General features: G+C 68.3%; 50 protein-coding genes and 1 pseudogene (1 of these 51 only partly in view). 22 read left to right on the top strand and 29 right to left on the bottom strand.

From position 1 onward, the window contains the following. Nucleotides 1–100 precede the first annotated feature (100 nt). Nucleotides 101–1,756 (top strand): outer membrane protein assembly factor BamB family protein, encoded by a 1,656-nt coding sequence (locus ACFPFG_RS22770; RefSeq protein WP_380108359.1) that lies wholly within the window; start codon nt 101–103, stop codon nt 1,754–1,756. A gap of 162 nt (nt 1,757–1,918) precedes the next feature. Here the strand turns inward: ACFPFG_RS22770 and ACFPFG_RS22765 are convergent, their stop codons facing one another. From ACFPFG_RS22765 to ACFPFG_RS22750, 4 genes are all read right to left on the bottom strand, one after another. Beyond that, nucleotides 1,919–2,272 (bottom strand): energy transducer TonB, encoded by a 354-nt coding sequence (locus ACFPFG_RS22765; protein ID WP_197954929.1) that lies wholly within the window; start codon nt 2,270–2,272, stop codon nt 1,919–1,921. 56 nt (nt 2,273–2,328) lie between these two features. Beyond that, nucleotides 2,329–4,656, bottom strand: coding sequence for a helicase C-terminal domain-containing protein (locus ACFPFG_RS22760; protein WP_380108357.1), 2,328 nt, complete (start codon nt 4,654–4,656; stop codon nt 2,329–2,331). Then, nucleotides 4,653–6,329 (bottom strand): VRR-NUC domain-containing protein, encoded by a 1,677-nt coding sequence (locus ACFPFG_RS22755; protein WP_183019684.1) that lies wholly within the window; start codon nt 6,327–6,329, stop codon nt 4,653–4,655. The genes ACFPFG_RS22760 and ACFPFG_RS22755 overlap by 4 nt, the downstream gene beginning before the upstream one ends. 109 nt (nt 6,330–6,438) lie before the next feature. Next, nucleotides 6,439–7,251, bottom strand: a complete 813-nt coding sequence (locus ACFPFG_RS22750; RefSeq protein ID WP_380108354.1) for an SDR family NAD(P)-dependent oxidoreductase — start codon at nt 7,249–7,251, stop codon at nt 6,439–6,441. A 150-nt stretch (nt 7,252–7,401) separates the two neighbouring features. Here ACFPFG_RS22750 and ACFPFG_RS22745 point away from each other — a divergent pair, with 150 nt between their 5' ends. Together ACFPFG_RS22745 and ACFPFG_RS22740 are read left to right on the top strand one after the other, a co-directional pair. Further along, a complete protein-coding gene (locus ACFPFG_RS22745) occupies nt 7,402–7,605 on the top strand; it encodes a type II toxin-antitoxin system VapB family antitoxin (protein WP_016448366.1) in 204 nt (67 codons plus the stop codon). Next, on the top strand, nt 7,602–7,982 hold the full coding sequence (locus ACFPFG_RS22740) for a type II toxin-antitoxin system VapC family toxin (RefSeq protein WP_183019686.1): 381 nt from the start codon (nt 7,602–7,604) through the stop codon (nt 7,980–7,982). The genes ACFPFG_RS22745 and ACFPFG_RS22740 overlap by 4 nt, the downstream gene beginning before the upstream one ends. A gap of 77 nt (nt 7,983–8,059) precedes the next feature. On the opposite strand, the gene ACFPFG_RS22735 is transcribed toward ACFPFG_RS22740, so the two are convergent. Then, entirely contained in the window at nt 8,060–8,812 is a 753-nt protein-coding gene (locus ACFPFG_RS22735) for a helix-turn-helix transcriptional regulator (protein WP_380108351.1), read from the bottom strand. 229 nt (nt 8,813–9,041) lie between these two features. Here ACFPFG_RS22735 and ACFPFG_RS22730 point away from each other — a divergent pair, with 229 nt between their 5' ends. After that, the gene (locus ACFPFG_RS22730; RefSeq protein ID WP_380108349.1) at nt 9,042–10,622 is read left to right on the top strand and encodes an Ig-like domain repeat protein; all 1,581 of its coding nucleotides are present in this window, start codon (nt 9,042–9,044) and stop codon (nt 10,620–10,622) included. A gap of 34 nt (nt 10,623–10,656) precedes the next feature. Here ACFPFG_RS22730 and ACFPFG_RS22725 read toward each other — a convergent pair whose 3' ends face one another. From ACFPFG_RS22725 to ACFPFG_RS22695, 7 genes are all read right to left on the bottom strand, one after another. Continuing rightward, a complete protein-coding gene (locus ACFPFG_RS22725; RefSeq protein WP_016452684.1) occupies nt 10,657–11,415 on the bottom strand; it encodes an ABC transporter permease in 759 nt (252 codons plus the stop codon). After that, nucleotides 11,412–12,653, bottom strand: coding sequence for an ABC transporter substrate-binding protein (locus ACFPFG_RS22720; RefSeq protein WP_016448371.1), 1,242 nt, complete (start codon nt 12,651–12,653; stop codon nt 11,412–11,414). The genes ACFPFG_RS22725 and ACFPFG_RS22720 overlap by 4 nt, the downstream gene beginning before the upstream one ends. Before the next feature lie 77 nt (nt 12,654–12,730). After that, nucleotides 12,731–13,546 carry an ABC transporter ATP-binding protein gene (locus tag ACFPFG_RS22715; protein ID WP_013800535.1) on the bottom strand — a complete coding sequence of 272 codons (816 nt, stop codon included), beginning with the start codon at nt 13,544–13,546 and terminating at the stop codon, nt 12,731–12,733. Then, nucleotides 13,543–14,658: an acyl-CoA dehydrogenase family protein gene (locus tag ACFPFG_RS22710; protein WP_380108346.1), complete on the bottom strand. Its 1,116-nt coding sequence runs from the start codon at nt 14,656–14,658 to the stop codon at nt 13,543–13,545. The genes ACFPFG_RS22715 and ACFPFG_RS22710 overlap by 4 nt, the downstream gene beginning before the upstream one ends. Next, nucleotides 14,648–15,232, bottom strand: coding sequence for a carboxymuconolactone decarboxylase family protein (locus ACFPFG_RS22705; RefSeq protein WP_183021065.1), 585 nt, complete (start codon nt 15,230–15,232; stop codon nt 14,648–14,650). Before ACFPFG_RS22705 ends, ACFPFG_RS22710 begins: the two co-directional genes overlap by 11 nt. A gap of 130 nt (nt 15,233–15,362) precedes the next feature. Then, a complete protein-coding gene (locus ACFPFG_RS22700; RefSeq protein ID WP_380108344.1) occupies nt 15,363–16,304 on the bottom strand; it encodes an AraC family transcriptional regulator in 942 nt (313 codons plus the stop codon). 154 nt (nt 16,305–16,458) lie between these two features. Continuing rightward, nucleotides 16,459–17,232, bottom strand: coding sequence for an AraC family transcriptional regulator (locus ACFPFG_RS22695; RefSeq protein ID WP_183021066.1), 774 nt, complete (start codon nt 17,230–17,232; stop codon nt 16,459–16,461). Nucleotides 17,233–17,423: 191 nt separating this feature from the next. Between ACFPFG_RS22695 and ACFPFG_RS22690 the strand changes: the two genes are divergently transcribed. Further along, nucleotides 17,424–18,692 (top strand): MFS transporter, encoded by a 1,269-nt coding sequence (locus ACFPFG_RS22690; protein ID WP_034397211.1) that lies wholly within the window; start codon nt 17,424–17,426, stop codon nt 18,690–18,692. Nucleotides 18,693–18,701: 9 nt separating this feature from the next. Here ACFPFG_RS22690 and ACFPFG_RS22685 read toward each other — a convergent pair whose 3' ends face one another. Continuing rightward, nucleotides 18,702–19,721: a Bug family tripartite tricarboxylate transporter substrate binding protein gene (locus tag ACFPFG_RS22685; protein WP_380108342.1), complete on the bottom strand. Its 1,020-nt coding sequence runs from the start codon at nt 19,719–19,721 to the stop codon at nt 18,702–18,704. 194 nt (nt 19,722–19,915) lie between these two features. Here ACFPFG_RS22685 and ACFPFG_RS22680 point away from each other — a divergent pair, with 194 nt between their 5' ends. Together ACFPFG_RS22680 and ACFPFG_RS22675 are read left to right on the top strand one after the other, a co-directional pair. Further along, complete coding sequence (locus ACFPFG_RS22680; RefSeq protein ID WP_012207628.1) at nt 19,916–21,688, top strand: IlvD/Edd family dehydratase; 1,773 nt, start codon at nt 19,916–19,918, stop codon at nt 21,686–21,688. A 90-nt stretch (nt 21,689–21,778) separates the two neighbouring features. Continuing rightward, nucleotides 21,779–22,471, top strand: coding sequence for a GntR family transcriptional regulator (locus ACFPFG_RS22675; protein WP_043821684.1), 693 nt, complete (start codon nt 21,779–21,781; stop codon nt 22,469–22,471). A gap of 34 nt (nt 22,472–22,505) precedes the next feature. On the opposite strand, the gene ACFPFG_RS22670 is transcribed toward ACFPFG_RS22675, so the two are convergent. Then, nucleotides 22,506–23,339, bottom strand: a complete 834-nt coding sequence (locus ACFPFG_RS22670) for an AraC family transcriptional regulator (protein WP_183021070.1) — start codon at nt 23,337–23,339, stop codon at nt 22,506–22,508. A 70-nt stretch (nt 23,340–23,409) separates the two neighbouring features. Here ACFPFG_RS22670 and ACFPFG_RS22665 point away from each other — a divergent pair, with 70 nt between their 5' ends. Together ACFPFG_RS22665 and ACFPFG_RS22660 are read left to right on the top strand one after the other, a co-directional pair. Beyond that, entirely contained in the window at nt 23,410–24,072 is a 663-nt protein-coding gene (locus ACFPFG_RS22665; RefSeq protein ID WP_034397215.1) for a pyridoxamine 5'-phosphate oxidase family protein, read from the top strand. A 28-nt stretch (nt 24,073–24,100) separates the two neighbouring features. After that, nucleotides 24,101–24,505, top strand: coding sequence for a hypothetical protein (locus ACFPFG_RS22660; RefSeq protein WP_380108339.1), 405 nt, complete (start codon nt 24,101–24,103; stop codon nt 24,503–24,505). 57 nt (nt 24,506–24,562) lie between these two features. On the opposite strand, the gene ACFPFG_RS22655 is transcribed toward ACFPFG_RS22660, so the two are convergent. Continuing rightward, nucleotides 24,563–24,916, bottom strand: coding sequence for a hypothetical protein (locus tag ACFPFG_RS22655; RefSeq protein WP_380108337.1), 354 nt, complete (start codon nt 24,914–24,916; stop codon nt 24,563–24,565). A gap of 421 nt (nt 24,917–25,337) precedes the next feature. Here ACFPFG_RS22655 and ACFPFG_RS22650 point away from each other — a divergent pair, with 421 nt between their 5' ends. Next, a complete protein-coding gene (locus ACFPFG_RS22650; RefSeq protein ID WP_380108335.1) occupies nt 25,338–27,578 on the top strand; it encodes a TonB-dependent receptor in 2,241 nt (746 codons plus the stop codon). Between the two features lie 177 nt (nt 27,579–27,755). Here the strand turns inward: ACFPFG_RS22650 and ACFPFG_RS22645 are convergent, their stop codons facing one another. The 3 genes from ACFPFG_RS22645 to ACFPFG_RS22635 all read right to left on the bottom strand — a co-directional run bounded on the left by ACFPFG_RS22645 (nt 27,756) and on the right by ACFPFG_RS22635 (nt 30,856). Continuing rightward, entirely contained in the window at nt 27,756–28,268 is a 513-nt protein-coding gene (locus ACFPFG_RS22645) for an MgtC/SapB family protein (RefSeq protein WP_012207634.1), read from the bottom strand. Nucleotides 28,269–28,383: 115 nt separating this feature from the next. Next, nucleotides 28,384–29,805, bottom strand: a complete 1,422-nt coding sequence (locus tag ACFPFG_RS22640; protein ID WP_380108333.1) for a chloride channel protein — start codon at nt 29,803–29,805, stop codon at nt 28,384–28,386. A gap of 157 nt (nt 29,806–29,962) precedes the next feature. After that, nucleotides 29,963–30,856, bottom strand: a complete 894-nt coding sequence (locus tag ACFPFG_RS22635) for a LysR family transcriptional regulator (protein WP_013800520.1) — start codon at nt 30,854–30,856, stop codon at nt 29,963–29,965. Between the two features lie 141 nt (nt 30,857–30,997). On the opposite strand from ACFPFG_RS22635, the gene ACFPFG_RS22630 reads away from it, so the two are divergent. Further along, nucleotides 30,998–32,047: an NAD(P)-dependent alcohol dehydrogenase gene (locus tag ACFPFG_RS22630; protein WP_380108330.1), complete on the top strand. Its 1,050-nt coding sequence runs from the start codon at nt 30,998–31,000 to the stop codon at nt 32,045–32,047. A gap of 38 nt (nt 32,048–32,085) precedes the next feature. On the opposite strand, the gene ACFPFG_RS22625 is transcribed toward ACFPFG_RS22630, so the two are convergent. From ACFPFG_RS22625 to ACFPFG_RS22615, 3 genes and pseudogenes are all read right to left on the bottom strand, one after another. Next, nucleotides 32,086–32,511 carry a type II toxin-antitoxin system VapC family toxin gene (locus tag ACFPFG_RS22625; RefSeq protein WP_183021078.1) on the bottom strand — a complete coding sequence of 142 codons (426 nt, stop codon included), beginning with the start codon at nt 32,509–32,511 and terminating at the stop codon, nt 32,086–32,088. Further along, nucleotides 32,508–32,765, bottom strand: a complete 258-nt coding sequence (locus ACFPFG_RS22620) for a FitA-like ribbon-helix-helix domain-containing protein (RefSeq protein ID WP_183021079.1) — start codon at nt 32,763–32,765, stop codon at nt 32,508–32,510. Before ACFPFG_RS22620 ends, ACFPFG_RS22625 begins: the two co-directional genes overlap by 4 nt. Before the next feature lie 103 nt (nt 32,766–32,868). Continuing rightward, nucleotides 32,869–33,118: pseudogene (locus ACFPFG_RS22615) on the bottom strand (precorrin-6A synthase (deacetylating)); the annotation flags it as partial. Nucleotides 33,119–33,256: 138 nt separating this feature from the next. Here ACFPFG_RS22615 and ACFPFG_RS22610 point away from each other — a divergent pair. From ACFPFG_RS22610 to ACFPFG_RS22595, 4 genes are read left to right on the top strand one after another with little or no spacing between them, the layout of a single operon-like run. After that, complete coding sequence (locus ACFPFG_RS22610; protein ID WP_380108328.1) at nt 33,257–36,904, top strand: ATP-binding protein; 3,648 nt, start codon at nt 33,257–33,259, stop codon at nt 36,902–36,904. After that, nucleotides 36,901–37,608: a condensin complex protein MksE gene (locus ACFPFG_RS22605; RefSeq protein ID WP_183021081.1), complete on the top strand. Its 708-nt coding sequence runs from the start codon at nt 36,901–36,903 to the stop codon at nt 37,606–37,608. Before ACFPFG_RS22610 ends, ACFPFG_RS22605 begins: the two co-directional genes overlap by 4 nt. Further along, nucleotides 37,605–38,837: a hypothetical protein gene (locus ACFPFG_RS22600; protein WP_183021082.1), complete on the top strand. Its 1,233-nt coding sequence runs from the start codon at nt 37,605–37,607 to the stop codon at nt 38,835–38,837. Before ACFPFG_RS22605 ends, ACFPFG_RS22600 begins: the two co-directional genes overlap by 4 nt. Further along, nucleotides 38,834–39,664: a DUF7281 domain-containing protein gene (locus ACFPFG_RS22595; protein ID WP_183021083.1), complete on the top strand. Its 831-nt coding sequence runs from the start codon at nt 38,834–38,836 to the stop codon at nt 39,662–39,664. The genes ACFPFG_RS22600 and ACFPFG_RS22595 overlap by 4 nt, the downstream gene beginning before the upstream one ends. A 24-nt stretch (nt 39,665–39,688) precedes the next feature. Here ACFPFG_RS22595 and cobF read toward each other — a convergent pair whose 3' ends face one another. From cobF to cbiE, 4 genes are read right to left on the bottom strand one after another with little or no spacing between them, the layout of a single operon-like run. Then, nucleotides 39,689–40,498: a precorrin-6A synthase (deacetylating) gene (cobF, locus tag ACFPFG_RS22590; RefSeq protein WP_380108325.1), complete on the bottom strand. Its 810-nt coding sequence runs from the start codon at nt 40,496–40,498 to the stop codon at nt 39,689–39,691. Continuing rightward, entirely contained in the window at nt 40,495–41,361 is an 867-nt protein-coding gene (gene cobM, locus ACFPFG_RS22585; protein WP_380108323.1) for a precorrin-4 C(11)-methyltransferase, read from the bottom strand. Before cobM ends, cobF begins: the two co-directional genes overlap by 4 nt. Continuing rightward, nucleotides 41,358–41,855 (bottom strand): cobalamin biosynthesis protein, encoded by a 498-nt coding sequence (locus ACFPFG_RS22580; protein ID WP_180318712.1) that lies wholly within the window; start codon nt 41,853–41,855, stop codon nt 41,358–41,360. Before ACFPFG_RS22580 ends, cobM begins: the two co-directional genes overlap by 4 nt. Further along, nucleotides 41,852–43,054 carry a precorrin-6y C5,15-methyltransferase (decarboxylating) subunit CbiE gene (gene cbiE, locus ACFPFG_RS22575; RefSeq protein ID WP_380108320.1) on the bottom strand — a complete coding sequence of 401 codons (1,203 nt, stop codon included), beginning with the start codon at nt 43,052–43,054 and terminating at the stop codon, nt 41,852–41,854. Before cbiE ends, ACFPFG_RS22580 begins: the two co-directional genes overlap by 4 nt. Here cbiE and ACFPFG_RS22570 point away from each other — a divergent pair. Then, nucleotides 43,053–43,838, top strand: coding sequence for a cobalt-precorrin-6A reductase (locus tag ACFPFG_RS22570; protein WP_380108318.1), 786 nt, complete (start codon nt 43,053–43,055; stop codon nt 43,836–43,838). The two genes, cbiE and ACFPFG_RS22570, sit on opposite strands and share 2 nt — an antisense overlap. Here ACFPFG_RS22570 and cobJ read toward each other — a convergent pair. Genes cobJ through ACFPFG_RS22550 form a run of 4 tightly spaced genes read right to left on the bottom strand, consistent with a single transcriptional unit; the run spans nt 43,781 to nt 47,250 of the window. Next, nucleotides 43,781–44,605: a precorrin-3B C(17)-methyltransferase gene (cobJ, locus tag ACFPFG_RS22565; RefSeq protein ID WP_380108316.1), complete on the bottom strand. Its 825-nt coding sequence runs from the start codon at nt 44,603–44,605 to the stop codon at nt 43,781–43,783. The two genes, ACFPFG_RS22570 and cobJ, sit on opposite strands and share 58 nt — an antisense overlap. After that, nucleotides 44,599–45,369: a precorrin-2 C(20)-methyltransferase gene (cobI, locus tag ACFPFG_RS22560; RefSeq protein ID WP_183021089.1), complete on the bottom strand. Its 771-nt coding sequence runs from the start codon at nt 45,367–45,369 to the stop codon at nt 44,599–44,601. The genes cobJ and cobI overlap by 7 nt, the downstream gene beginning before the upstream one ends. Continuing rightward, nucleotides 45,359–45,988, bottom strand: coding sequence for a precorrin-8X methylmutase (locus tag ACFPFG_RS22555; RefSeq protein ID WP_034397236.1), 630 nt, complete (start codon nt 45,986–45,988; stop codon nt 45,359–45,361). Before ACFPFG_RS22555 ends, cobI begins: the two co-directional genes overlap by 11 nt. Continuing rightward, nucleotides 45,988–47,250: a precorrin-3B synthase gene (locus ACFPFG_RS22550; protein ID WP_380108314.1), complete on the bottom strand. Its 1,263-nt coding sequence runs from the start codon at nt 47,248–47,250 to the stop codon at nt 45,988–45,990. Before ACFPFG_RS22550 ends, ACFPFG_RS22555 begins: the two co-directional genes overlap by 1 nt. A 245-nt stretch (nt 47,251–47,495) precedes the next feature. On the opposite strand from ACFPFG_RS22550, the gene ACFPFG_RS22545 reads away from it, so the two are divergent. The 6 genes from ACFPFG_RS22545 to dsbG all read left to right on the top strand — a co-directional run. Further along, nucleotides 47,496–49,259 carry a methyl-accepting chemotaxis protein gene (locus ACFPFG_RS22545; protein ID WP_380108312.1) on the top strand — a complete coding sequence of 588 codons (1,764 nt, stop codon included), beginning with the start codon at nt 47,496–47,498 and terminating at the stop codon, nt 49,257–49,259. A gap of 18 nt (nt 49,260–49,277) precedes the next feature. Next, entirely contained in the window at nt 49,278–50,294 is a 1,017-nt protein-coding gene (locus ACFPFG_RS22540) for a FecR family protein (RefSeq protein ID WP_380108310.1), read from the top strand. Nucleotides 50,295–50,525: 231 nt separating this feature from the next. Then, a complete protein-coding gene (locus ACFPFG_RS22535; protein ID WP_310889410.1) occupies nt 50,526–51,161 on the top strand; it encodes an RNA polymerase sigma factor in 636 nt (211 codons plus the stop codon). Next, nucleotides 51,158–52,204 (top strand): FecR family protein, encoded by a 1,047-nt coding sequence (locus tag ACFPFG_RS22530; RefSeq protein WP_380108308.1) that lies wholly within the window; start codon nt 51,158–51,160, stop codon nt 52,202–52,204. The genes ACFPFG_RS22535 and ACFPFG_RS22530 overlap by 4 nt, the downstream gene beginning before the upstream one ends. A 343-nt stretch (nt 52,205–52,547) precedes the next feature. Then, on the top strand, nt 52,548–55,106 hold the full coding sequence (locus ACFPFG_RS22525; protein WP_380108306.1) for a TonB-dependent siderophore receptor: 2,559 nt from the start codon (nt 52,548–52,550) through the stop codon (nt 55,104–55,106). A gap of 112 nt (nt 55,107–55,218) precedes the next feature. Then, nucleotides 55,219–55,464, top strand: partial view of a thiol:disulfide interchange protein DsbG gene (dsbG, locus tag ACFPFG_RS22520; RefSeq protein WP_183021093.1) — the 5' portion only. 357 nt of this gene lie beyond the right edge of the window; the window shows 246 of its 603 coding nt (coding positions 1–246); it begins with the start codon at nt 55,219–55,221; its stop codon lies beyond the right edge, outside the window.

The raw sequence follows: 55,464 nt of genomic DNA, 5'->3' as shown, positions 1-55,464 counted from the left end.
AGTATCGAGGCACAATCGCGGCTTTGCGCCATGACCATGTTTTCATCCCTAAAAGCAGCGACCCAGGGACGACTTGGCGTGGACACCGAAGGCAAATGAAATGAAAAATGCAACAGGTATCTTGATTGCCCTGATTCTGACGGCTTGTGGTGGCGGAGGCGGAGGCGGCACCGAGAATCCACCTCCCGTGGTCAATCCAAACCCCGAGCCCGGCAATGGCGGCAATGGCACGCTGACATTCGACCCTCCCCGGCTGGAGGCTACCGTCATGCAGGCAGAGTCGCTGACGCTGCAAGTCGTCGGCACCGCCTCCTCCAGCATCCAGGAACAATTGAATCTGCGGCTGGAAGTCACGGCTGACTTCTCTCCCGAAGTGGCGTTGGAGCAGTTGGGCGCCCGCCAGTATCGGGCCCGACTCAAGATCTCCGAGAGCGCCGCCAGCGGCACGCGCTCCGGCTTCATCAACGTATCCCTGTGCCGCGATGCCCCCGCCGTCTGCGCCTCACCCTATCCAGGATCGCCCTGGAAACTGCCCTACCAACTCAACATCATCTCGACTGCAGATAATCTGAAGCCGCTGAGCAAGCTCGATGGCGCCTCGACCTGGTCCAATTTCCAGGGCAATGCGGGGCACACAGGCTATGTCGCGACGAGCAAGTGGCTTGATCCCGCGAACTTCAGCCTGCGCTGGATGCGGTCCAAGTCCACGGGAGCTGATGGCTCCAGCAGTGAAATGCTGACCACCGGTTCGCACGTGGTCTTCAACAGCAGCTCAGGCGCTGACCAGGCCATCGTGGCGCTGAACGAGGCCGACGGCAACGTCGCCTGGACACGGCCTCTGCCCTTTTTCGGTAATCCGGTGCTTGTCGCCGGCCATGTCGTGGCCCAGGTGCGGTCGTTCCAATCGTCACTGAAGACTCTGGATGCCGCTACCGGAGCCATCGTGGCAGAGGAAAAGCCGGTGACAACCGGCCGTGAATCCAGCCTCTGGCTTACCGGAGATGCCGATTCCGTCTATGTTGGCGAGCAGCAGCGCCGTGTGGATGCCGCGACCGCCACGGTGCGCTGGATGGAGCCTGAGCTTCCCATCTTCTATCAAGGCGAGCGCGTGGACGCCGTCGATGCCCAGCATGTCTATTCGATGCAGAAAAATGTCTCGGCTCAAGCGGAAGCCAGCTTGGTGATCAAGCGGCGCGAGGACGGCGGTCGGGCCATCGTGCTGGACGATCCCCAGAACATCCCGTACGCCTTCACGGAGAAAGCCCCCAGCACCACGGTGCTGGATGGCGCTGACCGGGTACTCGCCGCGCGCTACGGCTACAGCGAAATCACGATCAGCAGCTTTTCAATCTCACAGAAAAAGCGCCTGTGGACCATGAAGAAGAACTTCCTCAGCGTCCCGATCGTGGCCAACGGAGTGGTTTATCTGGTCTTCGATCCGTTCAGATCAGGCGAGCCAAGGCAATTGCACGCCTATGCGGGCGATAGCGGAGCTCTGCTGTGGTCCATGCCGCTGACGGGCGACAACAATCCCATCAACATCAACGGCCTCACCTACCAAGTCGTTGCCGTCAACAACCTGATTTTCATATCCAATCTGTCAGCCGAAAAGGGCAACTACACCCACGCAGTGGACCCAGCGACCCGCAAGATAGTCTGGCAGTTGCCGGCCAGCGGACGCCTGGCCGTATCCGACAACGGCCTGCTCTACATCGCCAGACCCAACAAGAGCCTGCTGGCCATCAATCTGCAGTGAGGTAAAGGTGAACCTACAGCGCCGAACAGGCGGACGCTGCAGGGAGCAAAGCGGTGGGCCATGCAGTGAATGCCCGGGAAACGACAACCCCTGTTGAGGCTTGCACCCTCTACAACATCGGCCACCGCATGGCTCAGACCCGGCACACACTTGGCAGGCCCGCTATTTCAGCAGGAAGGTGACGGGCACGCGCGTCCACATGCTGTCCGGCACGCCGTCGCGCGTGCCGGGGACAAAGCGCCACGTCCGCACGGCGTCCAGCGCCTCCTGGTCGAGCAGAGGATAGCCGCTGCTGTCTGCCACATCCACGGCCAGTGCCTTTCCGCTGGCGCCCACCAGAACCCGCAGCACCACCTTGCCTTCCTGCTCCAGCCGCCTGGCTTCCTTGGGATAGGCCGGCATCTTGTTCTCGCTGGCCTGCCTGTCAGGCACAGGCTGCACCACGCCTGCCGCAGCCGGTCCGCCGGCCAGCAGGCCCAGGGTCAATGCAAGGATGGCGCAGCGCATGCGGGACATTCGGAAGGCTCCTGGATGGGGGCGGGATGTCAGTCGTGGACTGGTGCGGGCCCGGATCATGGCATGCCCTCCACCCGCCACCAGCGCGGCAGCAGCGCCTGCACCTCGCCGCGCCGATAGCGGTCGTCGATGAGAAAGACCACGCCGCGGTCGTGCTCGCTGCGGATGACGCGGCCCGCGGCCTGGACCACCTTGCGCAGGCCCGGGTAGAGGTAGCTGTAGTCATAGCCCTTGTCCGCGCCGAACTGGCGGTCCATGGCGCGCTTCATCTCTTCGTTGACGGGATTGACCTGGGGCAGGCCCAGCGTGGCCACGAAGGCGCCGATCAGGCGCTCGCCGGGCAGGTCCACGCCTTCGGAGAACGCGCCGCCCAGCACGGCGAAGCCCACGCCCTGCCCGGCCTCGGTGAAGCGGGCCAGGAAGGCCGCGCGGCCCTCCTCGTCCATGGACGGGGTCTGCAGCCAGACCGGCAGCCCGGGATGGGCGCGCTGCAGGCATTCGGCCACGCGCTGCAGGTAGTCGAAGCTGCTGAAAAAGCACAGGTAGTTGCCGGGCCGGCGCGCGTACTGCGCGGCCACGAGGTCGGCGATGGGCCGCAGCGAGCGGTCGCGGTCCCGGTAGCGCGTGGAGATGTGGCCGGCCACCTGCACATCGAGCTGGTCGGCCTGGAAGGGCGAGTCGGCCTCCAGCCAGTGCGTGGCTTCGGGCAGGCCCAGGATGTCGCGGTAGAAATGCGGCGGGCTCAGCGTGCCCGAGAACAGCACCGAGGCATGCGCCGCCGCATGGCGCGCCGCCAGGTGGGGCGCGGGCACCACGCAGCGTATGCACAGCACGGAAGCCGGCGCGCGACGGGAGCCTGAGCGCCCGGGCAGCAGATGGACATCGAACAGCGCATGGCCGCCGAACTGCTCGGCCAGCGCCATGAACTGCAGCGCCTCCCAGTAGAAATCCAGCACCGGGTCGCCGGGCAGCATGGGGCTGTCGGCATTGGCGTCGGCGATGGCGGCCACGGCGCGCTGCACGGCGCCCAGCAGGCCTGCGGGCACTTCCTCATGGGCCTGGTAGCTGGCGGTCTGTTCCCTGTTCAGCGCACTCCAGCTGCGGCCGAGCCGGTCCAGTGCCTTGCGCACCGCTCCGGTGGCCGCCTTGCGGGCCGCGGCCAGGGCGAGCTGCGACAGCTCGGCCGTGTACATGCGGCGCGCGCGCTCCAGCAGGTTGTGGGCCTCGTCCACCAGCACGCCCACCTTCCATTGCTGGGCCTGGGTGAGCGCGTACAGCATGGCGGCGCTGTCGTATAAATAGTGGTAGTCGGCCACGACCACGTCGCTCCAGCGCACCAGTTCCTGGGCCAGGTAGTAGGGGCAGATCTCGTGCGCCAGGGCGACGGCGCGCACGGCGGGCGGGTCCCAGGGGGCCTGCTGCAGCGCGGCGGCGCGCGCGGCGGGCAGCCGGTCGAAGAAGCCGCGCGCCAGCGGGCAGGAGTCGCCGTGGCAGGCCTTGTCGGGGTGCTCGCAGGCCTTGTCGCGCGCCAGGATGGCGAGTACGCGCAACCGAGCGGTCGGCGCAGCCGGTTCCTCCGGCGGTGTCTGGTGCTGCTCGGCGATCTGCCGGTTCACGCTGGCCAGCGCCTGCAGTGCCAGAGCGTGGCCCGTGCCCTTGGCCGTCAGGAAGAACAGGCGGTCCAGGCCCTGGTCCGGCATGGCCTTGAGCATGGGGAAGATGGTGCCCAGCGTCTTGCCGATACCCGTGGGCGCCTGCGCCATCAGGCACTGGCCGCCCTGCTGCGCACGCGCCACTCGGTAGACGGCCACGGCCAGCTCACGCTGGCCCGCGCGAAAGCCCTGCATGGGAAAGCGCAGCGCGGCCAGCGCCGCCTCGCGCGCCGCGCGGTGGTCGGCCTCGCTGCGCGCCCAGTCCAGGAACAGCGCGCACTGCTGCTCGAAGAAGGCGCGCAGCGTGGCCGCGTCTTCCTCCTGCACCAGCACGGTTTCCTCCGAGTTGCCCACGTTGAAATACACCAGGGCCACGCGCAGCCGCTGCAGGCCGCGCGCCTGGCACAGCAGATGGGCGTAGATGCGCGCCTGGGCCCAGTGCAGTGCCCGGTGGTGGGCGCGCACGCCCTCGATCTGGCCACGGTAGGTCTTGATTTCCTCCAGCTGGCCGGCCTGGGCATCGAAGCCGTCGGCACGGCCGCGCACGCGCAGGTCGCGGTATTCACCGGCAAGGCTGATCTCGGTCTCGTAGTCCTTGCCCCTGCGCGATTGCACCAGGCTGTGGCCGGCCATGCCCTCCAGCGCGCTGGGCGCGGGCGTGAAGCGCAGGTCCAGGTCGCCCGCGCGCGCCGTGAACTCGCACAGCGCGCGCACGGCCACGGTGTAGCTCACGCGGCCTCTCCCAGCGGCTGGCCGCGCCACTGGACATGGCACACGCGCACGGGAATGCCGTGCTCGGCGCAGTACTGCAGCCAGCGGATCTGGTTGTCCTGCAGCTTGTCTCCGGGGGCCTTGGCCTCGACCAGTTCGTAGCGTCGCTCGGCCGGCCAGAAGCGCACCAGATCGGGCAAGCCCGTGCGGTTGGCCTGCACGTCGCGCAGCAGCCGCGCAAAGAACAGCTTGAGGTGGGCGGCCGGAATGCAGTCCAGGGCCAGCTCCAGCAGCGGCGCGCTCAGCGTGCCCCAGAACACGAAGGGCGACTGCAGGCCCTGCTTGTCGGCATGGCGCTGCACGATGACCTCGCGCCAGCTGCCATCGTCCAGATGCGCCAGACATTCCTCGAACAAGGCTGCGCGGCGCTGCGCGAAGTCGGGCGCGGACAGGTCGGCCGGGCCGCTCTGGAACGGGTGGAAGAAGGCGCCCGGCAGCGGCGCGAAGATGGCCGGCCAGCACAGCAGGCCGAACAGGGAGTTGATGAGCGCGTTCTCCACGTAGAACACGGGCGCATCCTCGCTGTGCCAATGGTCGCGCAGCACGTATTCGACCGATGCGGGCCGCGCCGGCAGCTCCAGCTCCACGTCCATGCGCATCTGCGCCACCACGGGCGCCAGCGCCGCCGCACGCCCGCGCGCGCCCTGCCCCAGGCTGCGGCGCAGGCGCGGCAGCATGCGCGCCACGCGCTGCAGTTCCTCGTCGCTTTCGGGCTGGGCCTGGGCGGCCTGGGCCAGCGCCATGGCATCGGCAAAGCGCTCCATGCGCTCGTACACGCGCATGCGCCGGTGGCGCGCGCCGGGGTAGCGGCTTTGCGCATAGGCCTGCTCGGCACGCTCCCAGTCCTGCATGCGCTCGCAGGCCTGGCCTATGCGCAGCAGCACCTTGGCGCGGCGCTGCTCCAGCCAGGCATTGCCGCTGGCGCAGCCGGCCAGCTGCTGCAGCAGCGCATCGATCTCCACGCCCTCATCCAGCGCCGCGCGGCAGGCCTGCAGGGCCAAGTAGCCATCGACGTCGCTGCGCGACTGGAACGCGCGCGAGGCGGCGTCAAAGGCCACGGCCTCGTAGCGGAACACGCCCAGGTCGGCCAGCACGAATTCCGACCAGTCCTGGTAGAGGTTGCCGAAGAACATCAGTCGAAAGCGCTCGCACAGCGCACCCACCATTACGCGCCAGGCGGCCTGGCCGGCTCCGACGCCCCGGGGCTGCCATTGCGCATAGGGCCTGGGCGCCTCATGCAGGGGCTGCAGGGCCTGCAACAGCTCGGCCTTGCGAAGGCCCGCGTGAACGGGTTCGCCTGCGAACAGCTGCAGCAGCTCGGGCTTGGTGTGCAGCGCAAACAGCTCCTCCAGCGCCATGGGGTGGCCCGCGTCCAGCCAGCCCAGCTCCAGCAGGGGCGCGGCCGCGTCGGCAATGGCGGGAATCTCTTCGTACACCAGCTTGCCGGCCCGAAACCACGGCCCGCGCCGCATCAGCAAACGCACCATCAGCGCCCGCGAGGGCTGGGGCAATTGCGTGAAACGGGTGAGGAATTCCTGCTCGGGCGCGTCCAGCAGATCGCCGTAACGCTGGCCGATCCAGTCCAGCGCGCGCTGGAAGTTGTGCAGGTAGTAGAAACGGTGGGGAGGGAGCATGGGCCTGGCAGATCGGGCAGCCAGGCCGCTCGAAAACTGTATCTTTATACAGTCATCATATCAAACCCGGTAGTGCTCACTTCGCACAACGGACTTGCCCCGGGCAGGCTCATCCGGCCAGGAAGCCGCCATCGGTCGCCAGGCAGTGCCCGACCACAAAGGCCGCCTCGTCCGACATCAGCCAGACGACGGCCGTGGCCACCTCCTGCGGATGGCCCATGCGCCGCAGCGGCAGGCTCGCCGCCACGGCATGCATGTCGGCAATGCCCGAGCCCAGCATCATGTCCGTGACCACGCGGCCAGGGGCAACGGCATTGATGCGGATGCCACGCGGCGCGTACTCCATGGCGGCGGCGCGGGTCAGCGACAGGGCAGCAGCCTTGGAGGCGCCGTACAGCGACAGGCCCGGGTTGGGATTGCGTATGCCGCTGACGCTGGTGTTGTTCACGATGGTGCCGCCGCCCGTTGCCAGCATGGCCGCCAGTTCATGGCGCATGGCGTGGAAGACCGCACGCACATTCGTATCGAAGACCTGGGAAAAGACCGCGTCATCCTGCTCGGCCAGCGCGGCGCGCCGCTCCTGGAAGCCCGCATTGTTGAAGGCCGCGTCCAGCCGCCCGAAGCGCGCCACGGCCTGCTCCACCACCGCCGCCATGTCCTCCTGCCGCGTTGCATCGCAGGCCAGGAAAAGGCCGTCTGCCCCTCGCTGCCGGACTTCCTGCTCCAGCTCCAGGCCCAGCTCACGGCGGCGCCCCGTGACCACCACGGCGGCGGCGCCCTCCTCGGCCATGCGCAGGGCGGTAGCCCGGCCTATGCCGCTGGTGGCGCCCACCACCAGGCAGACACGCCCCCGAAGTCGCCCCGATGGTGCAAGGGCCGGCAGGGGGCCGGCCAGTTCCAACTGACGCTGCTGCATGTCCATGGCGATGTTCCTTCGCAATTTGGTTGCATGGTACAACCAATAGATTAAAAACACCATGCGGGCAAAGCCGGCGCCATCCCGCGCGGCTCACTTGCAGGGATGCGCCATTGGATGCAAACTTGCTTCAACATTGATGCAATGAGGTCTGCCATGAGAACCACGGTCACCATCGACGACGCCTTGTACGAGGAAGCGCTGGAGCTGGCGGAGCCAGAAATGGACAAGGCCGACCTGTTTCGCGAAGCCATCAAGACTTTCGTGAGAGTGCAGGCGGCCAAGCGTCTGGCCGCGCTGGGAGGCTCCGCACCGGACATGCGGGAGATTCCCCGTCGCCCACAGGGCATCGAGCCATGAATCCCGTTCTGGTCGATACCTCGGTCTGGATCGATCACTTCAGGCAGGGCAATCCTCACCTGGCGCAGTTGCTGCAGCAAGACATGGCGCTCATGCATCCCCTGGTGCTGGGTGAACTGGCTTGCGGCACGCCACCGGCACGCGCACGCACGCTCGCGGACCTTCAGCGGCTCAAGCCTGCCCGACAGGCCAGCATGCGCGAAGTGCTGGCCTTGATAGAGCGCGAGCAACTCTTTGGTCTGGGCTGCGGTCTGGTGGACATCACGCTCCTGGCCTCGGCACTCATATCTTCAGGTGCCAGCCTGTGGTCGCGGGACAAGCGCCTGCACGCGCTGGCCCAGCGGTTTGGCATTGCCTACCGGAGCGTCTTGCCGTAGGGCCGGTTTCCCTGCTTCTCGAAGAGCTGGCCCCGCGCACGGCGCTCGCGCGGGTTCGCACAAGCGCGCGACACGCGCTAGAAATCCGGCCTGCGCATCCTCGACAAGGCGTCCTGCCGATTGATAGCTCCCAGCTTGCGGTAGATGTTTTCCAGGTGCCGCTTCACCGTGCCTGCACGCAACTCCAGCATGGTGGCGATTTCTGCGTTGGTGTTGCCGTTGGCGACCCATTGCAGCACTTCACGTTCGCGCGGGCTCAGCACGTCGGCAGCCGGCGAGCACGGTGAGAGCGCCTGCCATGCCGCCTGGCTGATCCGCTGCTGCCGGCTCAGACGCCGCCACTGCGCCTGCGCATGCGGCCCCAGCAAGGTCAGCGCCATGCGCTCCGCAGCCGTGTAGCCGCGCGAGGCGCGTGTGACATTGAGGGTCAGCATCGCGCCGTGGCCCAGGTCCACGTCCAGCGCAAGTCCGTCCTGCTGACCCACCTGGGAGTAGGCCTGGGCATAGAGCGCCGTCCGTTGCCATTGCCCGCGAGTCAGCAGGTCGGAAATGCTGGCGGCCTGCGTCTGGCGCTGCCGATACAAGGGGTTGTCGGCCAGATGCCGGTGCACCGCAGCGTTGACTTCGGAGGAAATGGCCCGCACCGGATCGTAGGCCGTGTAGCCGCGGACTTCTGCAATGCCGGAGAAATCCACCACCCGTATGTCACCCGGCACCACCAGGCGCAGCGCGTGCAGCAAATGCGTGGCCAGCGCGTGCAGATCGGGCGCGCCGTGCACCGCGAGGATGGCCTGATTGAGTTGCCCCAGTTGCTGCGTTGACAGGGTCATGTCGCGAAATCCAATGGCGTGCTCGAAGTGCTGGCGATAGGTGGGCCGGCCGGGCCCGCATTTTCAGGCCTGCGATGTGCCGCCGGCACATTTTCACGATCTTCGCAGAAAGCTAAGGTCACGCGGTCCGCAATAGCAGCGCGCGGGTCTGCCCGGGACACGCAGCGCAACGGGAGGAACCGTGCACGCTTTTCTTCACAGACCCCTTCGGCGCCTCTGGCACCTGGCAGTGCCTGGCGCGCTGTGCAGCCTGCTGGCACTCAATGGCCAGGCCGCGACCATCGTCGTCAATACCACGGACAACACGCCCGGTGCAGCGGACTGCAGCCTGCGTGAGGCATTGACCAGTGCCCAGATGGATGACGGCAGCTGGGGCAACGGCGCATGCGTATCGGGCAATGGCGCGGACACCATCGTGTTCGACCCGGCCGTCTTTCCCGCTGGCAGCCTCACCGCCATTGCATTGGCAGGCAACCCCATCGACCTCAGCTTCACCACCTCGGACATCACGATCGACGGGGACCAGCGCGTGGTCCTCGATGCGGGCAATGCCTCCCGCCTGGTGTCGGCCCAGGGCAGCGGTGTCCAGCTTACGCTGCGCGGCCTGACACTGCGCGGCGGGCAGACCGCCGCCGGTGAAGACGGCGGCGCCATCTACCTGGACAACGGCGTCACCCTGCGCCTGGAGCGCAGCGTGGTGCAGGACAGCACGGCCGGCATCAACGGCGGGGGACTGTACAGCCGCGACAGCACGGTGACCATCGTGGACAGTGTGTTCAGCGGCAACCAGGCAGGGGGACAGGGCGGAGCCATCTACGGCACGGGCAGCGGCTCGCTGACGGTGGAGCGCAGCCGCCTGTCCGGCAACACGGCCCGGACGCTGGGAGGGGGCCTGCGCAGCGGGGTGCCGACCACCATGACCGACAGCACCGTCACCGGCAACGCGCTGGCGTCTCCGGGCTCGGGTGCCGGCGTCTCGTTCACGCTCAACCGCCCCCGCACACTCCAAGGCAACCAGATCACGAACAACGCGCCCGGCAACAACTGTGGCGGCGAAACGTTCACGGGGACGGGCAACCGCTACTGGCCGGCCAGCGATACCAGTTGCCCGGCGGCGGCAGGAGCCATTGCCAAAGCGCCGCAGGCCATCACCTTCACCACGGCACCGCCGGCCGGCGCGCGGGTGGGGGATACCTATGACGTGGCCGCCGTCGGAGGCGCCTCGGGAAACCCCGTCACGTTCGCCGTGGATGCCTTGACCGCGACGATCTGCAGCGCCTCCGGCAGCACCATCCGCTTCCAGGCCGCAGGGACATGCACGATCAACGCCAGCCAGCTCGGCGATGCGGACCATGAAGCGGCTCCCCAGGCGATGCAGATGGCGGCGGTGGGTCAAGGCCCCTCCCGTGTCACGCTGACCTCCAGCGCCAATCCCTCGCGTTCCGGACAGTCGCTGTCCTTCACCGTGGCGGTCGCACCCGATGTCTCCCCGGGTGCTGCCGCCGTTCCCACGGGAACGGTCGAAATCCTGGCTGGCGGCCTGTCGCTGGGCACGGCGGGCTTGTCCAATGCCAGGGCCATCCTCGCCTCCACCCAACTGACGGTGGCCGGCCCGCATGCCATCGTTGCCCGGTACGGCGGCGATGGGAACTATCTCGCCGCGGATAGCGGCGCATGGACCCAAACCGTGGAGCCCGCCCCCCCGGCCACAGCCACCCCCGTGCCCGCGCTGGGCCCCTGGGAGGTGCTGCTGTGCGCCGTGCTGACGGGATTGGCGGGACTGCGGCTGGGCCGCGTGCGCGGCACCTGATGCGGCACCTGATGCCGCCGTCTGCCCGCAGGCCTCAGGCCGAATGCATCCAGCGCTGGTGCAGCCAGCGCGCCGCATGGTCCAGCGCATAGCCCAGGGCGCCGATCAGCACCACGGCGGCCATCAGCTCCGAATACGCGAGGCGGTCGCGCGTGTCGAGGATGAAGTAGCCCAGGCCGGCCGATACGCCCAGCATTTCCGCAGGCACCAGCACGATCCAGATGATGCCGATGGCCAGGCGCACGCCGGTGAGGATCTGGGCCGTGATGCCGGGCAGCACCACGCGCAGAACGGTCTCGGTGCGCGTGGCCGACAGGCTGCGCGCCAGCAGCAGCCAGTTGCGGTCCAGCTGGGCCACGCCGGCCGCCGTGCTCAGCAAGATGGGCCAGACGGCAGCGAAGGCCAGCAGGAAGTACACGGGCGCGTCGCCCACGCCCAGCACCATCACGGCAATGGGCATCCACGACAGCGGCGAGATCATGCGCAGGAACTGGAACACGGGCGAGAACGCCTGCGAGAACCCGCGCGACAGGCCCACCAGCACGCCCAGCGGCACGCCGACCACGAAGGCCAGCAGCAGGCCCACGGCCACGCGCTGCAGGCTCAGCAGGGTGTGCATCCAGATGTCGGCGCCTGTCAGCAGCTGGCCCAGCGCCTGCAGGGAAGGCCAGGGCGCAAAGGCCGCAGCCACGGGCGTGCTGCGCGCCAGCAGCGCGCCGCCCACCCACCACAGGGCCAGGACCAGGGCCGCGCCCAGCAGCGGCAATCCGATACGTCGCAACACCTGGATCACACCACGATGGTTTCGCGGCGCGAGAAATCGGCCGGAATGCCGAAGACCTGCGGGCCGCCCACGGCCTGGATGGCCTTGCGCACGAAGCGGTCGTCCACCAGGTCGGTGGCCGCAAACCTGGGCTCCAGCTTGTCGAGGAAGCGCGTGTCGCCCTCAACCTTGGTGGCCTTGATGGCGCGCACCAGCTGCTCGGTGTACGAGGGATAGGGATAGGGCTGGAAGTCGATGCGCCGCTGGTGCCAGCCCTTGTTGACGACCACGCCGCTGGCCTCGTAGCTGGCGTAGTCGGTGGCGGCCAGCACCTTGGACAGCGTCTGCTGCGGATGGGGCGTGTAGCGGCGCTCGCCCGTGCTCGACAGCAGGCGCGCGGCGGCCAGGCGGTTGTCGCGCGTCCACAGCTGGGCCTTGACCACGGCATTGGTCACGCGCTGCGCCCATTCGGGCTTGTCGGCGATGTCGCGCTCGGCCAGGAAGGTGACGCAGCAGGCATGGTCCTTCCAGACATCGCCCGAGAAGCGCAGCATCTTGCCCACGCCCGCGATCTCGGCGGCGGCATTGAAGGGCTCGGCCACGATGAAGCCCGCAATCGACTTGCCGGCCAGGGCCGAGACCATTTCGGCCGGCGCCAGCACGACGAGGTTGACCTCGTTGGCCGCAATGGCGCCGCCGCGCGCGCGGGTCACGGCCGTGAGGCCGGCCTTGCGCAGCACGTCCTGCAGCAGGATGTTGTGGATGGAGTACCAGAACGGGATCGCCACGGTCTTGCCGCCCAGGTCCTGCACCTTCTGGATCTCGGGCAGCACGGTCAGGCCCGAGCCGTTGACGTGGTTCCAGGCCACGATCTTGGCGGGGAACTTGGCGCCGTAGCGCACCCACAGCGTGGAGGGCGTGAGCAGGTGGATGACGTTGACCTGGCCCGAGACGAAGGCCTCGACGATCTGGGCCCAGGAGCGGAACAGGCGCGGCGCCTCGGCCTTGAGGCCTTCGGCCTCGAACAGGCCGTTGCCGTGGGCCACGAGCAGCGGCGTGGCGTCGGTGATGGGCAGGTAGCCGATCTTCACGGGCTGGTCATCGCCCTTGAAGGCCTGGGCGCGCGCATCGCCTGCGGCCAGCAGCGGCGCGGCCACCGAGGCCGTGGCCAATGCGCCCAGGCGCAGCATGTCGCGCCGCGTGAGGCCGCAGCCGCAGTCCGACGAGGCACAGATGTGGGTGTAGGAAGGGTGGTCCTGGAAGCTCATGCGAAAGACCTTTCAGAAGAGCATGGTTGAAGTCGAAGAAATGGCGGATCGGCAGGCAAGCGGGCAGGCGAGGGAGATCAGGCCTGGGCCGCATGGCGCACGCCGTGCAGGGCCGAGAGGATGTCCAGCCGCAGCGCGGTCACGGCGGCGGCCTGGTCCTCTCGCGGGCGCGCTATGTCCACGCGCCATTCGCGCACGATGTGGCCGGGCCGTCCGCCCATCAGCAGGATGCGGTCGCCCACGAGGATGGCCTCGTCGATGTCATGCGTGACCAGCAGCGCGGCCGTGTGCCAGCGGTGGACCACGTCCACCATCAGCTCCTGCATCTCGGCGCGCGTGATGGCGTCCAGGGCCGAGAACGGCTCGTCGGCCAGCAGCAGCTGCGGCTCGCGTGCCAGGGCACGCGCCAGGGCCACGCGCTGGGCCATGCCGCCCGACAGCTGCGAGGGGTAGAGCGCGCCGCTGCCGCCCAGGCCCACGGCCTGCAGCGCCTGCTCCACGCGCTGGCGGCGGGCCTCGGCCTCCAGCTTCGGCTGGCGCTCGAAGTCCAGGCCGAAGCCCACGTTGCGCCGCGCGTCCAGCCAGGGCAGCAGGCTGGGCTGCTGGAACACGAAGCCCGCGCGCGGGTGCGGCGCGGTCAGCGGCTGGCCGAGGAACTGGAGCTCGCCCCGGCTCCAGGCGCCGCCGTCCGGCGACTCCAGGCCGCCGAGCACGCGCAGCAGCGAGGACTTGCCGCAGCCGCTGCCGCCGAGCAGGCAGACGATCTCGCGCGGGGCAATGCTCAGGGAGATGTCCTCGAACACGGCCTTGCCGGGCGCATAGCCAAAGCCCGCGCCGCGTGCCTGCAGCACGGGCGCGGGAGCGTCAGGGGAGAAAGCTTCCGTCTGGGTCATGAACTGGTGGTTGCCAGGGCCGCGCCAGCCAGCGCGCCCTGTAGCTGCGTGACGCTGGGCGTCACGATGGGGATGAAGGCCGCCTCGCGCCAACGGCGCGCAAATCCCAGCGGCTGGTCGCGATGATAAGCGCGCCCGCCGCTGGCGTGCAGCTCCAGCTGCAGGGACTGCTGCACGATGTCGTTCAATTCCAGGCGCAGGCGGAACAGGGCTTGAGGTCGGTCAAGAAAACGCCCGTCGGACAGGCCGGCATGCAGCGTGGCCGTGGCCAGTTCCAGCGCGTGGCGCTGCTGCTGCAGCGGGCCGCCCAGCACATCGCGCCCGGCGCCGGCACGGGCCGAGGCCGCCGCCAGCGAGGCGCGCGCCAGGCCGATGCACAGCCCCAGCTGCAGGCCCATGAAGGCGGGCCGCACGCGCGGCAGGAAATGGTTGGCGTCGGCATGGATCACATCGGCCGGACCGATCTGCAGCCCCTCGATGGACAGCGCCGCCGTATGGCTGCCGCGCAGCGCGATCAGGTCCAGGTCGGCGCTGCGCTGCAGGCCCGCCGCATCGCCGGGCAGCGCGGCCACGAAGGGCTTTGCACCGTCGCTGCGCGAGACGGCAACGGCCACCACGAAGCGACCCGGCGGCACCAGGTTGGTGGCCCAGGGCACGCGCCCGCGCAGTGCAAGGCCGTCCGCGTTGCCGGAGCCGGCGTCCCCTGCAGTACCGGCAGGAGCGACGGGTGCGGCCTCGACCTGCAGGGCCTCGATGCCGCCCAGGTACTTCATGGCGTTGGACAGGCCCGTGGCGCCCGCCTGCGTGCCCTGCAGCAGGCCCGGCAGCCAGCGCTGGCGCAGCGCCGCGTTGGGCGACTGCAGCAGGTATTCGACAAAGGCGCGCTGCGCCCAGAACACGAAGCCCGCCGTCAGCGAATGCCCGGCCACGCCGGCAATGGCCTCCAGCGCATCGCCCAGGCTGCCGCCCTGCCCGCCCTCGGCCACGGGCACGCCCAGGCCGAACAGGCCGTGCTGCGCCAGCCGGGGCAGCACTTCGTGCGCATGCGCGGGGCCTTCGTCCAGGGAGTCGGCATGGGCGTCCAGCCACTGCCGCAGCGAATCAGCCAGCATGTGCGTTCTCCTGCGGTTGTCGGAACTGTTCGGGCAGATAGGGCTGCAGCTGCGGGTTGACGGGGCTTTGCGCCAGGCTGTTGGCAAAGTTGCACAGCGTGGCCAGGCTGATGCCCAGCACCACCTCCAGCGCCTGCTGCTCGCTCAGGCCGGCCGCATGGAAGGCAGCCAGGGCCTCGTCGGCGACGGCGCCGCGCGTGGCGATCACGGCTTCGGCAAAGCGGCGCACGGCGTCCAGGCGCGGCTGGCCCGTGTCGCGGCCGTCCTGCAGCGCCACCACCTCGGCCTGGCTCAGGCCGGCCTGCTTGAAGGCCAGCTTGGTGTGGCCGGCCACGCAGAAGTCGCAGCCATGGATGCGCGCGGCCGTGATCTGCACCACCTCGCGCTCGGCCAGCGTGAGCTGGGCGCGCGCGTTGATCTGGCCCACGGTCACATAGGTCTCCAGCGCCTGGGGCGAGTTGGCCAGGATGGCGATCAGGTTGGGCAGGAATCCGTTGCCGGCCAGGGCGCGCTCCACGAAGGGGCGGCTGGCTTCAGGGGCGGTTTGCGGGGTGTGCAGGGTCAGGCGTGCCATGGTGCTTTGCAGGAATGAAGGAATGCCTTCATGATCGGCCGCGCCCCCCTTGCCATCAATGCCGCCGCGTCGCGGATTTATGCCCGAACGTGTCAACCCGCAGGCGGATGCGGCGGGCCCGGATGGCGGCTCAGCAGCAGCGCGCCTGCGCGCGCTGCCAGGCGCCGGGCTGCTCGCCCATCACGCGCTTGAAGGCGCGCGAGAAAGCCGCATAGGACTCGTAGCCCACGGCCTCGGCCACCTGGCCTATCGCCTCGCCCTGGGCCAGGCGACGTGCCGCCAGCTGCATGCGCAGCAGCAGCAGGAACTGCTGGGGCGGCTGGCCGCAGGCCTCGGCGAACTGCCGGAAGAACGTGGCGCGCGACAGGCACACGCGCGCGGCCATGTCGGCCACGCTCCAGTTGCGGGCCGGGTCGCGCAGCAGCTCGGCCACCAGCGGCGCAAAGCCCGGCCGGCGCAGCAGGCTCCAGATGCCGCGCGCCCGCGCATCGCCATGCGCCAGCCGGCGCAGGCCGTAGAAGAACAGCAGGCCCACCAGCCGGTCCATCACGGCCGAGGGCTCGGTGCCCGTGCGCAGCGCCTCGGCGCGCATCAGGTCGAACAGCATGGAGGCGCCGCTCATCGCATGGTCGTCGCCGCGCAGCACCAGGTGGTCGGGGAAGGCATCGACCAGCAGGCCGCGCATGGGTCCCTCGAAGGTGAAGAAGCCGCAGGCCAGCGCCGTCTCTCCTATGCCGGCATCGCCCGTGGCGGGACGCATGGCCTGCGGGGCGCAGGCCATGTCCGGGTCGGCATAGGGCGAGATGAAATGCGGCACATCGCGCGAAAGGAACACGCCGTCGCGCGGCTGCAGCTCCACCGAGGGCTGGCCCGGCAGGTGCAGCCAGCAGCGCCCGTCCAGGATCAAGTGAAAGCTGGCCCGCGCGCGCCCTGCCGTGGAAGCCCGCCAGCGCCCGCAGTACTGCCCCACATGGAACACGCTGGCGCGCCATTGCAGGCCGTTGAGCAGGCCGTCGATGACGCGATCGACCTGCGCTTCGGCCGCGCTGTCGGGGACTGGGTCGGGTAGCACGGTGGTACAGGCAAGGCAGTGGAGGGAATGCGGCCGGCCAGTATCGCCACGACGCAGGCGCGGGGGAACGAATCTTTGGGCATATGCTTGTGCCGCAATCGATATCTGGATCTGCATCCAAGTCCGCCCGGCCCGGCCTTGGCCCGATCGTGCCTCAGCGCTGGAAGCCAGAAGGCGGCACCCCGAAATGCCTTTTGAACATGGCCGTGAACGCGCTCTGGCTGGCGTAGCCGCAATCGAGGGCGATGTCGATGATGCGCTCGCCCGCCGCAATGCGGCCCAGCGCGAACATCAGCCGCGCCTGCTCGCGCCACTGGGCGAAGGGCATGCCGGTTTCCTTCACGAACAGGCGCTGCAGCGTCTTGGCGCTCACGCCCAGGCGCTGCGCCCAGTGTTCGGCGGTGGCGGTGTCGGCAGGCTCGCGCATCAGGGCCTCGCAGACCTGGCGCAGCCGCGCGTCGGCGGACAGGGGCAGGTGCAGGGGCAGCACCTCGGCGGCGCGCAGCTCATCGACCAGCAGGTGCATCAGGCGCTCGTCGCGGCTGCCTTCGGCATAGTCCAGCGGCACGCCGACGGCAGCCACCACCAGCTCGCGCAGCAGGGGCGACACATTGACCACGCAGGTGCGCGCGGGCAGGTCCGCAAAGGCCGAGGCGTCGATGTAGGCCGTGCGCATCTTCACGTCGCCCGACATGCGCACATCGTGCTCGGCGCCGGCCTCTATCCACAGCCCCCGGTTGGGCGGCACCAGCCAGGAGCCGGAATGCAGCTGCACCGACATCACGCCTTCGATCGCATACAGCAGCTGGCCGCGCGGGTGGGAGTGCCAGCCCGTGCTGGTGCCATGCGCCCAGTTGGCCTCCATGGCGGCCATGGGGCGCCCGGTCTGGTGGTACTTGAGGTATATGCGCGGCAGTTCTGCGGCCATGGGGCTTCCCATCCTGTGCGGTTCTATGCGGCTCTATGCGGCTCTATGCGGCTCTCTGTCCCGATCTCGACAATTGAAGTCAGTATAGAGAGAGACAGACGGGCACCAAACGCCTATCTTCGGTCCCACGGCCCATTGACCTTCGTCAACGCCGGACCCTGATCGTGCCGCCCTGCGGGGCTCTTTCCTCCATGACAAGCAACACCACCACTCTTGGCGCCCCGGGCGAGCTGGGCGCGCCTGCAACGCATGCCCATCCGGCGCCCGCCCATCCAGCACCCGGCCATGCCGCGCAGGGCTTTTTGCTGCGCATCGTCGGCGCCGCCGCCTTCGCCCACCTGCTCAACGACCTGATCCAGGCCGTGCTGCCGGCCGTCTATCCCATGCTCAAGACGGAGTTCTCGCTGAGCTTCGCGCAGATCGGCTGGATATCCCTGGTCTACCAGGTCACGGCCTCGCTGCTGCAGCCCTGGATCGGCCTGTACACCGACAAGCATCCCAAGCCCTACCTGCTGCCGCTGGGCATGGTGGTGACGCTGGTGGGCGTGGGCCTGCTGGCCCTGTCCACCAGCTACCCGATGCTGCTGGCCGCCGCGTCGCTGATCGGCGTGGGCTCGTCCACCTTCCACCCCGAGGCCTCGCGCGTGGCGCGGCTGGCCTCGGGCGGGCGCTTCGGCACGGCGCAATCGACCTTCCAGGTGGGCGGCAACACGGGCTCGGCCATCGGCCCGCTGATGGTGGCGGCCATCGTCATTCCGTTCGGCCAGCATGCGATCGCCTGGTTCATGCTGGTGGCGCTGCTGGCCATCTGGGTGCTGCTGCGCATCACGCACTGGCGCCTGCACCACGCGCCGGCCAAGGTGGTGGCGGCCGGCCAGCACGCGCTGACGGCGCTGAACCGCTCGCAGGTCATACGCGCGGTGACCGTGATCTGCGTGCTGATGTTCGCCAAGTTCGTCTACATCGCGGCCTTTGCCAACTACTTCACCTTCTATCTGATCGAGCGCTTTGCCCTGCCCGTGCAGCAGTCGCAGCTGTACCTGTTCGCCTTCCTGGCGGCCGTGGCGGCGGGCACCTTCGCGGGCGGCCCGGTGGGCGACCGCATAGGGCGCAAGGCCGTGATCTGGGTGTCCTTCCTGGGCGTGGCGCCGTTTGCACTGCTGCTGCCGCATGCCGACCTGTTCTGGACGGCCGTGCTGTCCATCGTCATCGGACTGGTCATGTCCTCGGCCTTTGCGGCGCTGGTGGTCTACGCCCAGGAGGCCGTGCCCGGCCGCGTGGGCCTGGTCTCGGGGCTGATGTTCGGCCTCATGTTCGGCATCGGCGGCCTGGGGGCTGCCGGCATGGGCAACCTGGCCGACACCCACGGCATCGTCTGGGTGTACAGCCTGGTGGCCTACCTGCCGCTGCTGGGGCTGGCGACGGCCTTTCTGCCGGAGACGCGGGCCCGGCGGCGCTGAGGCGCTGCCTCAATCCGGCTGTATGCCCGCCTGCCGGATCACGGCGGACCAGCGCGCCACCTCCTCGGCGATCTGGGCTCGCGCCTCGTCGGGCGTGGTGAAGGTGGGCATGGCGCCCTGGGCGACCAGGGCGTCCTTCACTTCCTGCTGCCCCATCGCCTCCCTGAGCGCGCCACTGAGCCGGGCGACGACGGGCGCGGGCGTGCCCGCAGGCGCCAGCAGGCCGAACATCGACGTCACCTCGAAGCCTGACAGCCCGGCCTCGGCCGTGGTGGGAATGTCGGCAATGGAGGACACGCGCTGCGCCGTGGTCACGGCCAGGGCGCGCAGGCGCCCGCCCTTGATGAAGCCCTGCGTGGCGGGCAGGGTGTCGAACACCACATCCACCTGGCTGCCCATCAGATCATTGAGCGCCGGCGTGCTGCCCTTGTAGGGCACGTGGGTCAGCGACACGCCCGCCTGCCGCTTGAACAGCTCGGCCGCCAGATGCTGCGGCGAGCCATTGCCCGAGGAGCCGTAGTTCAGCCCGCCCGGCCGGCTTTTGGCCAGGGCGATGAACTCGCCCAGGCTGGCCGCCTTCACCGCCGGGCCCACGGTCACCACCAGCGGCACGCGGCCCACCACGCCAATGGGCGCAAAGCTCTTGTCCATGGTGAAGCCTGCCGTGGACGCCATGAGCACGCTGTTGATGGAATGGCTGGTCAGCGCGCCCAGCAGCAGGGTGTAGCCGTCGGCCTTTTCCCTGGCCACGGCGGCGGCGCCCAGGTTGCCGGCCGCGCCCGCGCGGTTCTCCACCACCACGGGCTGGCCCAGCGCCAGCGAGAGCCTTTGCCCCACCACGCGCCCGATCACGTCGGTGGCGCCGCCGGGCGTGTAGGGAATGACGAGCTTGATGGGCCGGGCCGGATAACCAGCGTCGGCTGCGGCACTGGCTGCGGTGGGCAACGCCAGGCCTGCGCCCAGGGTCAGCAGTGCGGCGCCCAGCAGGGCGCGCCGGTTGGGCGGATGAGAGCGGTGTGCGGCGGTCATGGATGTCTCCTTGTCTTGTGTCGGAAAAACATGTCCGGCACGCAGACCGGACACGGCCGCATGGTTGGTCAATTAGATTATTAATAATATAGGTGATAACGCCGATGATAATTTGAGGGCAGCGCCGCTATCCTGCCGTCAACGCAAGGCAGTGCCTGCCTTCGCTCCCCACTCCAGACCCACGGACCGCCGCCATGACCGACCCCAAGACGCCCTCCCCGGCCCACGACATCACCCCCGCCGACGCCGAAAGCGGCATATCGAAGGGCCTGACCAACTACGGCGACCGGGGCTTTTCGCTGTTCCTGCGCAAGGCCTTCATCAAGGGCGCGGGCTATACGGACTCGGCGCTGCAGCGCCCCGTCATCGGCATTGCCAACACGGGCAGCAGCTACAACCCCTGCCACGGCAACGCGCCCCAGCTGATCGAGGCCGTCAAGCGCGGCGTCATGCTGGCGGGCGGCCTGCCCATGGACTTCCCCACCATCTCGGTGCACGAAAGCTTCTCGGCGCCGACCAGCATGTACCTGCGCAACCTCATGTCCATGGACACCGAGGAGATGATCCGCGCCCAGCCCATGGATGCCGTCGTGCTCATCGGCGGCTGCGACAAGACGGTGCCGGCCCAGTTGATGGGCGCGGCCTCGGCCGGCATCCCGGCCATCCAGCTGATCACCGGGTCGATGCTCACCGGCTCGCACCGCAGCGAGCGCGTGGGCGCCTGCACGGACTGCCGCCGCTACTGGGGCAAGTTCCGCGCCGAAGAGATCGACGCCGAAGAGATCGCCGACGTGAACAACCAGTTGGTGGCCAGCGTGGGCACCTGCTCGGTCATGGGCACGGCCAGCACCATGGCCTGCATTGCCGAGGCGCTGGGCATGACGGTGCCGGGCGGCGCCTCGCCCCCCGCCGTCACGGCCGACCGCATCCGCATCGCCGAACAGACAGGCACCGAGGCCGTGCGCATGGCGCGCGAGCGCCTGACCATCGACAAAATCCTCACGCCCGCCGCCTTCGAGAACGCCATGCGCGTGCTGCTGGCCATTGGCGGCTCCACCAACGGCATCGTGCACCTGGCCGCCATCGCGGGGCGCATGGGCTATGACATCGACCTCAAGGCCCTGGACCGCATGGGCCGCGACACGCCCGTGCTGCTGGACCTCAAGCCCTCGGGCGATCACTACATGGAGGACTTCCACCACGCGGGCGGCATGGCCACGCTGCTGCGCGAGCTCAAGCCCCTGCTGAACCTGGACGCCCTCACCGTCACCGGCCGCACGCTGGGCGAAGAGATCGATCGCGCCGGCCCCGGCTTTGCGCAGGACGTGGTGCGCCCGCGCTCCAACCCCATCTACCCGCAGGGCGGCATCGCCGTGCTGCAGGGCAACCTGGCGCCGGGCGGCGCCATCATCAAGCAGTCGGCCGCCCATCCCCGGCTCATGGAGCACGAAGGCCGCGCCGTGGTCTTCGAGAACGCGGCCGACCTGGCCCACCGCATCGACAGCGACGATCTGGACGTGACGGCCGACGACATCCTCGTGCTCAAGAACATAGGCCCCAAGGGCGCGCCCGGCATGCCCGAGGCGGGCTACATCCCCATCCCGCGCAAGCTGGCGCGGGCCGGCGTCAAGGACATCGTGCGCATCTCCGACGGGCGCATGAGCGGCACGGCCTTCGGCACCATCGTGCTGCACGTCACGCCCGAGTCGGCCGTGGGCGGCCCGCTGGCCCATGTGCACAACGGCGACCGCATCACGCTGTCGGTGGCGCGGCGCGAGCTCACGCTGCAGGTCAGCGACGAGGAACTGGCCCGCCGCGCCCGGCTCCACCCGGTGACCGAGCCCACGGCCGAGCGCGGCTACCGCAAGCTCTTTCTCACCACCGTGAACCAGGCCGACCAGGGCGTGGACTTCGACTTCCTGCGCTGCGCCACCGAACGCGGCACCATTCCCGGCCCGCGCGAATAGTCCATGCCAGGCAGCGCGGCACGCCCGGCATGCCCAGTGAGGGCCATCAGTTCGGACAAAATGGCGTTTTTGTCCCAACCGCCTGTCTTGATGGTCGCTGCCGCCTCACTGCCGATTTCCCTGGATGCCGAACCCGCCCCCGCAGCCGACGCCCTGGGCGCCATGGTGGCCGCACTGGAAGAGGACGTGGTCTTCGGCCGGCTGCACCCGCGCGAGCGCCTGGTCGAAGACGACCTCATGGCCCGCTTCGACGTAAAGCGCCACATCGCCCGCGAGGCCCTGGCCGCGCTGGACCGCATGGGCCTCATCGAGCGCCGCAAGAACGTGGGCGCCCTGGTGCGCTCGTTCTCCACCCAGGAAGTGCAGGAACTGTACGAGCTGCGCGGCATGCTCGAAGTCGAGGCTGCCCGCAAGATCCCCCTGCCCGTGCCGGCCGAGAGGCTCGAACGCCTGACCTCCATCCAGCAGCAGCACGACGCCGCCGTGGCCGAAGGCAACGCGCGCCTGGTGTTCCGCATCAACCTGGCCTTTCACCAGGAACTGTTTGCGCTGGCGGGCAACGACACGCTGCACAAGGCCATCACCGAATACGCGCGCCAGACGCACCCCATCCGCTTCGCCTCCCTGGTCTCGGCCGACTACCGCGAGCGCGCACGCCAGGAACACTGGCAAATGATCGAAGCCCTGCGCGCCCAGGACCGCGACGCCCTGGTGCGCCTGTGCGCCGAGCACCTGCTGCCCTCGCGCGATGCCTATCTGAATGCGCAGTTGCAGCGGTTGTAGGCGAAGCCGTTAGCCACAAGGGCACCGCAGCCCCTCAGTCCCGCGCAGCCCCCAGCCTCCCCCGGTACGCTGCAGGCGTCTCCCCGAACGTGCGCCGGAACAGCCCGATGAAGGCGCTGGCCGTGGCGTAGCCCAGGTCCAGCGCGATGTTCGTCACCGGCGCGCCGGCGGCCAGCATCTCCAGCGAGCGCATCAGCCGCGCGCGCTGGCGCCAGGCGGTGAAGCTGAAGCCGGTCTCCGAGACAAAGCGCCGGCTCAGCGTGCGCGAGCTGACGGCGGCCCAGCGTGCCCAGGCCTCCAGGTCGCGGTCATCGGCCGGGTCGGCGATCAGCGCGCGGGCGATGCGCTGCAGGCGCGGGTCGGCGGGCAGGGGCAGGCCCAGGGGCTCCACGGGCAGGGTGCGGATCTCGTCCAGGATCACCGCCATCACATGGGTGCGGGCCTGGTCCGCCGAAGGGCCGGGTTGCACGGGCTGCATTGTGGGCACGCCTTGCTGCCATCCCCAGCCGGCGGCGCGCAGCACGGCCTCGCGCAGCAGGCCCGAGGTGCGGATGGCGCAGGGCCGCTGCGGCAGGTCGGCGCAGGCCGGCTCCGCCACATAGACGCTCCAGCCGTGGAAGGGACCATGGGAGCGGCCCGAATGCAGCTGGTGCGGCGGCAGCCAAACGGCATGGATGGCGGGCACCACCCAGACCGCGTCCTCCACGCCCACCGACAGCAGCCCGCGCAGCGAGCCGAACAGCTGGCCGCGCGCGTGCCGGTGCGGCTCGGAGGCCAGCTCCTCGTCCTGGTTGCCCACGGCCGCGATCAGCACGGGGCCATCGGCACGGTTCACATGGCTGACGAGTTCAAGAATGGCATCGGGCATGGCGTCTTTGAGCTATTTGTTGGCTGATCCAGTCTACAGCCGCCAACGCCTTTGTTCTTACGCTTGTGCCATGCACACCGACAACACCGCCCTTGCAGAGCCGCCAGGCCCGGCCATCGACCTGGATTCGCTCTACGCCGCCCCGGCAGAAAGAATCCAGAAGGCCGTGCGCGACCGCCTGTCCGACTTCCACGAGGCCTATCTGCGCCAGGCCAGCTTCTTTTGCCTGGCCACGGCCGGCGAACGCGGCCTGGATGCCTCGCCGCGCGGCGGGCCGCCCGGCTTTGTGCAGGTGCTGGACGAGCGCACCGTGGCCTTTGCCGACTGGCCCGGCAACAACCGCATCGAATCCCTGCGCAACCTGCAGGCCGATGACCGCCTGGCCATGCTCTTCCTGTTCCCGGGGCTGGACATCTTCCTGCGCATCAACGGGCGCGGCCGCATCTCCACCGACCCCCATCTGCTGCAGGAGCTGAGCGAAGGCAGGGGCACGCCCAAGACCGCCACCGTGGTCCTGGTCGACGAGGTGCTGCTGCACTGCGGCAAGGCCATCCACCGCTCCGGCCTCTGGAACCCGTCCAGCCAGCTGGACCGCACCGCCCTGCCCACCGTGGGCCAGATGATGGCCGCCCTCACGCAGTTGGCCGATGCCACGGCGCCCGCCATGGATGCCGCGCAACAGGAACAGGCCAACGCCCACTACGCCCATGCGGTCAGGCACGACCTGTACTGATGCCCTGCTTTTTCCCAGGAACCATGACATGCTGATCGATACCTCCCGCTTTCCCCTGGTCTACCTGCGCGAACCCGAAGCGCAGGCACCTGCAGACGCAGGCAACGGCAATGACGCATCGGCCGAGGCCCAGATCGAATCCCTGCTCGACCTGGGCCGGCACTTCGTGCTGCTCACCGACCACCTGCCCGGCGACCACCCCGAGGAAAGCCACGAAGAACGCAAGCAGCGCGCCCTGTTCTTCAAGCGCAACCGCGAACGCATGCGCCAGCTGTGCCGGGGCATGGTCGTCATCACGGGCGACCGCGCCGTGCCCACCGCCCTGCGCCTGGCCGTGCAAGGCATGGGCAAGGCGCTGGGCATGCGGGTTGCGTTCGTGCAGGGGGAGGATGAGGCGCAGGTCTGCTCGTGGGAGCTGCTGGCCAGCGCCTGAGCAGGCGCCGGTCCCCTCGGCGCGCACCTGGCCCGGTGCACGCTGCACGCTGCGGCGCTAAGCCGCCGAATTCCGCAAGGCCTGCGCCACGCGCGCCTCATCGGCTGCCTTCGCGGCCTCGCGCAGCCGCCGTTGGGCCAGATTGCGGTATGTGCTGCCTGCCGAGATCGCCTTGCTTCTGGAGCAGTCGCCCGTGAACAGGGCGCTATGGCGAATCATCTTCAAGGCCTCGGCCACCACGTCCAGCCGCTGGCAGCCCTCCGGCGTCTCCAGCCACTTCAAGGCCATCTGCGCCGTGGCCGTGATCTCGGCGCAGCCCTCATCCACCAGCTTGTGGATCTCGGAGATATCGCGCGTCAGCCGCTCAATCCTGGCGGCCGAGGTCTTGGCCTGTTCCTTGGTCTGCTTCATGGCTGCGCCCTCCGTGCGAAGTGGCGCAAAGAGTGCTCCAGTTGAAGGGGTGACAAGGTATGGAAAAGACCGGCCGAAGTGACTGCGGTCATGAAAAAGCCTGCGATACCAGTGAACTGGGCGCAGACCAAGGGGTGAGAAACGGTGATCATCGTTCCGTGCTCCGGTAAGGGACAGAACTCGCTTTCGGGGAGGCTCAACCGCTGTGTATTGGTGTTCTTACGCACCAGCCCCGGAACAGGGGGCCGACCGGATGATAGGCAAGTTTCCACAGCCGGCACAAGCGCAGCTTCGGCAGCGATGCGCTGGCAGGGATGTGGGCACAAACAGACACATCTCCCTACAAGCTCCATACGGGGGAGTCGCATCGATAAAATTATTGGGAATCATTCTCATCCCGCATTCTCATCCCGTTTTCTCCATGCACTCCCCCCTCCACACGCTGACCCCGATCGCCGGGGCCCTGGCCCTTCTTTTGTCTGCTGGCGCCGCATGGGCCCAACCTGCCCCTTCCACGGCAACGGCCGCGCCCGAGCTGGGCACCGTCACCGTGGAGGCCAGCGCCGATGCGTCGGCTGAAGGCCTGTCCAGGCCCTACGCGGGCGGCCAGGTGGCGCGCGGCGGGCGGGCCGGGATTCTGGGCACGCGCGACAACATGGAGACGCCGTTCTCCATCACCAGCTACACCAACGAGCTGATCCAGGACCGCCAGGCCAAGAGCGTGGGCGATGTGCTGCAGAACGATCCTTCCGTGCGCGTGGCGCGCGGCTTCGGCAATTTCCAGGAGTCCTACTTCGTGCGCGGCTTCGTGCTGGGCTCGGACGACGTGGCCTACAACGGCCTGTATGCCCTGCTGCCGCGCCAGTACATCGCCACCGAGCTGTTCGAGCGCGTGGAGCTGCTGCGCGGCGCATCGGCCTTTCTGATGGGCGCCAGCCCCAATGGTGGCGGGCTGGGCGGCAACATCAACCTGCTGCCCAAGCGCGCGGGCACTGATCCGCTGTCGCGCGTGACGGCGGGCATTGCCAGCGGCGGCCAGGCCTTCGTGGCGGCCGACGTGAGCCGGCGCTTCGGCCCCGACCAGGCCACGGGCATCCGCCTCAATGCCGCGCACCGGGGCGGCGATACGGCCATCGACCAGGAAAGCTCCAAGCTCGATCTGTTGTCCGTGGGCATGGACTGGCGCAGCCGCAATGTGCGCCTGTCGGGCGACATCGGCTGGCAGGACAACCGCCTCAAGCGCACGCGCACCAACGTCACGCCGGGCGCAGGGCTGGCGGCCATTCCTTCGGCGCCCGATGCTTCCTCCAACTGGGCCCAGCCCTGGACCTATTCCGACGAGCGCGACCTGTTCGGCACGCTGCGCGGCGAATGGGACATCAACAGCAACGTGACGGCCTGGGCCGCCTACGGCCTGCGCCGCAGCTCCGAGAACAACTCGCTGGCCAACATCACGCTGGCGGCGGCCGGCAATGGCGCAGCCACCACCAGCCGCTTCGACAACGCCCGCAAGGACCGCGTGAGCACGGGCGAGCTGGGCGTGCGCGCACGCCTGAACACGGGCAGCGTGGGCCATGAGATCGTGGCCAGCTATTCGGCCTTCGACCTCAAGGTCTACAACGCCTATGGCATGAGCACCGGCGGGGGCAGCAACACGCTGGCCACCAATCTCTACGACCCGCGCTACTACGCGATCACGCCGCTCAACTACCTGGGCAACGACCTGTCCAACCCCGCCTACAACCGGGGCACGCGCCTGAACAGCTTTGCGCTGGGCGACACGCTGTCGCTGATGGACGGCCGCATGCTGGTGACGGCCGGCGTGCGCCGCCAGACGATAGAGACCGACTCGGTGAGCTACCGCCTCGTCAGCAACGGCGCGGTCACCAGCCAGGGCGGCGTGCGCACGGCCTACGACCAGAGCCGCACCAGCCCGGTGCTGGGCGCGGTGTTCAAGCTCACGCCCCAGGTATCGCTGTACGGCAACTACATCGAGGGACTGGCCCAGGGCGACACGGCGCCGGCCAAGTCGGGCGACACCATCATCGCCAACGCGGGCCAGCAGATGTCGCCCTACGTGACCAAGCAAAAGGAAGTGGGCGTCAAGTACGACGGCGGCAAGCTGGGCGGCGGCCTGGCCTTCTTCTCCACCGACAAGCCGCGCTCGCTGATCGACGGCAACCTGTTCACCTCGGCCGGCAAGGACCGCCACCAGGGCGTGGAATTCAACGTCTTCGGCGAACCCATGCGCGGCCTGCGCCTGCTGGGCGGCGCCACCTGGCTGGACGCCAGGCAGCAAAGCACGGGCCGCGCCACCACCGACGGCAAGCGCGTCATCGGCGTGCCGCGCTTCCAGGCCACGGCGGGCGTGGAGTGGGATGTGCCGGGCATCAACGGCCTGGCGCTGGACGGCCGCCTGGTGCACACCGGCGCCAGCTACGCCAACGACGTCAACACCCTGCGCGTGGCCGGATGGAACCGCCTGGACCTGGGCGTGCGCTACATGACCGAAGTGCAGGGCAAGCTGCTCACGCTGCGCCTGCGCGTGGACAACGCGACGGACCGCAACTACTGGGCCTCCGTGGGCGGCTACCCGGGTTCGGGCTACCTGACGGTGGGCGGTCCGCGCACGTTCTCGCTGAGTGCGAGTGTGGATTTCTAATGGCATGCGTGCATGGCCAGACGAGGCCATGCACGCACGTGACTGCCTATCGGGAGTTGGCGAGTGCCTCGCAAGCCTCACTGGCTGCGTTCGTGATGTTTGCCATGTTCACGTAGCACGGACATCAGGAAAAAGCGAACAAAGCCGGAATGCCAGGCTTAAGGCCGCCGCCCACCCTCAAGTCTCGCGCGGCTTGGTATCCGGCTCCGCGTCAGCCTGCGGGGGCGGCGCACTGACCACGTGCGGCAGCATCACGAGGATGACGATGGCCAGCAGCGTGGCCAGCAGCGCGATGGCCTCGCGCCCCAGGCCGCAGGCCACGCCGATGGCGGCCGTCATCCAGATGCCGGCGGCCGTGGTCAGGCCCTGCACCTGTTCCTCGGAGTGGCGCTTGATGATGGCGCCCGCGCCCAGGAAGCCCACGCCGGCCACCACGCCCTGGATCACGCGGCTCATGTCGGCAATGCCCATGCCGCCGCGCTCGGGCACCAGCACGAACAGCGCCGCGCCCATGGCCACCAGCATGTGGGTGCGCAGGCCGGCGGCCTTGCCCTTGTGTTCTCGCTCGTAGCCGACGATGCCGCCCAGCAGGGCCGCCAGCAGCAGGCGCACCATGACGCGCGTGACCTCGGCCGCATCGGGCAGGCTGGAGAATTCCTCGGCCAGGGTGCTGGTCACTTCCTCCCACATGGCGCGTTCCTTTCCTCGGGTTGTGCGTCAGGACTCAGGAAGCGAGCATGGCGTGGCGTGCAGCGCGCCCAGGCCATCGCCCTTCGCCATTGCCTGTCAGCCAAGCGCGCCTGGCTCAGGCGCCTGCGGGCTTGTCCTGGTCCCTGGGCGGTGCAGCCGGCTGCGCCGTGCTGGCGGGCTCGGGCTCCGGCGTTGGCGCTGGAGCCGGTGCAGGTACTGGCCCAGAAGCAGGCACCAGACTCAGCATGTGCTGGGCCAGCGTCTCGTACAGCGGCCGGGCCAGCATGCGCGAGACCAGGCTGGCCAGCATGGCCGCCGCCATCAGGCTGAGCACCATGGAGTGGCCGTCCACCATCTCCATCACGATGATGAAGGCCGTCAGCGGCGCCTGCGTCACGGCGGCCAGGAAGGCGGCCATGCCCATGGCGATGAGTGCGGGCGCGATGTCTGCGCCCATGAGGCTGGCCACGTTGTGGCCCACGCCCGCGCCGATGGACAGCGAGGGCGCGAAGATGCCGCCCGGCACGCCCACCCAGGCCGACAGCCAGGTGGCGATGAACTTGAGCGTGACGTAGAACGAGGGCACGTCGGCCTGGCCCGCCAGCATGTGCTTGACGGCCTCCGAGCCCGCGCCGAAGGTGGCGCCGCCCGTGACCATGCCGATGACGGCAATCACCAGCGCGATCGCCGCCGCGAAGCGGATGGGAAAGCGCGCACGCAGCTGGTTGAGCCGCTCGGGCGTGCGGGTCAGCGAAGCGGCCAGCAGCTTGGCGAAGAGGCCGCCCAGCACGCCGCAGGCCAGGGTCACGCACAGGCCGGGCAGCAGCGCGTCCCAGGTCAGGTGGGGCACCTGGATGCGCCCGAAATAGCTGAGGTTGCCGAAGGCCGACACGCCCATCAGGCCGGCCAGCACGATGGCCGCGATGATCAGGCCGCTGGAGCGCGACTCCAGCTTGCGCGACAGCTCCTCGATGGCGAAGACCACGCCCGCCAGCGGCGCGTTGAAGGCCGCCGCAATGCCGGCCGCGCCGCCGGCCACCAGCAGCGCATGGTGGCTGATGCCCGAATGCGGCCCGAACCAGCGCCGCGCATGGTGCATGACACCGGCGGCCACCTGCACCGAAGGCCCCTCGCGCCCGATCGACAGCCCCGCCGCAAAGCCCGCGCTGGCCAGCGCCATCTTGGCGAAGGACAACCACAGCGACACGAAGCGCCCGCGCTGCGCGGGGTCCAGCGCCGGGTCCAGCGTGGCGATCACCTGCGGAATGCCCGACCCCGCCGCGCCCGGCGCCCAGCGCCGCGTGAGCCACACGGCGCCCGCCGTGACGGCAGGCATCCACAGCAGCACGGCCCAGCCGCCCTGCCAGTGGTAGATGCTCTCGAAGAGTTCAAAGCCCGCATCGGCCATCAGCGTGAAGGCCACCACGCACAGCCCGGCGGCGGCCGCATAGGCCAGCACGATGGTGCGGTCCAGCCAGCGCCTGCCGTCCCGGAATTCCTGGTTCAGGTTGTGGAGGAAGTCGGGTTCTTGCTGCATCGCGTGAAGAGATCGCGTAAGGAAATCGCGTGAAGGAGTCGCGTCCAAGGACCGCGAAAGAGGCTGGGCGAAAGCCGTTCATTGTGCCCAAGCTGACCTGCCGCGTATGTCGCCGGCGGCAATGCCTACTTCGCCGCTGCGTTGATGGCCAGGCGCCTCAGCCGCGCCAGCGCAGCGCATCGACCACCAGCGAGAACGCGGGCGAGGGCTGCCTGCGGCTGGGGTAGTACAGGTGGTGGCCGTCGAATCTTGGGCACCAGTCCTCCAACACGCGCTGCAGCTGGCCGCTCTGGATCCAGGGCATGACCTCGTCCTCGGGCAGCAGCGTGATGCCCAGCCCGGCCAGGGACGCATCGATCTGGGGCTGGGTGGTGTTGAAGATCAGCGGCCCGTCCACGCGCACATTCATCTTGCGGCCCCGGCGCTCGAACTCCCACACATACAGGCCGCCCGAGGTCACCATGCGCTGGTTGATGCAGCGGTGCGCCATCAGGTCCTGCGGATTCTTCGGAATGCCGTGCTCCGCGAAATACCCGGGCGAGGACACCACGGCCATGCGCAGCGGCGGGCCGATGGGCACGGCGATCATGTCCTTGTCGATGGTGCTGCCCAGGCGCACGCCGGCGTCGAAGCGCTCGGCCACGATGTCGCGGAATCCGTAGTACACGTCGAATTCCATGCAGATGTCCGGATAGGCGAGCAGCAGCGGCGCCAGCCGGGGCAGCAGGGTGCTTTGCAGCATGTAGTCGCCGCAGGTGATGCGCACCGTGCCGCCGGGCTTGTCGCGCAGCGCGGTCAGAGCGTCGAGTTCGGCCTCAATCTCGTCGAAGCGGTGGCCTATGGCCTGCATCAGCCGCTCGCCCGCCGCCGTGGGCGAGACGCTGCGCGTGGTGCGCGTGAGCAGGCGGATCTGCAGCCGCTCCTCCAGCGCGCGCACGGTCTGGCTCAGCGCCGACTGGGTGACGCCCAGCGCAGCCGCCGCGCGCGTGAAGCTGCCCTCGCGCGCCACGGTGACGAAGGCCAGCAGGTCATTGAGGTTGCGTCTTGCCATGCCCGCAAGCCTAGCGCCATCCATTGATTAGCTGTGCTGATAAGCCCATTAAGCATTGATTAGCTAGTCAGCAGGGCAGGCGGCGGCAAGAATGCCCGCATCCCTTTCCACACCCACCAGGCCTCCCACGAGGAACATCCCATGACCGTCAAAGCCTATGGAGCCCATGCGGGCGACCTGCCCCTGCAATCCCTGGACATCACGCGCCGCGCACCGGGCGCCCACGATGTGCAGATCGAGATCGCCTTCTGCGGCGTCTGCCACTCCGACATCCACCAGGTACGCTCGGAATGGGCAGGCACGCTCTACCCCTGCGTGCCGGGCCACGAGATCGTGGGCCGCGTCTCGGCCGTGGGCGCCCATGTGTCGGGCGTGAAGGCCGGCGATCTGGTCGGCGTGGGCTGCATCGTGGACAGCTGCCGCCATTGCGCGGACTGCGACGAGGGCCTGGAGAACTATTGCGACCACATGGTCGGCACCTACAACGGCCCCACGCCCGATGCGCCCGGCCACACGCTGGGCGGCTACGCGCAGAGCATCGTCGTGCATGAGCGCTATGTGCTGCACATCCGCCACCCCGAGGAACAGCTGGCCGCCGCGGCGCCGCTGCTGTGCGCGGGCATCACCACCTGGTCGCCGCTGCGCCACTGGGGCGTGGGGCCGGGCCACAAGGTGGGCGTGGTGGGCATTGGCGGCCTGGGCCACATGGGCATCAAGCTGGCCCACGCCATGGGCGCGCATGTGGTGGCCTTCACCACCTCCGAGTCCAAGCGTGAGGCGGCGCGCACCCTGGGTGCCGACGAAGTGGTGGTCTCGCGCAACGCGGCCGAGATGGCGGCGCACGCCAAGAGCCTGGACTTCATCCTCAACACCGTGGCCGCGCCGCATGACCTGGATGCCTTCTTCACCCTGCTCAAGCGCGACGGCACCATGGCCCTGGTGGGCGCGCCGGCCACGCCCCATCCCTCGCCCCAGGTATTCAACCTGATCATGAAGCGCCGCAGCCTGGCCGGCTCCATGATCGGCGGCATTCCCGAAACGCAGGAGATGCTGGATTTCTGCGCCCAGCACGGCATCGTGGCCGATATCGAGATGATCCGCGCCGACGAGATCAACGCCGCCTACGAACGCATGCTGCGGGGCGATGTGAAGTACCGCTTCGTGATCGACAACGCCACGCTGGCGGCCTGAGGCTGCAGCCCGGAAGGCAGGCCGGCGCCCCGGTCTGTCTAGGGCGCCGCCGTCCAGGGATTGATGGTCTGCAGCCCACCGGCCTCGAACGGACTGGTGTCGCGCGTTGCCACCATCAGCCCATGCGCCATGGCGGTGGCCGCGATATAGCCATCGGCCTTGGCGATGGCCTTGCCCTGCGTCTTCGCGCTCGCCATCAGGTCGGCATAGGCCTTTGCCGCGCCCAGGTCAAAGGCCAGGACACGGCCGGCGAAGGCCGGCAAAACCTCATGCTCCAGTCGCTCCTGGTAGATCGTGCGACGCCTTCCCTCAGGCATCGCTGCAATGCCGTAGCGCAGTTCTGCCACGGTGACGGCAGACAGATGAAGCGTTTCAATGGCCTGGGCGTCCATCCAGGCAAGCACTCTGGCGTCGGGCGCAAGCCTCCAGAGTTCCGAGATCACATTGGTATCGATGACGATCATTCGAATTGCATGGGCTCGGCCGGCGTCCTGTCGCGAAGGCGGTTGAATTCCTCGGCTTCGGAGTCGGTCAGTCCTCCTGCCTCGCGGGCAATGGCCGCCAGCATGGAGCCGAGCCTGACACGCTCTGCCGGCCGGACGGCGGCTTCCAGAATGTCGCGGATTTCCGCCTCCGTGCTGCGGCCATGGTGGGCAGCACGTACCCGCAAGGCCCGGTGCACGGCATCGGGCAGGTTTCTCACAGTCACATTGGCCATTGCGCAGCCTTTCGCAGAGTTCGCTAGCAATGATATCAATTCGATGACTTAGATATCAAACCCACCATTCGCATGACCATGCCTGCGTTGTGCCGCTCTGCAGTCAACTGCCGCGCCGCAGCAGGTAGATGTCCATGATCCACCCATGCCGCTGGCGCGCTGCGGCGCGGGCCTGCACGATGCGCGGGGCGGCCTCGGCCAGCGGGCCGCTGTCCAGCATCTGGCGGTCCATGCCCAGGTAGGCGCCCCACCAGATGTGCAGGCCGTGGGAGGGCAGCTCGATGAAGCTGCACTGGCCCGTCCAGCATGACCACGAAGGGTTGCCCGATGTGGTTGAGCTCAATCGCATGGGCCAAGCCAATCTCTCACCTATGTGCAGGGGCTTGAAAGTCCTAAATAAGCGCATGCGCGGTTAATCTCGGCTTTCAACAACCGCTGAGAAAAAGAAGGAGGGAGTGGCTATGCCTTATCGGCTTCGGCGTGTCATCGCCGTGAATATCGTCGCAGCCAAGACAGGACAGCCATCCAGTCTGATTGCCGAACTTGATGTGCTAGGCAAAACGATGGCCGTTGGCATCAATGGTGTGGGAAAGACTACTTTTCTTCGCACCATTCCCCTGTTCTATGGTGCACTGCCCAAGGAGATCCTCAAAGGCACCCACCGGGGATCGATGATCGCGTATACGCTGCCGACATCTTCCAGTGCCATCGTCTATGAGTATGAACGCACCAGCGAGGAGGATCTACGCTGCGCGGTGATGTACCGCCGCCCCAATGAAGACGAGGCCGTGTTCTATATCATGCGCAGCGGCTACGAGGAGCGATTCTTCGTTGATGAAAACGAGGAGTTCATGGATGCACCCAGCTTCAAAGCGCGCGCAGAAGCAGCAGGCATATGGGTGAGTCAGGCGCTGCGCCTGAACCAGTACCGCAGCATCATCTTGCGAGAAAAGCCGATGACCAAGAATGGAGCCAAATTGCGCGAGATGGCTCTGGAACATTCGTTGGGCCCACGCACTCTGTACAACCTCGGACCCATAGCCGCAGCCATCAGCACTGAAAAAATCAATTTCGACGACCTCAAACGCATCGTGGTTGATCGGGTTTCGGAGGATTCGGGCCAAGCGGGAGGCAGCGGCATACTGGCCCAAAAGCCGATACGCGAAGAAGTCAAACGCTGGCTGGAGACGCGCGAGCACATGGCCGCCATCCTTGCGCGCAAGATGGAGGCAGAGAAGCTCATGCAGAGAGTCACAAGCCTGCGCAGCCGTCACATGGAACTGTGCAGCCTTCATGTGGCAGTCAAGGCGACCATAGAACGTTGCCAACGGCACCAGCAGGAATTGACCCAGGTGCTGCAGTCGCTGCAGGAGTCCGCGCGGGCCAGTGAACAGGAGTGGAACGCTCAGTTGGCCCGAACGCAGGAAGAACTAGCCAAGTTGCGATCCACGCAAACCGATCTCGATGACGAAATTGATCGGATCGAAAAACAAAAAGCCCATTTCAACCGGATCGGCATCGAAGCACTACAGGAGCTGGCCTTGCGCAAGCCCGTGCTGCTCAAGCAACTGGACATTGTCAATCGGCAATTGGACGATATGGGAGATACCGCCAGGAATGCCCAGGAACGTGCCGAGCACCAGATCCGAACTGTAGAAAAGGCGGGCAACCAAGCACTGATGGAGCTTGTTCAAAGCCAGGCCGAGGCCCGCGAGACTAACAAGGATGCGCTGGAACGACTACGTCTTGAGGAGACCAACGCGCGATCACAGCTTCAGGCTCCTATCGAGCTCCAGGAACTGAATCTTTCTCTCCAGGAGCTTCTGCGTACCAAAGGAGGGTTGGAAAACCAGTTGAAGTCCCCCCAGGCAAAACAGGAGACGCTGGAGGCTTCTGAACAAGCTGAAGACGAGCTGGACCGCAGCGACAAGAATGTGCGCGACAAGGAAGCCTCGGCCAGATCAGCTCAAAAGGCACAGGCCGACGCCCAGCACACCGCTCAGCAAACCAGTCAGGCTCTGGAGCAGTTGAAGGCGACCATTGACCGCGCACATGACAGGCTGCAAGAGCTGCAGGCACAACTGACTCCCGAAGAAGGCTCTTTGCTGGCCTTTCTGCGCAAACACGATGAAGCCGGGTGGGCGGATGCTGCTCGCGTGCTGGCGCCTGAATTGACCCGCCGAACCGATCTTGCGCCTGACATACTGGACGATGCCAGTGCTACGGGTGGACGGGTCACCATAGGTCCGCTTTCGCTGGACATCCACGCCCTGCCGGTGCCAGGCTGGGTCCACGAGCCTGAAATCCAGCAGGAGATAGCCACCCAGCAGGCATCGCTTCAGGAGATGCGCAACAAACTCACCGACGTGCAGGACGCAGCCAACAAGAAGGCCAAGGCGCTCAAGGATGCAGACGGCGAACTATCGGCCACACTGGCACAGTTGGAGCTGGCGCGCAAGACCCGTGAGAAGGCAGGAGCGCGTCGCGAAACGCTGCGCAACCAGATTAAGAAGGAACGCCAGGCCAGCACGCAGACAACGCGTGAGGCACTGCACGAGCAGCAGGCCAAGATCGAGGCGACCGAAGAACGCATCTCCGAACTGACGCAAGCCATGGCAATGCGCAAGAATGAGCTGCAGAAAGAATTCGACGACCGGCGCACGGCCATAGAAGACACATTGCGGCATGTCCTGGACATGGCACGCCAGACCGAAAATGAGCTGCGACAGCAAATGTCCAATGAGAAAGCAAGCATTCAGAACGCGCTGGACCGTGAGCTGCAAGGTCAGGGCATAGATGCCAGCCGTATGCAGCAATTAAAGGAACAATGCCATCAGTTGGAGGACAAGCTCAGGCGCATCAGTGCAGCGCAAGGCGATCTGCATGCGTGGGCCGAGTTCAGCAGCCAACGCCTTCCGACTCTGCCAAGCAAGATACGAGAGCGGGATGCGAAATGCGGGCAGATTCAGGAGCTTGGCATACACCGATCCCAGCTGGAAAATCAGTTACACGCACAACACGAAGAAATCCGAAGACGGTCCGACGCATTGATCCATCAGCGCCAGGATGCTGAGAGCGGCGCGCGGCTTTTGTCCGAGCTGCGGGAAGGCAGCCTTGCAAACTTCATGGACTATGTTGCCGCGCCTCAGGAGGAGTTCCAGCCCGAGGATTTGCGAAGACAGGTCAACGAAACGCTTTCGCGGCTGAGCACTGAAAGCACCGAAATGCAGACACAGTGCCGCAGCCTGCGCAACGAATTACTGCGTTACGACAACCAGGTGGCCGACTGGCTGCGCCTGAAGGAAAAGGACTTGCCGGACCCTCAGATCGTTCTTTCGCACCAGTATGAATGGAACAAGGCGGAAATCGTCTGCCAATGGTTTGAGCCTGCCGAACATGGCCAATTGCTGGCCCAGCTCAACAAGGAGAAGATTTCCATCTTCATGGCGGCTGGCGGCTTCGTCGATGCCTTGAAGGCCTTTGACCGTAACGTAGGCGCTTTCAACCGCAACCTCAAGAAGGCGTTGACCCAGATTCCGACGTTCCACAGCATCGGCGAACTGGATGTCAACATTAGTTCCGGTGTCGGCAAGCTGGCCTATCTGCGGATACTGGAGTCCATACGCGACCGCCACCGCGCTCTGTCCGGCACCGTGGTCAGTCTGATTGCAGACGACCGAGAGTTGCCGAGCGAGGATGACACACGGTTGATGCGCGACTACCGGGGCATTCTCCAGGCAGATGGCGGCTATTCGATCAATTTGCGTGAGCAGGTGGAACTCGAATGCTCGCTTCGCGAGAACAGTAAACGCCACGTGGTACGCAACTCCAGCGAATTCGCTGCAATTTCATCCACAGGCCTGACTGCGCTGATCACCTCCCTTTTTCTCATGGGCTTCGTGCAGATGATCCGAGACGGCGAGGCGGTGCCGGCCATCACATGGCCCAGCGACGAGATTGCGCGCCTGGATGCCCAGAACGTTGCGAGCTTCCTCAAGACACTGGACGAGTGTGGCATCCACGTCGTATGCGCAGCACCCAACGCGGACCCAACGCTGGCTCGCCACTTTGACCGCATCTCAAGCTTTGAGGCCGACGGCTCAGTCGCCACAGCCCAATTGCCAGGGGCGACGACATGAGCACACGGTATCTGAGTTCTGCACTCAAAGCACTGGCTGCGGGTGAATTCATCTGCAGCCTGCGCTACCCGGAAGAATTCGAGGCCCTGGAAGACCCGGCAGGCCGCTTGGGGGCCGAGCAATGGCTGCAGGGCATAGGCTATAGGCTGGCCCAGCTCGGTGAGGATGGTGCCTACTTTATGGCCCATGCCATCCTCACGGCAGAGCTGCGTGCCCAACTGCGCGAAGAGATGCGCGCCGTGCGCAGCCGGTTGCAGCCCGTGGTGAGCATCATGGAAGCCATACGCAAGACGCAAGGCCGTGCTCCACGTGTGCATGCTGGCGATATGCTTTATGTGACAGAGATCGCGGAGGCAGCGCGTGCATCGTCCATGCTGGAAACGCAGATCATGGAGATGCGAGAGGTCAGCGGACTGAAAGCCACAGACAAACTAGTCACGCGCATACAGCGCATGCTCGAGGAGTTGGAGCGCGAAGGCTATGTGCACGAGACCAATCCCACGGCTGGCGGCTATCGCATCACGGGAAGAATCGATTACCTCTACCAACTCATCGACTACATCTCCATCCATGCACCGCAACTGGCCGAAGACGGCCTCAAGGATCAGATAGAACAACCAGATGCCCAGACGGCCTTGGGCTTGGCGAGTCCGTCCGATCGACCATTTGGCTCCGTGCTGAATCCCAGTGGAGACACACCGTGACCGCGCCCGTCAAAGATGCCCTGTCCACGCTCAACCGCCATGCAGGACTGGTGGCCGACGCACTGAAGGCACCGCTGGACGTGCGCGACGGTGTCCCGCTGCGATCGATCATGGACCTGCGACATGCCAGCGCCGTCCGGCCCACGGCCGAGGAAGGCTATCGCTTGCACCCACGGCTCCGCGAGTACCTCTTCGACCATCTGCAGCACTACCCTGCCTATCAGAGTCTCTCGGAGATCGGCTCCCACATCACGACGATGAACGCTCTGTGGCGCCAGGTCGAGGAAATGCGAGGCCTGGGCGACCTCGACAGCACCACGGAACTGCAGGATCGACTGCAGGACACGATCTATGACATCGTGGACAACATGCGGCGCAACCTACAGCAACTGCAAACACTGCTGTCCACTCGCTATGGCAACGTGCGCTCGCTAGAAGCCAAAAAAAGCCAAAACCGCTGGTACCAGCAACAAAGCACACAACTCATACACCATCTGGGCCTGCTGGCACACTCCGCTGCCCGCGTGGAGCAGGCGGCCACTGCCTTTGGCATGTACGAGTTCGCCCAATTCCTCCGCCGCAATCTGCTCGCTCTGGTCCTGGACTGGCAGCAATCGATGACGGAGATGCAGAACCTTCTGACGCGGGAGATCTTCCAGACCCACCGCATCGAAAAGCATCATCGCCAACTCGCCCGCATGGACATGCTGCTGCGTCAGCAACCGGGCTGGACGGGCGTGGATATCGATCTGGATGGAGCATTGCCGGACTTCCTTCTAGCCACCCGGCTGCCTGCCATCCGACCCCACATCGAGCCAGAAGATGCGGATGCGGAGATCCATGCACTAATCGTGGACACTGCCTCGGCCCTCCCCCCTCTGCAAACCTCTCAAGCGCCACAGGAGGAACGCAGATACAAGCGCCGGAAAATCGATTCCTCACCGCCTGCGCTGACTCCAGCCATCCTGGCGTCAGAACGCTTGCGGCTGCACGTATTGGCCTGCACCGAGGGCGTCAGCCTTGTGGACTGGCGTTGCAGCGATGCCGATGCGATGAGCATGCAATCCTGCGTCTGGCTCTGCTTCGCCATGCAGTACCTGCGTATGCAGGGCATCAGAGTGACCGTGGTGCGCAATCCTCCACGCCCAGGGGAGCGCTGGAGCCACACCTTTGGCGACGCCATTGCAAGCGGACCTGCAAGAATCTGGGCAAAGGCCACGCTCCCATGAACCAGCGCGACATCGAATTTCTGCGCCGTCTCATCCACGACCGTGCTCTGACACGCTCGCGCGGAGTGTCATCCGAAGCAATGGCCACAGAACACCATGTGGGCATGCTGAAGGGACGGCTTGTCGTCTATGCCGAGTCCGACTTCGCGCGGGCGGTCAATCTGCTGAAATCCCGGGGGATCGCACTGGAGGTGCCAGCCAGCTACAGCCGCGGCGAAGCGCCCACTGGCCAATCCGAAAAGCACAGAGCCAAAGCGGTCACAGAGCGCTATGTTGCGGTACGCACCCTGCACATGGAGCAGAGCATCCTGCCCAGCAGCGGGTTCCTCGCCACGGACTGGCAGGAAGTCTGCGACTGGGACTTCGATGTCTTGCTGGTTATCGAGAACCTGGAAACGCTCATCAGGCTGCAGGAATACCTTTGGCTGAACCAGTATGTGAAAGGCCGGCGCGCATTGGCTTTGTTCCGTGGAACGGTGGGGATGTTCAGTACAGCCGCTGCGGCCGATCTCATCCACACCGACGCACGACCCACGCTGGCCTTCTACGACTTTGATCCCAAAGGCCTTGCCATGGCGGCGTCACTTCCACGCCGCGAAGCAATGTGCCTTCCCACTCTTGCCTTGCTGGAGCAGTACACGAAGGCCCAATCCCGCCGAAACCTCTTCAGCCAATCCGCACAGAGCGTGCAGGCACAACTGGACGCAGAGTCCGATCCGCAAATCCAGGCAGCTTGGCGTCTGCTGCAGCGACTCAACATGGGACTGGATCAGGAGCACTTCCCATCCACATTGCAACAGCCGTCGAGCGCCGTCAGGCAAGCCTGAATACCCAGGCAGTACCACGGCGCCTCAGCCGCCGCGCCGCAGCAGGTAGATGTCCATGATCCACCCATGCCGCTCGCGCGCTGCGGCGCGGGCCTGCACGATGCGCGGGGCGGCCTCGGCCAGCGGGCCGCTGTCCAGCATCTGGCGGTCCATGCCCAGGTAGGCGCCCCACCAGATGGACAGATCCGCAGACTCGGGGCCGGCCAGCAGCTCGGTGAAGCTGCACTGGCCGTCCAGCATCACCACGGCCGTGTCCACGCCCGGTGGCCAGCCCTGCTCGCGCAGCTGGCGGCCCGTGGTCACCACGAAGGGCTGGCCTATGCCGTTGAGCGCAATCGCATGCGCGGCGCACAGCACCTGCATGGAGCTGATGCCCGCCACCACGCGCACGCTGTGCGGCGCCGGCTGCATGCGCGCCGCGATGCGCAGCGTGCTGTCGTACAGCGCCGGGTCGCCCCAGACCAGCAGGGCCACGCGCAGGGGCTGGCCCGCCGTGCGCAGCGGCAGCCCGCCCTCCATGGCGCGGGCGATGGCCGCCTGCCAGCAGCGCGTGATGGCCGCATGCCATTCATCGACCTGGGCCAGGTAGTCATCGCCCGTGGACCGGCGCACGGGCATGTCGAAGCCTTCGATGCGCGTGCCGGAGGAGGCGAGCACGGCATCGCACAGGTCGCGGCGCAGGGCGGCGAGTTCGGCCTTGTCCTCGCCCTTGTGCGGCAGCAGGATCAGGTCGGCGGCCTGCATGGCGGCCTGGGCTTCGCGCGTGAGGTGGTCGGGGTTGCCCGTGCCTATGCCGATCAGGCTCAGCGCCACGGGCGGCAGGGCCGCGCTCATGGGGCGGGGTTCCCGAGGGGCACGTCGATCACGGTGTCCCTCAAGGTATCCCTCGCGGTATCCAGCGCGGCATTCGCATGCACATCGGTGGCGGGAAAGCGCGGCTCGGTGCCCAGCGGTCGGTAGCGGCGGTCGTAGTCGGCCGCGTAGAGGCGGCTTTCGCCGAAGTCCTCGGCCTGCAGGCTGCGCCCCACCAGGATCAGGGCCGTGCGCTCCATGTGGGTGGCCACGGCCTCGGTCAGGCTGCCGACCGTGGTGCGCACCACGGTTTCATCGGGCCAGCTGGCGCGCCAGACGATGGCCACGGGGCAGTCGGCGCCGTAGTGCGGCAGCAGCTCGGACTGCACCTTGGCGGCCACATGGATGGACAGATGGATGGCCAGCACGGCGCCCGTGGCCGCGAAGGCGGCCAGGTTTTCGCCCTCGGGCATGGCCGTGGCGCGGCCCGAAGTGCGCGTCAGCACCACGGACTGGCACAGGCCGGGCAGGGTCAGCTCCGCGCCCAGCGTGGCGGCGGCGGCCGCGAACGAGGGCACGCCGGGCGTGACGGTGCAGGCAATGCCGGCCTCGCGCAGGCGGCGCAGTTGCTCGCCCATGGCCGACCAGACGGACAGGTCGCCCGAGTGCAGGCGCGCCACGTCTTCGCCACGCGCCTCGGCGGCCTGGATCTCGGCCACGATGTCGTCCAGGCTCATGGATGCGGTGTTGACGATGCGCGCGCCCGGCGGGCAGTGCGCCAGCAGCTCGCGCGGTATCAGCGAGCCTGCGTACAGGCAGACCGGGCAGGCCGCCATGAGGTCGCGCCCGCGCACGGTGATCAGGTCGGCGGCGCCGGGGCCGGCGCCGATGAAATGCACGGTCATGCCGTTGCTCCTTGGTTCTTGGCCTGGCTGGCGTGGGCCAGGCAACAGTTCAGAGGTCCGCCCTGGCCCACGGCCAGGGCCAGGGTGGCGCTGCCATCGTCCGCCACCAGGCGGGTCACGCTCAGGGCGGAGTGCGGGCCTGCGGCGGCCAGCGCCGCCGCCTCGGCCACGCTGCCCGTGCCATAGCGCGCCAGCATGCGCGGCGACTGCGTGACCACGGGCTGCCCAGGCAGTTGCCCTGGCGGCACGCGCACCAGAACGGCCGTGGGCACGACAGCCGCCATCCAGGCGGCCAGCGCCGGGTGGCCGGCCTTGGTGTCCAGCACGGCCACGGCGCAGATGGGCTGGGGCGCGCAGGCGCTTGCGTCTGCGCTTTCCGGCAGCTGCGCCTGAGCCCGCTGCCACAGCGCCTGCAGCGCATGGGGCAGTGCGTCCGTGTGCAGGCCCAGGCCCAGCACGCCGCAGCGGTGGGGGATGGCTTGGTCCGGATTCACCGCTGCCAGCTCCATTGCACCAGCGGCCGCGCAGCCTTCCAGCTGCGCATGCGGCCCAGCGGCTCGGCGCTGGAAATCTCCAGCCGCAGCAGCTGGCCGCCGTGCTCGGCCTGCAGTTGCACCAGCAGGGCCTCGGTCTCCAGCGTCACGGCGTTGACGACCAGGCGGCAGCCCGCGGGCATGAGGCCCTGCAGGCATTCGAACAGGACTGCGTCAAAGCCCCCGCCCACGAACACGGCCTGGGGCCGGGCCAGCGCCTGCAGCCCGGCCAGCGCCTCGGGCGCCACGCCCTGCACCACGCGCAGGCGCGCCTGCAGTCCGAAGCGCCGGGCGTTGAGGCGGATGTTGTCCGCGCGTGCCGCATGCTGCTCCAGACTGATGGCCGAACCACCGGCCAGGCACCACTCCACGGCCACCGAGCCCGAGCCGCCGCCCACATCCCACAGGCATTCGCCGTGGCGCGGCGCCAGGGCCGCCAGGGTCAGCGCGCGGGCCGGGGCCTTGGTGATCTGGCCGTCATTGGCATACCAGTGGTTGGGGCGGCCCGGCACCAGCGGCAAGGCCGCGCCGCCCTGGGCAAGCACGGCCACGGCCACGGGCGCGCGGGCAGGGTCGGCGGCCAGGGCAGGGGCGGCCTCGGCGGCGCGCCATGCGCGGCGGCGCTCGCGCGGGCCACCCACGGATTCCATGGCCTCCAGGCGGCTGTCGCCCCAGCCTTCCTGCACCAGCCAGTCCGCCAATGCGGCCACGGCGGCGCCATCGCGCAGCAGCAGCAGCGACTGGCGGCCTGGCGACAGGTGCGGCAGCAGCTGCTCCACGTGGCCGGCGTGCAGGCCCAGGCAGACCGTGTCTTCCAGCTTCCAGCCCAGGCGGGACGCCAGCAGCGAAAATGTCGAGGGTTGGGCGTGGCAGCGCCACTCCTGCGGCGCCAGATGCGCCGCCAGGCTGCCGCCCGCCCCGAACCAGAACGGATCGCCCGACGCCAGCACCACCGTGGGCCGGCCACGGCAGGCCAGCACGGGCGCCACGTCAAAGGGCAGGGGCCAGGGCCGTCCACGCTCGCCGGCACCGGCCAGCGCCAGGTGGCGCGGCCCGCCAAAAACGGCCTCGGCCGCGTCCAGCGCGCGCAGCGCGGCGGGCGCGAGGCCGTCCAGGCCGTCTTCGTTCAGGCCCACCAATGTCAACCAGGGATCAGTCATGCCCCATGTTCTCCTGCTCGGCGGCACCAGCGGCGCCAGCCAGCTGGCCCAGGCCCTGCATCGCGCCGGCATCGCCGCCGTGTTCTCGTATGCGGGCGTCACGCAGTCGCCCTTGGCCCAGCCCCTGCCCACGCGCGTGGGCGGGTTTGGCGGTGCCCAGGGCCTGGCGCAGTTCCTGCGCGGGCAGGCCATCAGCCATGTAGTCGATGCCACCCACCCGTTCGCCGCGCAGATGAGCCGCAATGCCTGCGAGGCCTGCACCGCCACCGGCACGCCGCTGCTGGCGCTGGAGCGCGAGCCCTGGCAGGCCAGTGCCGGCGACGCCTGGATCGACGTGCCCGACATGCAAGCCGCCGCTGCCGCCCTGCCCCAGGCAGCCGCCCGGGTGTTTCTGGCCGTGGGCCGCAAGCAGCTTGCGGCCTTCGCGGGCCGGCCGCAGCACCACTACCTGCTGCGCCTGGTCGATGCGCCCGAGCCGGGCAGCCTGCCCCTGCCCCACACCACGGTGGTGCTGGGGCGCGGGCCTTTCAGCGCGGCCGATGACGAGGCCCTGCTGCGCACGCATGGCATGCAATGGCTGGTGGCCAAGAACGCAGGCGGCGAGGCCACGCGCGGCAAGCTCGATGCCGCACGCGCCCTGGGCCTGCCCGTGGTGATGGTGCAGCGCCCGGCGCTGCCGCAGCGCCAGCGCACCGGGTCGGTGGCTGCGGTGCTGCACTGGATTGCTCATGGCGTGCTGCCGACGGCGCCGACAGCACCACCAGCGCCGCCATCCATGCCGTAGTGGCGTGGCGTGTAGACCCAGCGGCCCACGCGGCGCGTGGCGCTGTTGCCTACCAGGACGACGGTGCGCATGTCGGCCATCTCGGGGGTGGCCTCGGCCAGCGTGCATACGCGCAATTGCTCCTCGGGCGTGGACACGGCCCGCGCAAACACAATTAGGCGCTGCGGCTCGCAGCGGGTGCGCAGCAGCTCCAGCAGGCGCACAAAGCCTTCGGGCCGGCTCTTGGAGCGCGGGTTGTAGAAGGCCATGGCGAAGTCGGCCTCGGCCGCCAGTTCCACGCGCCGCGCGATCACCGGCCAGGGCTTGAGGTTGTCCGAGAGATTGATGCAGCAAAAGTCATGGCCCAGCGGCGCACCGGCGCGCGCGGCGGCGGCCAGCATGGCGGTGATGCCGGGCAGCACCTGGATATCGAGCGCCTGCCAGGCGGCGGCCTGCACCGCATCGGCGGATTCCAGGGCCTCGAACACGGCCGACGCCATGGCGAACACGCCCGGGTCGCCCGAGGACACCACGACCACCTGCCGCCCCTGCGCGGCCAGCGCCAGCGCCTGGCGCGCGCGCTCCAGCTCCACGCGGTTGTCGGAGGCATGCCAGGCCACGGCCTGGCCTTGACCCGCCTGCGCCAGCAGGGCCTGCGCGCGGGACACATAGGGCAGGTAGCCGACCACATCGTCGGCCGCGTGCAAGGCGGCTGCGGCTTCGGGCGTGATCTGGTCCAGTGCGCCCGGGCCCAGCCCCACCACCGTCAGGCGGCCGGCGCTCACCATGCGGCCTCCGGCCGGCGGCCCTGGCCGTGCACGAGCACGATGGCGAAATAGGGGCAGGCGTCGTCGGACACATCGCCCAGGCGCGCGACCTGCTCGCTGTCCGTGGTGCCGTTCTGCACCAGCCAGGCGGCGTCAAGCCGGCCCGTGCGCTGCAGTGCGCGGCGGATGCGCGGCAGGTTGCGGCCGACCTTCATGACGACCAGGGCCTCGGCCGTCTGCATGCGGCGCACCAGCTCGTCTTCGGACAGGGTGCCGGTCATCACGCTGAGCACGTCGTCGCCCCAGGTGATGGGCTCGCCCGTGGCGTGCCAGCAGCCCACCATGCCGGGGATGCCGGGCACCACGTCCAGCGGCACCTGGCCACGTTCGCGCAGCCGGGTGTAGAGATGCATGAAGGAGCCGTAGAGGAAGGGGTCGCCCTCGCAGAGCACCACCACCTGCCCGGTCCGCGCCAGCGCTTCCAGGCGCAGGCACCAGTCGTCGTAGAAGCGCGCCAGCAGGTCCACATAGGCGGGGCTGTCCACGGGCAGCTCGGTGGTGACCGGGTACTCCATGGCGTGCTCGGCGGCGCCTTCGGCCAGCAGGCCGGCCACCAGCTGGCGCGCCTTGCCGGGCCGGCCCTTCTTGCGGAAGAACGCCACCTGGCGCGCGCCGCGCACCAGGCGGTCGGCCTTGACGCTCATGAGTTCGGGGTCGCCCGGGCCCAGGCCCACGCAGACAATGCCGGGCCCGCCCTGGCCGGGACGCGGCTGCCTACTCGACATGGCTGGCCAGTGCGTTGATGGCGGCCACGGTGATGGCCGAGCCGCCCAGGCGGCCGTGCACGGCCATGCAGGGCACGGGCAGGTCCTGCATCAGCGCCTGCTTGGATTCCATGGCGCCCACGAAGCCCACGGGGCAGCCGATGATGGCGGCCGGCCGGGGGCAGGCCGGGTCCTGCAGCATGTTGAGCAGGTGGAACAGGGCCGTGGGCGCATTGCCGATGGCCACCACGGCCCCGGCCAGGTGCGGGCGCCACAGCTCCAGCGCGGCGGCGCTGCGCGTGTTGCCCATGTCACGGGCCAGCGCGGGCACGCGCTCGTCCGGCAGCGTGCAGATGATGGGGTTGGCAGCGGGCAGGCGCGAGCGCGTGATGCCCTCGCTGACCATGCGCACGTCGCACAGCACGGGCGCGCCGTTTTGCAGGGCCTGCGCGGCAGCCTCGGCCATGCCGGGGGAGAAGGCCACATGCGGGGCCAGCTCCACCAGGCCGGCGGCGTGGATCATGCGCACCACCACCCGTTCCTCGACAGGCGTGAAGCGTTCCAGCGCCGCCTCGCGGCGGATGGTGGCAAAGGACTGCCGGTAGATCTCGGCGCCATCGGTTTCGTAGCGGTGCAGCATTATTCTTTTGAAAACAGCAATCCCGGATTGTCTCGCACCGAGGCCAGGGTCCGCTGCTCCTGCGCCCTATCCCCGGCACGGCCGTGGCGCACTACGGAATAGACAGGGCCTTCGCCCTCGTCTTCACCTTCGGCCCGCAGCACCACCGTGGCCGGCGCCTGCCGCGCGCAGCCCTTGGCGCATCCTGTCACATGCAGGTGCGCACCGTGCGGCACCTGCGGCGCCAGCTCCAGCGCCAGGGCCTGCGTGGGCCCCTGCGCCTGGCTGCAGCCCGGCGCCCCTGTGCAGGCGGATACGCGCAGGCGCCGGTCATGGGCGTGGGTGATCCAGTCAGTGGCGTTGTCCAGCCCTGCAGCCACCCACCAGCGGGGCAGGGCGGCGCCAGCTTCCGCGTCTTCGTCTTCGTCTTCGTCTTCCACCAGCAGCATGCGCCAGGGCGTCACACGCAAAAAGGCCTGCTCAGGCAAGGCGCGCACCAGCCGCGCCAGCGCCACGGCCGGCAAGCGGCCCAGCGGTGCGCCCAGCAGCCAGCCCACGCCGGGCATGGCACCGGGCGCCGGTCCTTCGCCGTGGACCGGGGTTTCTGTCTCCACCCAGTCCAGTCCGGGGGGCGGCTGCAGTTGCGCTGCCACGGCGGCCATGCGTCCGGGCCGCAAGCCCTGGGCGCGGCGAAGGGCGGCCTGACCGGCAAACCAGCGCGCCAGCGCCAGGCCTGCAGCCACGGCCTGGTCCGCGTCGGCCGCAGCCAGCGCGTGGTTGCGTCCGTCAGGCTGCACCAGCCAGCCGGTGGCTGTGCGCTGCAGGCGGATATCGGCGGACACGCCGGCCAGCCGGCCCGGCGCACCTTCCACCGACCAGCCGAACTTGGCGGGCAGGCCGGCCAGGTCCTCGGCCGCATCCAGCGCCTGCTGCAGGGCCTGGCCCAGCGCATGGACGGCTTCCTGCGGCCGGCACAGCGGGTCGACCACCAGGTTGCGGCGGCGCTCACGGCCCGCATCGGCATCGAGCAGGCCCACGGCCGCCAGGGCGCGCAGCACGGCGGCGTGCCGCCCGGGCGCAATGTCGCGCAACTGCACATTGGCGCGGCTGGACAGCTCCAGCACGCCGTTGCCATGCACCCGGGCCAGCCGCGCCAGCCGCCGCGCCTGGGCCACCGTCAGGCGTCCCAGCGGCGGACGCACGCGCAGCACCAGCCCATCGCCGGAGGCCATGGGCTGCCAGGCGCCGGGGCACCAGCCTTGGATGTGGGGAGAGGTATGCATGGGGTCGGGGCCCCGACTGTAGCGCCGGCGCACCCGGCATCCCAGGTGCAAGACCCGCATGCGTTCATGCAATGCGGGCTTTCTTGATCCAGCCCGCATGGGAAGCGGGCTGGTGACGCTTGGCCCTGCCTAGCCTAAATCTGTAGCTTCAAGTTGAAATTTAACAATTTATCCAAGGGATTTATCAAATTAATCATTTATTTTTGATAAAAACTGATAAGCAACACATTCATCTGGAAAGCGCTATGAATCTCAGCTCCTGGACCGTCAAAACCAAGCTCTATGCGGCCTTCACCGCCCTGGCCCTGCTGGCCACGCTGATTTCCGCATCGGCACTGCAGGCGCTCAACGAAGCGAACCGCAACCTGACCCAGTACGTGGAAGGAGTCAACGCCCGGGCGCAATTGGCTGACCAGGTGCGCTCGGCCGTGGACCGGCGGGCCGTCGCGGCGCGCAACCTGGTGCTGGTCACCACGCCCGCCGATGTGCAACTGGAAACCGCAGCGGTCAACGCCGCCCATGCCGATGTCAAGGCCCGGCTGGACCAGCTCAAGGCCCTGGTGGCCGCGCCAGGGGCGGGCGAGGACGCCCGCGCCCTGGTCGCCCGCATCGAACAGGTCGAGCAGCGCTACGGCCCGGTGGCCATGGACATCGTCTCGCTGACGCTGCGCCAGGAAAAGGAGGCCGCCATCGCCAAGATGAACAGCGAATGCCGGCCCCTGCTGGCCCAGCTGATTGCCGCCTCCCGGGAGTACGGCGAGCTGACACGCCGGCACGCCAGGGACATGATTGCGCACGCCACCCAGTCCTATGTGGAGCACCGCAACATGCTGATCGGCGTGAGCACCGTGGCCTTTGTGCTGGCGCTGCTCATGGGCCGGCTGATCGCACGCGGCCTGACACGCGCGCTGGGGGCAGAGCCTGCCCAGCTCGGTGAAGTCGCCCGCCAGATCGCCGACGGCAACCTCGACCCCGGACTGGTTCGCAGCGAAGCGCCCGCAGGCAGCGTGCAGGCCTCGCTCAACGCCATGCACCAGAGCCTGGCCAGCGTGGTCAGCGATGTGCGCGACAACGCCGACAGCGTGGCCATGGCCAGCGAGGAAATCGCCAAGGGCAATGCCGACCTGAGCCGGCGCACGGAGCAACAGGCCAGCGCGCTGCAGCAGACGGCGGCCTCCATGGACGAGCTGTCCTCCACCGTGCAGCAGAACGCGGACAACGCACGCCAGGTCAACCAGCTCGCGCGCGGCGCCAGCCAGGTCGCGGCCAAGGGCGGCACCGTGGTGCAGGAGGTGGTGGGCGCCATGCAGGACATCCATGCCAGCTCGCGCCAGATCGGCGACATCGTGGGCGTGATCGACTCCATCGCCTTCCAGACCAACATCCTCGCCCTCAATGCCGCCGTCGAGGCCGCGCGCGCCGGCGAGCAGGGCAAGGGCTTTGCCGTGGTGGCCGCCGAAGTGCGCACCCTGGCCCAGCGCAGCGCGCAGGCGGCCCGAGAGATCAAGCAGCTCATCACTGACAGCGCCACGCGCGTCAGCCAGGGTGCGGAGCTGGCCGACCAGGCCGGCACCACCATGGCCGAGGTGCTGCAATCCATACAGCGCGTGACCGACCTCATGGGAGAGATCAGCAACGCCAGCGACGAGCAAAGCACCGGCGTGGCCCAGGTCGGGCAGGCCCTGAGCCAGATGGACCAGGTCACGCAGCAAAACGCCGCCCTGGTGGAGGAAAGCGCGGCGGCGGCCTCCAGCCTCAAGTCCCAGGCCCAGCGCCTGGTGCAGGCCGTGGCCATCTTCCGCCTGGGCCATCAGGGCACTGTGCCCCAGCAGCCGGGTTTTCAGGCGCCGCCACCGGCGTCCGTGCCCATGCGCGCGGCCACGGCATCTGCGCTGGCGCCGGCCAAGCCTGCGCCTGCACAACCCTCAGCCGGTGCGCGCCCTGCACGACCTGTACGCCTCGCTGCGGCCAAACCGTCTGCCGAATCGCAGGACTGGACCAGCTTCTGAGGCCGGGAATCCGCACGCATGCGCCGCTACCGCTCCTGCACCGCGCCCCTGGACAAGGCTGCGCAGGTGCGCGAACTGGAAGAGTTCTTCCGCGGGCGAAACCCCATCGACCTCGCTGCGGCCGACTGGCACACGCGCATGGAGCAAGGACTGACCGCCGAGGAAGAAGCCGAATTCACCGAATGGCTGGCAGCCAGCACGGCGCACGAGGCCGCCTTGCGCCACCTGGGCCAGAGCCTGGCGGCAGCGCGGCCGATCCCCCCCGAACAGGTGGCACGCCTGCGCGCGGAGCAGGCACGCCGGCGCTCGCAGTCGGCGCCTCACGCACACCCGGAACCGGCCGCGCAGCGCCCGTCCTCCGAAGAGCGCCAAGGCTGGCGCTGGTCCCACCTGCTGCCGCGCCCTGCCCTGGCGGCCCTGTGCTGCACGGCGGCCCTGGCCGTGGGCGTGGGCTGGACCCGGTGGCAGCAGCAGCCCACCTTCACCAGCAGCCACCTGACCCCAAGCGGCCAGGCCAAGACCATCACCTTGCCCGACGGCACCGCACTGTCCCTGGACGCCGATACCCAGGCGCAGGTGGCCCTGTACCGCGACCGGCGCGAGGTGCGCATCACGCAAGGGCAGATCCTGTTCGCCGTGGCGCCCGACAGCGCCAGGCCCTTCCATGTGCTGGCCGGCCCGGCGCGCGTCACCGTGGTCGGGACGCGGTTTTCCGTGCGCTATCGCGCCACCGGCATGGAGGCGGGCAGCGTGCAGGTGGCCGTGCAGGAAGGCCATGTGCGCGTGGCCGGTGCGCAAGGCGCGGCAAAGCCTGCCGACCTGGTCGCGGGCCAGGTCCTGAGCGTGTCGCCTGCAGGCGTGCTCGGTCCGGTGGCGGCTGTGGCGCCCGGCAGCATTGCGCTGTGGCGCAAGGGACTGGTCCGCTTCGAGAACACGCCCCTGGCCGATGCCCTGGCCGAGCTGGAGCGCTACGGGCCGACCGGCCTGGTGGTGCACGACCCGGCCGTGGCGGCCCTGCGCATTGGCGGCAGCTAACAGAGCAGCACCTGCCGCTTGCTATTCCTGGCAAAGCACATCCACCAATGCGAATCACTCTCAGTACAATCGCTGCTGTTTTCCGCCAGCCTTGGCCCGGCACCTGCTCCGGGCCGCTGGCGAACCGCCGCGCGCCGTGCCTCCTTCCTTGCCGACCTCCGCCAGCCTGATTGCCGCCTGGGCCCTGCCCCAGGGGGCTGCGCCATGGCCTGGTGATGCGGGGTTGCAGCGGTGAAGCACGATCCCTTCGCCGCCGCCCAGGGAGGCATGGCACCGCCCTCCGCCCTGGCCACGCTGTACGCGCGCTGGCGCCAGCCGCTGGTGCGGCTGCTGCAGGGGCGGCTGGGCAGCCGCGCGCAGGCCGAGGACACGGCACAGCAGGTGTTTGCGCAGATGGCCGCATCGGGCCGCCTGCCCGAAGAGGGCAAGGAGCAGGCCTATCTGAGCCGCGCGGCCAGCAACCTGGCCGTGGACCAATGGCGCAGGCTGGGTGCGGAGCAGGCCATCGACATGGTGCCGGCCGAGGACTGCGGCGACGAGCTGCAGGCCCTGCCCGCCGATGACCGCCACGATCCCGCGCGCCAGGCCCAGAACCGCCAGTACCTGGCCCGGCTGGACGATGCGCTGGGCGAGCTGCCCGAGCGCCAGCGCGAGGCGTTCACGCTGCACGTCATGGAAGGATTCACGCAGGAGGAAGTGGCGCAGCGCATGGACATCTCGCTGCGCATGGTGTCCAGGCATGTGAGCCGGGCCTATGCCTACTGCGAGCTGCGCCTGCAATACGGCAGCATGGAGCAGATGCAGCGCCTGCTCGCCGACGCTGCACCACCTTCCGAACACGCTCCAGGACGCGGCCCCACGCCATGAACAAGACACCGCCCCCAGGAATGGCGCCAGACACGCTGGTGGACCTGCACGAGACTGCTGCCGAGTGGTTCACGCGCCGCCAGACGGCGGGCTGGACGGGCGCGGACGAACGCGCGCTGGACGCCTGGCTGCAGGCCGACCCCTTTCACCGCGAGATCTTCGACAGCATGGGCCGCACGCGCCAGCTGTTCGGCCAGTTGCAGCAGCAACGGCTGCAGGCGCATGGCAAGCCTGCGGTCGAGCCCGCACGGCCGCGGCCGCATCCCGCCGCAGCAGTTGCTGCTGCCCGCCCGCCCGGTCCGGGCCGCTGGCGAGCCGCCTTCGCCACGGCGGGCGTCGCCCTGTGCTGCGCCCTGCTGGTGGGCGGCTGGCATGCCTGGGACAACACCGCGCGCTACACGCTGGAGATGGCGACCGGCCCCGGCGAGCGGCGCGAGGTGGACTTGCCCGACGGCAGCCATGTGGCCGTGAATTTCAGCAGCACGCTGCAGGTGCGCTACTACCCGCGCCGCCGCGAGGTGGTGCTGGACAGCGGCGAGGCCTTCTTCGACGTGGCGCCGGATGCATCGCGGCCCTTCACCGTGGACTCGGGCCGCAGCCGCGTGAAGGTGGTGGGCACGGCCTTCAACGTGCGGGCTGCGCCGCCGCGCCTGGTGGTCAAGGTGCTGCGCGGCAAGGTGGAGGTGCGCGCCGACCGCGATGGAGCGGATGCGCCGGTACTGCTGCTGGGCGCCGCCAGCGGCGTGGCCATCGACCCCGCCACGGGCGTCCACCACGCCGTGGCTGCGCCGGCGGACACGGTGGGCGACTGGCGCACGGGGCAGCTGCGCTTTCGGCGCACACCGCTGGCCGAGGTGGCGCAGGAGCTGTCCCGCTACCTGGGCCAGCCCGTGGTGCTGGCCTCCGAAGACCTGGGCAACCTGCCCGTGTCGGCCTTTTTCTCCACGGCTTCGCCCGAGCCCTTCATCGAGCTGCTGCCCGACCTCATTGCGGTGCGCGTGCGCAGGCAGGCATCGGGCGGATGGCTGATTGCCAAGCGCTGAACGGCTGACCGGCCGATCGTCCGGCTGGAATCAGCTTTCTTACATATTGTTTCAAATAAAGAAGGCGGCACGGGTTCGTGTTCTTCCCGAAAACCGCGTCTTGAACAGGTAGGGACCGGATTTTCCGGGCACTCCCTCGGCTGCCAGCCAGCAGGGCCGAAGCAGGACTTCGCCCCCCAGCCAACGGCCGCAAACGCGGTGCGCCGCGCGCGCAGACTGGCGGCCTTGGCCTTGCGGCTGAAGCCGGCATGCACTGGTGGGCATGCCCGGCAAGGGCCTGGGCCTGCGCGCACGGCGCGATGGGGCGCATTGGCGCCGTGCAGACAGGACGCAGGATTCAAACGTGAAGCGGGCAAAACAACTGAGGGGAGCCCTGATGGGCCAGGTGGCGACGGCGCAGGTGCGCAGCGACCGTGCAGGAGCAGAGGTGGGAACGGCACGCCAGGGCGCCATGGCGCTGCTGGTGGCTGGAGCCGTGGCGGCCACGGCAGTGCCTGCGGCATCGCACGCACAGGAGAAGCATGCGGAGACCCAGGCGCAGACACAGGCGCAGGAGGCGCGTGCCCAACGGCTGCCGTTCGACATTGCGGCCCAGCCGCTGGCCACGGCGCTGGGCGCGTTCGGCCAGCAGTCCGGGCAGCAGGTGCTGTTCGACGAGGCCGACCTGGCCGGGCGCAGCGCCCAGGCCGTCAAGGGCCGGTTCACGCCGCGCCAGGCGCTGGAGCAGTTGCTGGGTGGCTCTGGCATGGCCGTCGCCACCGAGCGCAGCGGCGGCTTCACGCTGAAACCCGCGCCCCGCCCCGCTGCCGGCGCGCAGACACTGGGCGAGGTCCACGTGACCGCGCAGGCCCTGCGCAGCGCGGCCACCGAAGGCACGGGGGCCTATGCGGCGCGCGCCGTGAGCATCGGCAAGAGCGAGCAGGCGCTCAAGGACACGCCGCAGTCCGTCAGCGTGGTGACCGACCAGCTCATGAAGGAGCAGAACATCACCTCGGTCTACGAGGCCCTGGCCAGCACCACCGGCATCACGCTGCTGCAAAGCCCGCAGGGCGGCAAGTACATCTATTCGCGCGGCTTCGACGTGACGGGCATGCAGTACGACGGCATTCCAGTGGAGCGCCTGTACGGACGCGCCAGCAACTACGCAGGCAGCTCGGTCATCTACGACCGCGTGGAAGTGCTGCGCGGCGCCACCGGCCTGGTGCAGGGCGGCGGCGACCCCAGCGGCGCCGTCAACCTGGTGCGCAAGCGGCCGCTGGCCGAGCCGGGCGTCAGCGTCATGGCCAGGGCAGGCTCCTGGGACCGCTATGGCGCGCAGATCGATGCCAGCGGCTCGCTGAACCAGGAAGGTACGCTGCGCGGCCGCGCCGTGCTGGACCGGCAGGACGAGCACTCCTTCATCGACTACGTGAACAGCCGCAACACCACGCTGTACGGCACGCTGGATTACCGGCTGTCGGCCGACACGCAGGTGAGCGTGGGCGCCAGCATCGAGAGCATGAAGGGCAGGCCCTTCATCTCGGGCCTGCCGCGCTATGCCACGGGCGGCGACATCGGGCTGCCGCGCTCCACCTTCCTGGGGGCCGACTGGAACCGCCAGAACAACAGCAACAAGGCCCTGTATGCGGACCTGTCGCACCAGTTCAACGACCGCTGGCGCGCCAAGGTCTCGGCCATCCATGTGCGCGAAGAGCTGGACATGAAGTACGCGGCCTCGCTGCGCTCGGTCAATCCCTCCACCATGCTGGGCGGCAGCATTGCGGCCATGACCCAGGCGCGCATGAATGCCTCCGGCCTGGACGCCCACGTGACGGGCGACATCGATGCCTTCGGCCGCCAGCACGAGCTGGTGCTGGGCGCCACCTACAGCCGCTCGCACGCCAACCCCACCTACAACGCGTTGACGGCGGCCAGCCCCATCGATGTGACGGCGCCCAACGCCCACATCCCCGAACCCAGCGACGCCGCCCTGGCCGCCGTGTTCAACGAAGAGCGCAGGGCCATGGTGCAGCAGGCCGGCGTCTACGGTGCGCTGCGCCTGCAGGTCAGCGATCCGCTCAAGCTGGTGGTGGGCGGGCGCCTGAGCAACTACAAGAGCGACTGGGACACCTATCTGCGCAGCGCCGGTGTTCCCAGCTTCAACACGACCCACCAGGGCAATACCCGGTTCATGCCGTTTGCGGGCGCCATCTACACCCTCAGTCCGCAGTGGAACGCCTATGCCAGCTACGCCAGCATCTTCAAGCCCCAGACGCTGCTGAACGCGGCCGGCGAGAACCTCAAGCCCATCATGGGCGACACCTACGAGGTCGGCCTCAAGGGCGAGCTGATGGACGGCAGGCTGAACACCTCGCTGGCGCTGTACCGCGTGAACCAGAACCACCGCGCGCAGGAAGACCTGACCACCAGCCCCACCTGCCGCGACGGCTACTACTGCTACACCGACACCGGCAAGGTCACCAGCCAGGGGCTGGATGCCGAGATCAGCGGCGAGCTGGCGCGCGGCTGGAAGCTGTTCACGGGCTATACCTACAACAGCAACAAGTACGCCCAGGACCTGAACAACCAGGGCAAGAGCTTCAACACCTACACGCCGCGCCACCTGCTGCGCGTCTGGACCACCTACCAGCTGCCCGGTGAATGGAATGCCTTCACCATCGGCGGCGGCGTGAATGCGCAAAGCTCCAACTACCGCCAGGTGGGCGCCGTGGCCGTCCATGCGCCCGGCCGCGCGGTCTGGAGCAGCCATGTGCGATACCGCATCAACCGACAGTGGGAGGCGTCGCTGAACTTCAACAACATGTTCGACAAGACCTACTACGTCTCCGTGGGCAACCTGCTCAACAGCAGCCACTACGGCGATCCGCGCAATGTGATGCTGACGCTGCGCGGCTCGTTCTGACGGTCGGCCAGGGGGAAGCGGCGGGCGGGTTGTGCAGGCAGGCTGTGCGGGCAATAGACTAGCCACCCTGCGAAACCCGCTGCCCCCTATTCACCCGATTCAAGGAGTTCCCATGCATCTTCAACGCACCGTCCTTTTTGCAGGCATGGCGGCCAGCCTGTTTCTGGCGGCGGGACGGGCGACGGCCGCAGAAGGCCCTGCCGCGGCCCAGGCGCCACAGGCCAAGGCCCAGGCCGCCAAGCCGGCAGGCGACACCGTGCAGGCGCAACTGCAGGCATCCACCTGGGTGCCCGACGGCAAGGCCGATGCGCCGCGCGTGATCTATACCTTCACCGACCCCAACTGCAAGTACTGCCAC

This window comes from Delftia deserti, from assembly GCF_042653485.1.
In the GTDB taxonomy this organism is placed as follows: Bacteria; Pseudomonadota; Gammaproteobacteria; order Burkholderiales; family Burkholderiaceae_C; genus Comamonas; species Comamonas acidovorans.
The sequence above is the reverse complement of the archived record's forward strand: the minus strand, read 5'-3'. Positions and strand labels throughout refer to the sequence as shown.

Bases quoted from the DNA above. Each gene is read 5' to 3' on its own strand.
- ACFPFG_RS22770 (WP_380108359.1), top strand. From the start codon at position 101: ATGAAAAATGCAACAGGTATCTTGATTGCCCTGATTCTGACGGCTTGT.
- ACFPFG_RS22765 (WP_197954929.1), bottom strand. From the start codon at position 2,272: ATGTCCCGCATGCGCTGCGCCATCCTTGCATTGACCCTGGGCCTGCTG.
- ACFPFG_RS22755 (WP_183019684.1), bottom strand. From the start codon at position 6,329: ATGCTCCCTCCCCACCGTTTCTACTACCTGCACAACTTCCAGCGCGCG.
- ACFPFG_RS22750 (WP_380108354.1), bottom strand. From the start codon at position 7,251: ATGGACATGCAGCAGCGTCAGTTGGAACTGGCCGGCCCCCTGCCGGCC.
- ACFPFG_RS22745 (WP_016448366.1), top strand. From the start codon at position 7,402: ATGAGAACCACGGTCACCATCGACGACGCCTTGTACGAGGAAGCGCTG.
- ACFPFG_RS22740 (WP_183019686.1), top strand. From the start codon at position 7,602: ATGAATCCCGTTCTGGTCGATACCTCGGTCTGGATCGATCACTTCAGG.
- ACFPFG_RS22735 (WP_380108351.1), bottom strand. From the start codon at position 8,812: ATGACCCTGTCAACGCAGCAACTGGGGCAACTCAATCAGGCCATCCTC.
- ACFPFG_RS22720 (WP_016448371.1), bottom strand. From the start codon at position 12,653: ATGAGCTTCCAGGACCACCCTTCCTACACCCACATCTGTGCCTCGTCG.
- ACFPFG_RS22715 (WP_013800535.1), bottom strand. From the start codon at position 13,546: ATGACCCAGACGGAAGCTTTCTCCCCTGACGCTCCCGCGCCCGTGCTG.
- ACFPFG_RS22710 (WP_380108346.1), bottom strand. From the start codon at position 14,658: ATGCTGGCTGATTCGCTGCGGCAGTGGCTGGACGCCCATGCCGACTCC.
- ACFPFG_RS22705 (WP_183021065.1), bottom strand. From the start codon at position 15,232: ATGGCACGCCTGACCCTGCACACCCCGCAAACCGCCCCTGAAGCCAGC.
- ACFPFG_RS22695 (WP_183021066.1), bottom strand. From the start codon at position 17,232: ATGGCCGCAGAACTGCCGCGCATATACCTCAAGTACCACCAGACCGGG.
- ACFPFG_RS22690 (WP_034397211.1), top strand. From the start codon at position 17,424: ATGACAAGCAACACCACCACTCTTGGCGCCCCGGGCGAGCTGGGCGCG.
- ACFPFG_RS22685 (WP_380108342.1), bottom strand. From the start codon at position 19,721: ATGACCGCCGCACACCGCTCTCATCCGCCCAACCGGCGCGCCCTGCTG.
- ACFPFG_RS22680 (WP_012207628.1), top strand. From the start codon at position 19,916: ATGACCGACCCCAAGACGCCCTCCCCGGCCCACGACATCACCCCCGCC.
- ACFPFG_RS22675 (WP_043821684.1), top strand. From the start codon at position 21,779: ATGGTCGCTGCCGCCTCACTGCCGATTTCCCTGGATGCCGAACCCGCC.
- ACFPFG_RS22670 (WP_183021070.1), bottom strand. From the start codon at position 23,339: ATGCCCGATGCCATTCTTGAACTCGTCAGCCATGTGAACCGTGCCGAT.
- ACFPFG_RS22665 (WP_034397215.1), top strand. From the start codon at position 23,410: ATGCACACCGACAACACCGCCCTTGCAGAGCCGCCAGGCCCGGCCATC.
- ACFPFG_RS22660 (WP_380108339.1), top strand. From the start codon at position 24,101: ATGCTGATCGATACCTCCCGCTTTCCCCTGGTCTACCTGCGCGAACCC.
- ACFPFG_RS22655 (WP_380108337.1), bottom strand. From the start codon at position 24,916: ATGAAGCAGACCAAGGAACAGGCCAAGACCTCGGCCGCCAGGATTGAG.
- ACFPFG_RS22650 (WP_380108335.1), top strand. From the start codon at position 25,338: ATGCACTCCCCCCTCCACACGCTGACCCCGATCGCCGGGGCCCTGGCC.
- ACFPFG_RS22645 (WP_012207634.1), bottom strand. From the start codon at position 28,268: ATGTGGGAGGAAGTGACCAGCACCCTGGCCGAGGAATTCTCCAGCCTG.
- ACFPFG_RS22640 (WP_380108333.1), bottom strand. From the start codon at position 29,805: ATGCAGCAAGAACCCGACTTCCTCCACAACCTGAACCAGGAATTCCGG.
- ACFPFG_RS22635 (WP_013800520.1), bottom strand. From the start codon at position 30,856: ATGGCAAGACGCAACCTCAATGACCTGCTGGCCTTCGTCACCGTGGCG.
- ACFPFG_RS22630 (WP_380108330.1), top strand. From the start codon at position 30,998: ATGACCGTCAAAGCCTATGGAGCCCATGCGGGCGACCTGCCCCTGCAA.
- ACFPFG_RS22625 (WP_183021078.1), bottom strand. From the start codon at position 32,511: ATGATCGTCATCGATACCAATGTGATCTCGGAACTCTGGAGGCTTGCG.
- ACFPFG_RS22620 (WP_183021079.1), bottom strand. From the start codon at position 32,765: ATGGCCAATGTGACTGTGAGAAACCTGCCCGATGCCGTGCACCGGGCC.
- ACFPFG_RS22605 (WP_183021081.1), top strand. From the start codon at position 36,901: ATGAGCACACGGTATCTGAGTTCTGCACTCAAAGCACTGGCTGCGGGT.
- ACFPFG_RS22595 (WP_183021083.1), top strand. From the start codon at position 38,834: ATGAACCAGCGCGACATCGAATTTCTGCGCCGTCTCATCCACGACCGT.
- cobF (WP_380108325.1), bottom strand. From the start codon at position 40,498: ATGAGCGCGGCCCTGCCGCCCGTGGCGCTGAGCCTGATCGGCATAGGC.
- cobM (WP_380108323.1), bottom strand. From the start codon at position 41,361: ATGACCGTGCATTTCATCGGCGCCGGCCCCGGCGCCGCCGACCTGATC.
- ACFPFG_RS22570 (WP_380108318.1), top strand. From the start codon at position 43,053: ATGCCCCATGTTCTCCTGCTCGGCGGCACCAGCGGCGCCAGCCAGCTG.
- cbiE (WP_380108320.1), bottom strand. From the start codon at position 43,054: ATGACTGATCCCTGGTTGACATTGGTGGGCCTGAACGAAGACGGCCTG.
- cobJ (WP_380108316.1), bottom strand. From the start codon at position 44,605: ATGGTGAGCGCCGGCCGCCTGACGGTGGTGGGGCTGGGCCCGGGCGCA.
- cobI (WP_183021089.1), bottom strand. From the start codon at position 45,369: ATGTCGAGTAGGCAGCCGCGTCCCGGCCAGGGCGGGCCCGGCATTGTC.
- ACFPFG_RS22555 (WP_034397236.1), bottom strand. From the start codon at position 45,988: ATGCTGCACCGCTACGAAACCGATGGCGCCGAGATCTACCGGCAGTCC.
- ACFPFG_RS22550 (WP_380108314.1), bottom strand. From the start codon at position 47,250: ATGCATACCTCTCCCCACATCCAAGGCTGGTGCCCCGGCGCCTGGCAG.
- ACFPFG_RS22545 (WP_380108312.1), top strand. From the start codon at position 47,496: ATGAATCTCAGCTCCTGGACCGTCAAAACCAAGCTCTATGCGGCCTTC.
- ACFPFG_RS22540 (WP_380108310.1), top strand. From the start codon at position 49,278: ATGCGCCGCTACCGCTCCTGCACCGCGCCCCTGGACAAGGCTGCGCAG.
- ACFPFG_RS22530 (WP_380108308.1), top strand. From the start codon at position 51,158: ATGAACAAGACACCGCCCCCAGGAATGGCGCCAGACACGCTGGTGGAC.